Annotated in this window: 45 protein-coding genes and 2 tRNA genes (2 of these 47 cut by a window edge); 31 read left to right on the top strand and 16 right to left on the bottom strand. The window is 45.8% G+C overall.

Going from position 1 to position 57,671, the window contains the following annotated elements; all coding sequences use genetic code 11:
* Nucleotides 1–329, bottom strand: the beginning of a protein-coding gene (locus JNN12_14065) for a DUF4292 domain-containing protein (protein MBL7979460.1). It extends 601 nt beyond the left edge of the window; the window shows 329 of its 930 coding nt (coding positions 1–329); its start codon is at nt 327–329; the stop codon falls past the left edge of the window.
* A gap of 10 nt (nt 330–339) precedes the next feature.
* Nucleotides 340–1,725, bottom strand: coding sequence for a tetratricopeptide repeat protein (locus JNN12_14060; GenBank protein ID MBL7979459.1), 1,386 nt, complete (start codon nt 1,723–1,725; stop codon nt 340–342).
* A 184-nt stretch (nt 1,726–1,909) separates the two neighbouring features.
* Between JNN12_14060 and JNN12_14055 the strand changes: the two genes are divergently transcribed.
* Nucleotides 1,910–3,853, top strand: a complete 1,944-nt coding sequence (locus tag JNN12_14055) for a CBS domain-containing protein (GenBank protein ID MBL7979458.1) — start codon at nt 1,910–1,912, stop codon at nt 3,851–3,853.
* Here JNN12_14055 and JNN12_14050 read toward each other — a convergent pair.
* Entirely contained in the window at nt 3,839–6,490 is a 2,652-nt protein-coding gene (locus JNN12_14050) for a T9SS type A sorting domain-containing protein (GenBank protein MBL7979457.1), read from the bottom strand. The genes JNN12_14055 and JNN12_14050 overlap by 15 nt on opposite strands.
* Nucleotides 6,491–6,650: 160 nt before the next feature.
* Here JNN12_14050 and JNN12_14045 point away from each other — a divergent pair, with 160 nt between their 5' ends.
* From JNN12_14045 to JNN12_14035, 3 genes are read left to right on the top strand one after another with little or no spacing between them, the layout of a single operon-like run.
* Nucleotides 6,651–7,124, top strand: a complete 474-nt coding sequence (locus JNN12_14045; protein ID MBL7979456.1) for a redoxin domain-containing protein — start codon at nt 6,651–6,653, stop codon at nt 7,122–7,124.
* Between the two features lie 11 nt (nt 7,125–7,135).
* On the top strand, nt 7,136–7,381 hold the full coding sequence (locus tag JNN12_14040) for a MoaD/ThiS family protein (protein MBL7979455.1): 246 nt from the start codon (nt 7,136–7,138) through the stop codon (nt 7,379–7,381).
* Nucleotides 7,382–7,825 (top strand): molybdenum cofactor biosynthesis protein MoaE, encoded by a 444-nt coding sequence (locus JNN12_14035; protein MBL7979454.1) that lies wholly within the window; start codon nt 7,382–7,384, stop codon nt 7,823–7,825.
* A gap of 242 nt (nt 7,826–8,067) precedes the next feature.
* Here JNN12_14035 and JNN12_14030 read toward each other — a convergent pair whose 3' ends face one another.
* A complete protein-coding gene (locus JNN12_14030) occupies nt 8,068–9,984 on the bottom strand; it encodes a M1 family metallopeptidase (GenBank protein ID MBL7979453.1) in 1,917 nt (638 codons plus the stop codon).
* A 180-nt stretch (nt 9,985–10,164) separates the two neighbouring features.
* On the opposite strand from JNN12_14030, the gene JNN12_14025 reads away from it, so the two are divergent.
* Nucleotides 10,165–10,248: transfer RNA gene (locus JNN12_14025), tRNA-Leu, on the top strand.
* A 68-nt stretch (nt 10,249–10,316) separates the two neighbouring features.
* Here the strand turns inward: JNN12_14025 and JNN12_14020 are convergent.
* Nucleotides 10,317–12,644: a TonB-dependent receptor gene (locus JNN12_14020; protein MBL7979452.1), complete on the bottom strand. Its 2,328-nt coding sequence runs from the start codon at nt 12,642–12,644 to the stop codon at nt 10,317–10,319.
* 227 nt (nt 12,645–12,871) lie between these two features.
* On the opposite strand from JNN12_14020, the gene JNN12_14015 reads away from it, so the two are divergent.
* The 3 genes from JNN12_14015 to JNN12_14005 all read left to right on the top strand — a co-directional run bounded on the left by JNN12_14015 (nt 12,872) and on the right by JNN12_14005 (nt 18,736).
* Complete coding sequence (locus tag JNN12_14015; protein MBL7979451.1) at nt 12,872–13,459, top strand: hypothetical protein; 588 nt, start codon at nt 12,872–12,874, stop codon at nt 13,457–13,459.
* A 575-nt stretch (nt 13,460–14,034) separates the two neighbouring features.
* Nucleotides 14,035–17,163, top strand: coding sequence for a SusC/RagA family TonB-linked outer membrane protein (locus JNN12_14010; protein ID MBL7979450.1), 3,129 nt, complete (start codon nt 14,035–14,037; stop codon nt 17,161–17,163).
* A gap of 73 nt (nt 17,164–17,236) precedes the next feature.
* The gene (locus tag JNN12_14005) at nt 17,237–18,736 is read left to right on the top strand and encodes a SusD/RagB family nutrient-binding outer membrane lipoprotein (protein ID MBL7979449.1); all 1,500 of its coding nucleotides are present in this window, start codon (nt 17,237–17,239) and stop codon (nt 18,734–18,736) included.
* Between the two features lie 244 nt (nt 18,737–18,980).
* Here JNN12_14005 and JNN12_14000 read toward each other — a convergent pair whose 3' ends face one another.
* Complete coding sequence (locus JNN12_14000) at nt 18,981–19,592, bottom strand: PH domain-containing protein (GenBank protein ID MBL7979448.1); 612 nt, start codon at nt 19,590–19,592, stop codon at nt 18,981–18,983.
* 251 nt (nt 19,593–19,843) lie between these two features.
* On the opposite strand from JNN12_14000, the gene JNN12_13995 reads away from it, so the two are divergent.
* Nucleotides 19,844–20,737, top strand: coding sequence for a tetratricopeptide repeat protein (locus JNN12_13995; GenBank protein ID MBL7979447.1), 894 nt, complete (start codon nt 19,844–19,846; stop codon nt 20,735–20,737).
* Nucleotides 20,738–21,043: 306 nt separating this feature from the next.
* On the opposite strand, the gene JNN12_13990 is transcribed toward JNN12_13995, so the two are convergent.
* Nucleotides 21,044–22,531 carry an aldehyde dehydrogenase family protein gene (locus tag JNN12_13990; GenBank protein MBL7979446.1) on the bottom strand — a complete coding sequence of 496 codons (1,488 nt, stop codon included), beginning with the start codon at nt 22,529–22,531 and terminating at the stop codon, nt 21,044–21,046.
* Nucleotides 22,532–22,601: 70 nt separating this feature from the next.
* On the opposite strand from JNN12_13990, the gene JNN12_13985 reads away from it, so the two are divergent.
* The 5 genes from JNN12_13985 to JNN12_13965 all read left to right on the top strand — a co-directional run bounded on the left by JNN12_13985 (nt 22,602) and on the right by JNN12_13965 (nt 27,491).
* Nucleotides 22,602–23,273: a DUF4412 domain-containing protein gene (locus JNN12_13985; protein ID MBL7979445.1), complete on the top strand. Its 672-nt coding sequence runs from the start codon at nt 22,602–22,604 to the stop codon at nt 23,271–23,273.
* 175 nt (nt 23,274–23,448) lie between these two features.
* A complete protein-coding gene (locus JNN12_13980; protein MBL7979444.1) occupies nt 23,449–25,980 on the top strand; it encodes a heavy metal translocating P-type ATPase in 2,532 nt (843 codons plus the stop codon).
* Nucleotides 25,977–26,144 (top strand): cbb3-type cytochrome oxidase assembly protein CcoS, encoded by a 168-nt coding sequence (ccoS, locus tag JNN12_13975; GenBank protein MBL7979443.1) that lies wholly within the window; start codon nt 25,977–25,979, stop codon nt 26,142–26,144. The genes JNN12_13980 and ccoS overlap by 4 nt, the downstream gene beginning before the upstream one ends.
* Nucleotides 26,141–26,890: a sulfite exporter TauE/SafE family protein gene (locus JNN12_13970; GenBank protein MBL7979442.1), complete on the top strand. Its 750-nt coding sequence runs from the start codon at nt 26,141–26,143 to the stop codon at nt 26,888–26,890. Before ccoS ends, JNN12_13970 begins: the two co-directional genes overlap by 4 nt.
* Before the next feature lie 94 nt (nt 26,891–26,984).
* A complete protein-coding gene (locus JNN12_13965; GenBank protein MBL7979441.1) occupies nt 26,985–27,491 on the top strand; it encodes a hypothetical protein in 507 nt (168 codons plus the stop codon).
* A gap of 32 nt (nt 27,492–27,523) precedes the next feature.
* Here the strand turns inward: JNN12_13965 and msrA are convergent, their stop codons facing one another.
* A complete protein-coding gene (gene msrA / locus JNN12_13960; GenBank protein MBL7979440.1) occupies nt 27,524–28,078 on the bottom strand; it encodes a peptide-methionine (S)-S-oxide reductase MsrA in 555 nt (184 codons plus the stop codon).
* Nucleotides 28,079–28,273: 195 nt separating this feature from the next.
* Here msrA and JNN12_13955 point away from each other — a divergent pair, with 195 nt between their 5' ends.
* A complete protein-coding gene (locus JNN12_13955) occupies nt 28,274–29,221 on the top strand; it encodes a methionyl-tRNA formyltransferase (GenBank protein ID MBL7979439.1) in 948 nt (315 codons plus the stop codon).
* Nucleotides 29,222–29,367: 146 nt separating this feature from the next.
* On the opposite strand, the gene purU is transcribed toward JNN12_13955, so the two are convergent.
* Nucleotides 29,368–30,231, bottom strand: coding sequence for a formyltetrahydrofolate deformylase (purU, locus tag JNN12_13950; GenBank protein MBL7979438.1), 864 nt, complete (start codon nt 30,229–30,231; stop codon nt 29,368–29,370).
* A 124-nt stretch (nt 30,232–30,355) separates the two neighbouring features.
* Nucleotides 30,356–30,472 carry a hypothetical protein gene (locus JNN12_13945; GenBank protein ID MBL7979437.1) on the bottom strand — a complete coding sequence of 39 codons (117 nt, stop codon included), beginning with the start codon at nt 30,470–30,472 and terminating at the stop codon, nt 30,356–30,358.
* Nucleotides 30,473–31,062: 590 nt separating this feature from the next.
* Here JNN12_13945 and JNN12_13940 point away from each other — a divergent pair.
* The 8 genes from JNN12_13940 (at nt 31,063) to topA (ending at nt 40,611) form a co-directional block, all read left to right on the top strand.
* The gene (locus JNN12_13940) at nt 31,063–31,971 is read left to right on the top strand and encodes a T9SS type A sorting domain-containing protein (protein ID MBL7979436.1); all 909 of its coding nucleotides are present in this window, start codon (nt 31,063–31,065) and stop codon (nt 31,969–31,971) included.
* A 132-nt stretch (nt 31,972–32,103) separates the two neighbouring features.
* Nucleotides 32,104–34,377, top strand: a complete 2,274-nt coding sequence (locus JNN12_13935; protein MBL7979435.1) for a copper-translocating P-type ATPase — start codon at nt 32,104–32,106, stop codon at nt 34,375–34,377.
* Nucleotides 34,355–34,570, top strand: coding sequence for a heavy-metal-associated domain-containing protein (locus JNN12_13930; GenBank protein MBL7979434.1), 216 nt, complete (start codon nt 34,355–34,357; stop codon nt 34,568–34,570). Before JNN12_13935 ends, JNN12_13930 begins: the two co-directional genes overlap by 23 nt.
* Nucleotides 34,571–34,636: 66 nt before the next feature.
* Nucleotides 34,637–35,434 carry an MOSC domain-containing protein gene (locus JNN12_13925; protein MBL7979433.1) on the top strand — a complete coding sequence of 266 codons (798 nt, stop codon included), beginning with the start codon at nt 34,637–34,639 and terminating at the stop codon, nt 35,432–35,434.
* Between the two features lie 74 nt (nt 35,435–35,508).
* Nucleotides 35,509–35,796, top strand: a complete 288-nt coding sequence (locus JNN12_13920; protein ID MBL7979432.1) for a winged helix-turn-helix transcriptional regulator — start codon at nt 35,509–35,511, stop codon at nt 35,794–35,796.
* 7 nt (nt 35,797–35,803) lie between these two features.
* The gene (locus JNN12_13915) at nt 35,804–37,015 is read left to right on the top strand and encodes a molybdopterin molybdotransferase MoeA (protein ID MBL7979431.1); all 1,212 of its coding nucleotides are present in this window, start codon (nt 35,804–35,806) and stop codon (nt 37,013–37,015) included.
* Between the two features lie 14 nt (nt 37,016–37,029).
* A complete protein-coding gene (locus JNN12_13910; GenBank protein MBL7979430.1) occupies nt 37,030–37,941 on the top strand; it encodes a rhomboid family intramembrane serine protease in 912 nt (303 codons plus the stop codon).
* Nucleotides 37,942–38,052: 111 nt separating this feature from the next.
* Nucleotides 38,053–40,611 (top strand): type I DNA topoisomerase, encoded by a 2,559-nt coding sequence (gene topA / locus JNN12_13905; GenBank protein ID MBL7979429.1) that lies wholly within the window; start codon nt 38,053–38,055, stop codon nt 40,609–40,611.
* A gap of 209 nt (nt 40,612–40,820) precedes the next feature.
* Here topA and JNN12_13900 read toward each other — a convergent pair whose 3' ends face one another.
* Nucleotides 40,821–41,696 carry a polysaccharide deacetylase family protein gene (locus tag JNN12_13900; GenBank protein ID MBL7979428.1) on the bottom strand — a complete coding sequence of 292 codons (876 nt, stop codon included), beginning with the start codon at nt 41,694–41,696 and terminating at the stop codon, nt 40,821–40,823.
* Nucleotides 41,697–42,454: 758 nt separating this feature from the next.
* Between JNN12_13900 and JNN12_13895 the strand changes: the two genes are divergently transcribed.
* From JNN12_13895 to JNN12_13880, 4 genes are all read left to right on the top strand, one after another.
* Nucleotides 42,455–43,033 carry a phage tail protein gene (locus JNN12_13895; GenBank protein MBL7979427.1) on the top strand — a complete coding sequence of 193 codons (579 nt, stop codon included), beginning with the start codon at nt 42,455–42,457 and terminating at the stop codon, nt 43,031–43,033.
* A 38-nt stretch (nt 43,034–43,071) separates the two neighbouring features.
* Entirely contained in the window at nt 43,072–43,605 is a 534-nt protein-coding gene (locus tag JNN12_13890) for a tail fiber protein (protein MBL7979426.1), read from the top strand.
* A gap of 42 nt (nt 43,606–43,647) precedes the next feature.
* Complete coding sequence (locus JNN12_13885) at nt 43,648–44,178, top strand: phage tail protein (GenBank protein MBL7979425.1); 531 nt, start codon at nt 43,648–43,650, stop codon at nt 44,176–44,178.
* Nucleotides 44,179–44,286: 108 nt separating this feature from the next.
* Nucleotides 44,287–45,252 carry a T9SS type A sorting domain-containing protein gene (locus JNN12_13880; GenBank protein ID MBL7979424.1) on the top strand — a complete coding sequence of 322 codons (966 nt, stop codon included), beginning with the start codon at nt 44,287–44,289 and terminating at the stop codon, nt 45,250–45,252.
* Nucleotides 45,253–45,924: 672 nt separating this feature from the next.
* Here the strand turns inward: JNN12_13880 and JNN12_13875 are convergent.
* Together JNN12_13875 and JNN12_13870 are read right to left on the bottom strand one after the other, a co-directional pair.
* Nucleotides 45,925–48,999 (bottom strand): T9SS type A sorting domain-containing protein, encoded by a 3,075-nt coding sequence (locus JNN12_13875; protein ID MBL7979423.1) that lies wholly within the window; start codon nt 48,997–48,999, stop codon nt 45,925–45,927.
* Between the two features lie 58 nt (nt 49,000–49,057).
* Nucleotides 49,058–49,139: transfer RNA gene (locus tag JNN12_13870), tRNA-Leu, on the bottom strand.
* A gap of 219 nt (nt 49,140–49,358) precedes the next feature.
* On the opposite strand from JNN12_13870, the gene JNN12_13865 reads away from it, so the two are divergent.
* Nucleotides 49,359–51,515: a S46 family peptidase gene (locus JNN12_13865; GenBank protein ID MBL7979422.1), complete on the top strand. Its 2,157-nt coding sequence runs from the start codon at nt 49,359–49,361 to the stop codon at nt 51,513–51,515.
* 64 nt (nt 51,516–51,579) lie between these two features.
* Here JNN12_13865 and JNN12_13860 read toward each other — a convergent pair whose 3' ends face one another.
* A complete protein-coding gene (locus JNN12_13860; GenBank protein MBL7979421.1) occupies nt 51,580–52,476 on the bottom strand; it encodes a DNA-processing protein DprA in 897 nt (298 codons plus the stop codon).
* Between the two features lie 52 nt (nt 52,477–52,528).
* Between JNN12_13860 and JNN12_13855 the strand changes: the two genes are divergently transcribed.
* The 3 genes from JNN12_13855 to JNN12_13845 are packed head-to-tail and all read left to right on the top strand — an operon-like array spanning nt 52,529 to nt 55,443.
* Entirely contained in the window at nt 52,529–54,085 is a 1,557-nt protein-coding gene (locus tag JNN12_13855; protein ID MBL7979420.1) for a PAS domain-containing protein, read from the top strand.
* A gap of 4 nt (nt 54,086–54,089) precedes the next feature.
* On the top strand, nt 54,090–54,458 hold the full coding sequence (locus JNN12_13850; GenBank protein MBL7979419.1) for a YraN family protein: 369 nt from the start codon (nt 54,090–54,092) through the stop codon (nt 54,456–54,458).
* Between the two features lie 7 nt (nt 54,459–54,465).
* Nucleotides 54,466–55,443, top strand: coding sequence for an isoaspartyl peptidase/L-asparaginase (locus JNN12_13845; protein ID MBL7979418.1), 978 nt, complete (start codon nt 54,466–54,468; stop codon nt 55,441–55,443).
* 64 nt (nt 55,444–55,507) lie between these two features.
* Here the strand turns inward: JNN12_13845 and JNN12_13840 are convergent, their stop codons facing one another.
* Complete coding sequence (locus JNN12_13840) at nt 55,508–56,686, bottom strand: ATP-grasp domain-containing protein (protein MBL7979417.1); 1,179 nt, start codon at nt 56,684–56,686, stop codon at nt 55,508–55,510.
* Between the two features lie 76 nt (nt 56,687–56,762).
* Nucleotides 56,763–57,671: the 3' portion of a hypothetical protein gene (locus JNN12_13835; GenBank protein ID MBL7979416.1), read on the bottom strand. The gene runs 51 nt beyond the window's last position; the window shows 909 of its 960 coding nt (coding positions 52–960); its start codon lies off the right edge, out of view — the gene reads right to left on this strand; its stop codon occupies nt 56,763–56,765.

Raw genomic sequence — 57,671 nt, 5'->3', positions numbered from 1 at the left:
GACGTGGCCGTAAGTCGGTTTAGTTTGGGGCGTGCCATTTCCATTCGGGCAATGGTTTCCTCTGCCAATTGTGCCTCGGCTGATTTTTGTGGCGGCGGGGTAGCAGGTCCAACGGGTAGGGGCGGGGTGACGGGAGGATCTACAATGGCTACGTTTTCAATAGGAGGCTTGGGTTCCGAAGGTTTCACCCATGTACTTTGTGTTCCTGCGCCATAAACAGGCTCTATACAAGGTTTTGCGCTTTTGCATCCGGTGAGTAGGATAAAAGCCAGAAAGGGGGTCCAACGAAACGGGCCAAAGGAGGATGAAAAAAATGTATAGGTGTTCATGGGAATATCCTTATTGATTTTGAAATTCCAGTTTGGCACGGATGGTGGCTTGATTAGGATCTAAGATCAAGGCTGCTTGCCATCGCTTACGCGCTTCGAGGAGGTTGCCTTGTTTTTTAAGGAGTTCTCCTTCTTTATCCAACTGGGCGATCTGAAGGGAGACGGCATCCCCAAAATCAGATTTGATGATGGCAGCTGCTTCGGTTAAAATGTTTTGTGCTTCACGGAATTTTGCAGAGGCGATATATGCTTCTGCTTGTGAATGGAGCAAACGAGGCTGTCCAGGGAATAAAAACCCCGCTTCTTGTGCCAATCTAAGGGCCTTATTGGTATCCCCCGCCAAGGTGGATGATTGTATGGCAAGGGCCCATCCCTCTAAATCTCTTGGGTATTTACTCAGCCACATTCCCAATATCTGGGCTGCTTCTTCATATCGGGCTTGTTGAAAACGAACTTTCCCAAGCAAAATCCATGCTTCAGCAAGATTGGGTTGTTCGCTGGTAACCCCTTTAAGGGCTTGTTCCGCCTGAGAAAGGGCTGTAGGATCGGTGTGGATCTGTGCAAAAAATGCTTTTGCATGTTCCAACGTCCAAGCATTGCCTAAAGGAGCGACCTGGACCTCGGCTGAAGCCCGGTTGTCTGTGCCCGAAGTCCCGACCAATTCCTTTAATTTTAACCTTGAAGCCACATCATAGGGGTCTTGTGCAACCACGTCTTGAAGAACCGAGACCATGTCCGATTTACGCTGAAGCCGCTCATATGCGGTAATTAATTTCCGTAAGGAACTTTTATCATAAGGGTCCATAAAGACGACTGGTTGTAAAAGCTCTGATACATCTTGAAAGTTACTTGTTCGTTCATAAAGATCAGCCAGAGTCAGTGTGTATAATAGATTGTCTGGCCGCAATGCTTTTAATCGTTTAAACGTTTCGATGGCGCCTCTGGTATTGCCAGATTTGAGCTGAAACGAAGAAAGCAAAAGCAGGCTTTGGAGATCGGTGGGGTGGTCATTGGCAAATTGTTGCCAAAGTTGTGTTGCACGTGCCGTATCCCCTTGGCGATCGGTAATCTGGGCCAGAAATCCTAAATATTCACGGTTTTCCGGTTTGTTTTGGACGGCCTGTTGTGCAAAGAATAAGGCACTTTGAGGATTGCCATTTTCATAATGTGCTTCGGCCAATGCAAATAATATGGCGGCTTGTGCAGGTGCAGCAACCAATGCCTTCTCGTATGCGGCAATGGCTTCCACATAATCCCGCTGAAAAGCCCGTGTCATCCCCTCGATCATCCACAAGGTGGCTTGATTGGAGGGTTGTTCTGGCTGGGCGGTCTTGGGTTCTTGCGCCCACAATGGAAAAGCGAAGGTGAGCCATAGAATAAAAAATGTGGCACGCATAGCATTGGGTTTTATGACGCGATCATGATGAATGAGGACAGCCTTTCGGCTTCAAAAGATACGATAAAGGATTAACTTCTGTATTAAACGCACGAACGTACAATTTTCTTGCCTTTAAGGTTTGCACTCTTCAAGATAATTCAAGATATTAAACACCTAACCCCCAATCAAAACAATTCAAACAATGGGCGACCACAATATCAATCGTTACTTAGATGAAGAACAACTTAGGCGTTTTACAGCAGCTATTTTACGGGATGTCCGTGCTTTGGAGTACATGCTGGAAAACAACCTTATAGAGACAGGCAAACGCAGAATAGGCGCAGAGCAGGAAATGTTTCTGATTGACGAACATTGGCATCCGGCCATGATTGGGGTGGAAGCACTGGAGAAAATTCAAGACGATCATTACACCAGCGAACTGACGAAATTTAATCTGGAGTTTAATTGCGATCCGCTGCCGTTCGAGGGCAAATCTTTGAGCCAAATGGAAGACCAAATACAAAGGCTCTTGACGTTGGGGAGGAATACTCTTAAACCCTTTCATGCGCATCCGCTGCTCATTGGTATTCTTCCGACGATAACACTCGCAGATCTTTCCTTAGACAATCTGACCCCTAATCCTCGGTATTATGCCTTAAATGAGAGCATTAATCGGTTGCGTGGCGGAGAATTGTTTGAATTTCAGATACGAGGGGAAGATGAACTTCTACTGAAACACGACTCGGTCATGCTCGAAGGTTGCAATACCAGCTTCCAATGCCATTTTCAGGTTGGGCCAGAAGAGTTTGCCAAGATGTATAATATCTCGCAGGCCGTCACAGCGCCCGTAATGGCGGTCTCCTGCTTTTCGCCGATTCTCTTTGGGAAAAGACTTTGGCGCGAAACCCGTATTGCTTTGTTTCAGCAATCTATTGATACGCGAAGTAGCCACCAATATTTGAGGGAAATGAGTCCAAGGGTTCATTTTGGAAATGCTTGGGTAAATGAGTCGGTGTTGGAAATTTATAAGGAAGACATTGCACGCTTTCGCGTCATTATGGCTGATGACAATATTCCGGATCCGTGGGAAGCGATTGAAAAAGGGGAGGTTCCCAAACTACGTGCGCTACAATTACATTATGGAACGGTTTATCGTTGGAACCGGGCTTGTTATGGTGTTGGTGGCGGTAAAGCCCACCTGCGGATCGAAAACCGTGTTATCCCTTCTGGTCCAACACCCGTGGACGAGATGGCCAATGCCGCTTTCTGGTTTGGTCTCATTAATGGCATGGCAGACGCTTATCCAGATGTCCGAAAGGTGATGCGCTTCGACGATGCACGGGGGAATTTTATGAATGCCGCCCGGTATGGTTTAGGGTGCGAATTAATCTGGCTTAATGGAAAACGATTACCAGCGGCAGAGTTGATTTCGAATGAATTGATTCCTCTTGCCACCCAAGGCTTGAAATCGGCCAATATTGTTTCGGAAGACATTGACCGATACATGGGCATTTTATCTGAAAGGGTGGCGTCAAAACAAACCGGGGCCCAATGGTTGGTTTCGTCCTTTAATCACATGGAAAAAGCCACCCGGGCCGAGAAAATGAATGCTTTGGTGGCCTCAACTCTCGAAAACCAAAAAGACAATCAACCTGTGCATACGTGGCCCCTTGCAAATCCAGATTCTGTGCGCAAATCCAAAGCCAATTTCGCCCGTGTGGAACAATACATGACCACAGACCTGATTACGGTGAATGAGGAGGAACTGATTGATTTGGTGGCCTCGCTGATGGTCTGGCGAAAGATCCGCTATATTCTTGTTGAAGACAATGAGCATAAATTGGTGGGAATGGTTTCGCAACGTTCACTGCTGAAATACGTGGTGGGGAATCCTGATCGGGATATATATGCCCCCATACCTGTCAAGCAGGTCATGACACCCAATCCCGTTTACATTTCTCCAGAAACGTCAACCGTAGAGGCCATTTCGATCATGCAGCAAAGAGGCTTTTCGGCATTACCTGTTGTCCGTGATGAAATGCTGGTGGGGATCGTTACAGAAAACGACTTTATGAAAATAGCTTCTGGTTTGATGGAACAAATTTTTGCTGAGAGTGGCAAAAAGCGAAAATCAGCGAAGGAGTAGCATTGGACGACGCACCATCTGGGTTGCTGTTTCCAAACGTAGAAAATAATAGCCACTGGCGAGGTCTCTGGCCTTCAATGTAAACCGTTGGAGGCCTTTTTCAAAGATACCCTCTGCCAAGATGCGGCGTTCTCGCCCCAAAACATCAAAAACGGCTAATCGAATATGCTGAGACGTAGGCAATTCAAGTTCAATTTGTGCAGATTCATTGAATGGATTTGGGAAATGGTGCATTTTAATTGGGCGCTCAGGTGTTTCATCTCGGTCAATGGGGGTTGCTGGAATCGGAATATTCTGCTCATCACTTCTAAAGACCAAAAAAATCTGAGAAAAATCAAAGTCTTTCTGAATAGTACCGGAGCATCTCAGCGAAACTTGCGTGTCAGGATCGCTTTGACAAGGAAAATCTCGTTGCGAAGACCACATCGAAACCAAGCCAAGGCGTTTTTTTATGGCGAAATCTCGTAACGTTTCTGCATGAGCCGTTGTAAATACTTCTCGTACAACATCATTGATGCCCAGCATAGGGGTAACGCCAAGTAAATGCCATAGTTGTTGATCGGAAAGAGGCTTTTCTACATCATTAAAAATGGATTTTAACTGTAAAAATGTACTATCCAACGCCTGGATGGCATAATCCCCCAACTTATCGGGGTCGGGAGCAGCCTCTATTCCGTAATTCATGGTCATTAGGTTGATCCCGGTCAAACGAACACCAGCATCCACGAATGATTTTACGACCGAAAATCCTGCTTCGGTAAGCCCCGAAGGCAGAACGGGTAAGGTGAGCCACAATTTAAGCAAGGGCCTTTTGTCCTGTAATTGTTGTGTGGCTTGTATGCGTTTTTCAATGGAAGTCCTATCGTTGACCCACTTTCCTTCTATGTCAAAATCAAGCTCATTGGTTTCATATGCCGTAAGTATTTCATCCAAGACCCGAAAAAGGGATGCAGCGTCGGGGCACGTAGCTTCGATAGGTGTACCATTTGCGCCTCCAAGGGATAAGGCTGCATGACCGCCATTCTTTCGAAAGGTGCTTAACATTTCTTTTAAATGTACAGGGCCATCTCCCCGTTCTTGTTGGGCTAAAGTGGTACTATAAGAAGTGTAACCGCCCCATTTGGGCATACAGGGTACTCCTGTTTGGTCGTTTACGATAAATCCCATAACGTATCTCCGGACGTTTATTGTGGGAAGTAACGCATTAAAATCGGGTAGCGGCCATAAAGAGGCATCTGTAAAAGGGGCAAATCTTCCTAAGTTTGAGTCTGAGATCTCGAACCTGATGGGGATTGGCGTGGAGGGCGTGCTTGGATAAAGGGCGGGGGTTTGGGGGAACGAAAAAGTTTGAAAAGTGAATGGAGGGTAAATAATAGGCTCTATCTTAACTTCGTATTGACCGGGGCGAAGGTTTTCCCAACGAATGGGGCCATTGGACAAGGAATCCGAGTATATATGGAGGCCATTGGATAATTGAATTGCGCTCCGTTTACGCTTTGGGAGACCAGCAACATCTAACAATAAGGTGGAAGGATTTTCCGGGATAAAGGGGATTAATTCATACGTCAAAAAAACTTCCTGCACTTTTTGGAATATAGGTTTAACTGTTTTTTCTGGATGCGTTAAGCGGGCAATCTGATGGTTGTATCCAGGGTCGGTACTGGAGAAATGATACACGGAATCTGCCAATAGCTCTGTAATTTCTATCATGTTATCCCAAGGAAGAACGTTCTCCCAAAAGAATCCGTTTTTCTGCAAATGAATCACGGGCGGTGGAAGTTGGGGTAGTGGAGGCGGAGGAGTTCTGAAAATTACCTTCGCCCAACGGATGAGCGCTCCCCAAGCCACATTAACAGTGGAGTCAAGGTGTGTTTCCGTAAATTCAAGGTCAAATGGTGGTATTGCTGGAAGCTTAAAGACGCCGGGCTTTTGGATGGTTTCGTTGGATATTTGAAAAACCCCCAATGGTAATGGTTCAATGACGTGGAGGGAATCCCATTTTACCTCGAACCTGAATTCCAGATCAGGGCCTGATAACCGAATATAAGTCGGGGTAGTGGAGACTATCGGATCCGGAATAGGAGGTGTTTTGATTTTTAAGAGGGCCTTTCCGGAAGTCCATATGACAGAGGGCGTTATTAGACGTATACTTTGCCATATGTTAGAGGACGATTCGGTGGTGTCGGTCTTGACCACAATATAGATTTTTTTACCCGGCTCCAAGTGTTCGCCATGTAGTGGGGCGTCTAAAAAATGGAGGGATAAGTGATGCAAAAAACGTTTGGTACTATCTGGATGATCGGTTTGATGGCTTTGCAATACAATATATCCCGGTGTAACCGTTTCAAATTTGCTGGAATCAACCCATGTAGGTTTTTGGGTTCGGAAACGTATCTCCCCGTTTTTTAAAGAAACAGATTGGGTACTTTTGTTCTGGATAAAAAGAGTGATTAAGTCAAAGGGGGCATCAGAAGCCCGTTTTCGGAATAGGGAAACCCGGAATACGCTGGATGAATCGGTGAAGACAGACGTAGAATCGGTTGATGGGGCGTTGAATGTCTTTGCCCAAAGCAGGTTTGCATACGAAACCCCTTGAGTGTGTGTTACCAACAAGACTAATATGGCAAAACGTAGCATAATCTATAATGCCTTGGTTGTGGCAAGTACGGTCATCGTTTGTTGAAAAACAAGAATAAACCGATTTGGCTGAATCTTGGCGTTTCTTTAAAGAGCAAATGGAACCTGAAGGGTTTAAAGGGCTATACTATTTCTTTTTACCACATTAACCATGCCAATTATGATAGCTACAGGACAAAAAGCCCCTGAAATTTCGCTTTTCTCTAATGAGAAAAAAGAAGTTCGCATAGCGGATTTTCAGGGTAAAAAGCATGTACTGCTCCTTTTTTTTCCACAGGCTTTTACCGGAGTCTGCACCAACGAACTGAATTTGGTGAACAACGAGTTAGAAGAATATGATGAGAAAGACGTTCAGGTTATTGGGATTTCAACAGATTCTCCGTTTACGCTCGCCGAATATGCCAAAGTGAATGCACTAAAATTCCCTCTACTTAGTGATCATGATGCCGTTATTGGTGATGCCTTTGGGATTAAATATCCGACAGGAGGTTTTGCACTCGGGATGAGCCGGGTGTCCAAACGTTCCGCTTTTATTTTGGACAAAGAGGGAGTTGTTCAGTATGCCGAAGTCCTTGAAAATGCAGGGCATCTCCCTAATTTTGAAGCCATTAAGGCTTGTATAAATAGTCTCTAAATGCCATTTCAATGCAAATTCAGGTATTGTTTTTTAGTGTTCTAAAGGATCAGATTGGTCACAACCAGCTAAACATCATGTTGGCAGAAGGCGCATCTGGAGCTGATTTATTGGATATGCTGGAAACTGAATTTCCGCCAATTAGGTCATTTCGCCCATTTATTCGGCTTGGCGTCAACCAATCCTTTTGTTCAGAGGAAGAGATTTTAAAAGCTGGCGACCAAGTCGCCTTGATTACACCTGTTAGCGGAGGGTAAATGGACTTTGGAACCCCCTTTTCTGATACATGGATTGGACTTTCGGCATCAGCAATCCCAACCGAACGGGCGTTATCCTTTCTAATGCACCCAGATGCGGGGGGCACAACACTCTTCTTGGGTACAACCCGCAGAATGACTGAGGAACGAGAAACACAACACCTAACGTATGAAGCCTATTTGCCTATGGCACTTTCCGAGATAAATGGTTTGGCCACAGAAGCCAGAAAACAATGGCCGATTTTGCATATGGTCTTGCTTCACCGCATTGGGCTTGTCCCAATTTCCGAAATTAGCGTCCTGATTGGGGTCTCTACACCCCATCGGGACGCAGCCTTTTCGGCCAACCGCTGGTTGATTGACAACCTAAAAGCAAAGGTCCCCATTTGGAAGCAGGAAACGTATTCAGATGGATCCGTGGAATGGGTAAGGCCGAAAGGCTGATATTTAATACGAACCCACCATTTATTTTGAGGTCAATAACCAAACGGATTCCGTTTATTCGTTGAAGTGCCCCTGCCATTAAAGGTACAATACCATGCTGGATAGATGGATATAGGTGATGCAGATAGAATGAGCCGAAAATTTATCTCTTGAAAAACGGTGATCAAAATAAAATAAGGAAGTAAAACAGTGTAAACTTCCTTATTTCTGTAGATTTTTTATACTAAAGAAAAGTTTATTGGTTATTTTTTCTCCCAAATGTTGTTGGCACGGTTTATATCCATTGAAGTTTGTTGGGGATCAATTTCAACTTTTTGGACCACACCTTTGGCAACCTCCAACTTGGAAGTACGGCTTCCTTTAAGCCAATCCGTTACAGGGAGAGTCAGCGTTTCTTTTTGTCCATTTGCATACGTTACTTCTACCAGGGCCATCATGGGGAAATTGCCTTTGTCTTCAATAACAATGGTAGTTTTTTTACCTTTCGGGGTTACACTTTGCACCCCCTGGTCCACCGTCCAGGTCGTGAACCATCCTGAAGTCCAGAACCAATCCATATCTTTACCCAAGACATCTTCGAATGTATTAAAGAAGTCTTGGTCGTATGGATACTTAAAGGCCCATCTATTGGCATATTCCCGAAGTGCGCCAACAACCTTTTCGTGACCGACCACGCCTCCCAGTGCGCGCAGTAAGGTGGCAGGCTTATCGTATGCAGCAATTCCACGTGCTGGTGAGGTTATAGGGTAGTTATCGGTGTGGCGTCCGATTTCAATTTCATTTCCTGTTCCGGCAATTCGGAAGTAGCTGTTTACTTTGGGATCCCAAGCGTTTTCTTTTGGGAAAAATGCATTATAGCCATCATTTTCATTATAGGTCGTGATCCCTTCTTCGGCCCAACAGAAGGACTTTTCATCCACCCCTACAATCATCGGGAACCACATATGAGCAATTTCGTGATACGTGACCCCAAAAAGTGCTTGTGGGGTTCGTGAGCCACCAATATGCGTTAACATCGGAAACTCCATACCACCGCCAATAAAACCTTCGATGGTACTCATGTGGGGCCAGGGGTAGGGGATATACCGTTGGGAAAGATGCTCGATACTAAAGCGGGCATATTTTGCGGATTGCTTCCAGACCGTTTTTTCGGGACGATAAAACGCGTGGATCATCGAATAGTCTGTTTTGCCGTCCTTATTTAGGTCGCCCACCGCTGCTCTTGTGGCGTCCCAGATATATTTATCCGAAGTAGCCCAAGTAAAGTCTCGTACTTTTTCTGCTTTAAAGTGCCACGTCAATTTATCAGAAGCGGAGAGGGTTGCTTTGCCAGCATCACGCTCTTCTTTGGTGAGCACATGCACCACCGAGTCTTGACTTGCGGCTTCGCGTAACCGCGCCAATCGGTCGGCATCCAAAACTGCTGCTGGGTTTTGTAAAGCACCTGTTCCGGAAACCAAATAGCCTTTCGGCACGGTGATTTTTACATCATAGTTGCCAAAGTCATTGTAAAATTCGCCATTTCCGATGTATTGGTCACTGTCCCATCCACGCACATCATCATACACCGCCAATTGGGGGAACCAATACGCCACAATAAATACTTCTTTGTCGTGACCCATCCGAAAAGAACGTTCGGGTAACGTAAAAGACCATTTAATGTGTAAAGTAATGCTGTGCTTGGCCTTTAATGGTTGTGGTAGTGAAACCCGCATTTGGGTTCCGTTTACTTGTGGCGTAACCTTGACCCATTGTTCGGATTCACCAGGCTTGCTCGTCAATACGCTGGTCTCGGTGATATTCATGCCATCGGTGGCAAAAGGAATAGGACGATTTCGGAACGCGGTGGGTTTGTAGAGGTTCTGACGCAAATTTATCATCAGAAAATTAAGGTCGTTTGGACTGTTATTGAGGTATTGAATGGTGGCAGAACTGGTAATGAGTTTAGAAGCAGGGTCTAGTTCGGTCTCCATGGTGTAGTTTGCACTATTGGCCCAGTAATTCGGACCTGGCATACCCGTCTTGGTACGGGTTCCTTTTGTGATTGCCGCTTCAAATTGAGGGGAGGCGAATACGGGATATGGAATTGGCCTTGTAGGTTGCTGTGCCCACGCAATCATGGGGACAAGAAAGAGAAAAAAAATAGAGTTTTTACGCATGTCCTCTAGGGTTTAAAGGTAAAACAATGTCCTTATGGACGCCATGTTAAAAAGTAAAGTTACGAACCCAACTCATGAAGAAAAAGGAAAGCCGTAAATTATTATAGCCCCATCTTGCTTTCGTATTTGCAAATATCCTATCTTGCAGTTCGTTTTGAAAAGCGTGCCAGACAATAATTTGCCCAAATGGCGGAATTGGTAGACGCGCTACATTCAGGGTGTAGTGGGCGTATGCCCGTGGAGGTTCGAGTCCTCTTTTGGGCACGTTGATAAAACAAATAAAGCCGCATTTATCCAAAAAATGCGGCTTTTGCTATTAGTTAGTTATTGGGTCATTCATCCCCATTTACGTCGAACATATTCCGTTTTTCCTCTTTCTGGCGGAAACCAAAGTTGTATCGAATATTCAGCCCAATACGGCGGGTGTCGCCTGACCGGAATCCGCTTGCTTGGACTGTACCTTGACTAAGGTTGAAATGGTTCTTTTGGGTGTTGAGTATATCATTGATTCGGAGGGCCACATTTAGTTTGTCTTTCAAAAATTTACGGGTGATTCCTACGCTTAATGCCCCGAAGTTTTCCAATTCATAAAACTGTTGTTGACCGTTCACTTGCATAAAACCATTTAGGGTTAGGTTGGTATTTTTATCCACTTTGAACATGTGGAAGGTGAAAAAAGACCAAGACCCACGGTCGAATGTCAGTGGTTTGTTCTCATAAAGCCCATCGTAACGGTTTCGGCCATATTGCGTGCCGACCACAAAGAAATAGCGCCCGCCAGGTGGGATGGCGGCTGTAAGACGGAAATAATCTTCGGCACGTTTTCCTAGGTTATCGTAGGTCCGAACGGCTACACTGGGGTTCTTAGGATCTTGATACACCACATTTGTGAAAATGTCTTTGGTATCATTACGACCAATGGCAAAAATGGGCATGTCTCCTACACTGATATTCAGTTCGTAATTGGTTGTGAATTGAGGACGCAGGTTAGGATTTCCTACTTCGTAGGCATATTGGTCTAAATAGCGGGGGGATGGATTCAGAAAACCGTATCCGGGACGTGAAATGGAACGCCGGTAAATGGCAAAGCCTTTAAGCTCGAAGTTTGAAATAGAAACCAAGGTACGGCTCAGATAAGCGTATGGGAAAAGATCGGTACGGTTTACTTGGAAAGTCGTGTCATTGGGGATGGTTTGGTTTCCACGAATATCCGCATTTTCGAGCCGGAGGCCAGATTTGAGTACAAATGAACCAATGGTTTTAGAGGCTTGAAGGTATGCTGCATGGGTGTTTTCTGTGTAGGAAAACGAACGGGTGCGGAAGGCGTCTGGTGTTCTTGTTGCCCCTTGAATCCGAACGTAATCGGCTTCGTTTTGGATGTTTTGCCAGTTAGACTTGATACCAGCTTCTAAGGTTATTTTCTCCGGGAGTTTATATTTTAGGTCACTTTGGGCGGTGAATGCGAAGCGTTGATTTTCCGAAGCCCCTTCTCCACCAGTATTAAAGACCGTTGGTAATATAAAGGCATTATTATATACCTGTTCACCATTTGATTTTGCATAGGTTGCTTCAAATTCGGTGGTCCATTCGGAGCCTTCTTTGTCCAATTTGTACTTGGTGGAAACTTCTTGATTTACAGACCAACTGAGGCCATTGTTGTTGGTCAGGTTTTCTGATTGGGAGTAAGGGGTAGTGGAACTGGAACCTACGCGGCGGATGCTGTTTTGGTTGAGCACATCCGAAGTATTGCGGTTGGTACTAATACGGCTATCGAGATTGAGTTCCCAATTTTTCTTTGGTTCAAAGCCAAACCCGAAACGGGTGAAAATGTTTTGGTTCGGCGAGGTTGTTGTGGCAAACTGGCTCAAAAGCGAGTCTGCCGAGAACAGTCGCGAGGTTTCCACCTGGTCGAACCCAGTACGCCCTCCTAAACTAAGGCCAAAGTATGAGGTGCGTCCACCATCTTGATTGTTCAGGTTAATACCCAAGCGCCCATCAGCATGTCGTCCTTGGCTATATCCCGAATATAGACTTCCTGTTCTTCCAATTTTGAATCCACGCTTAAGTACAACGTTTACCAATCCACCACTGCTGCTGGCATCAAACTTGGCAGAAGGCGTACGTAGTATTTCGATCCGCTCGATGCTGTTTGGGGGAAGGTTTTTGAGTAGGACGGCGGTGTCTTCACGGCTCATTTTTTGTTCCCTGCCATTCAAATACACCGAGGCAGGCGTGGTACTATTTAGGTAGATGTTTCCGTCTTGGTCTATAAACAAGCCAGGTATTTTCTCCAAAACTTCCATCGCGTTTGAGCTGATATCGGCAACGGGGCTGGGATCCACCACACTCATATCGTCCACTTGGGTAATTAGGGGTTTTTTTGCTGTAACAATTACTTCGCCCAGCGAGGCCGTATCTTCTGTCAAAACAAAAATGCGTTCGATGTCCTCTTTCTTAAAACTGATTGACTCATCAATGGGTTTATATCCGATAAAAGTGGCTTGTAAGCGATAGGTGGCTGCAGGCTCTACTTTGATCCGAATGCTGCCTTCTTGGTTGGTTGTGCCAGTTTGTTGGGAAGAAGGTTTCTTTTCATTAATTAATCTGACACTCACCCCAATAATACCTATATTCTGTGTATCGGTAAATTTTAGGTTCACAAAAGATTGTGCTTTAGTCAGTAAAGGAGAAAAGATTAAGAAAAAAATGCCGTAAAACAGGCGTATCTTGTTTGGATGGTGCATGGAATATGGTTGATGAATTTTAGAGAATCAAGATGAAAACGCCCGAATTAGAGAAAGGTTACAACATTCGGTAAGAATGAACCAGCGGTTGCGTGCTTTGTTAAAACTTCTTGGTGTTCAATTTGTAAAAATGCTACTTCTTTATGATCGGCGAAATTATTGCTTCCGAGTCGAAGTCTTTTAAAGCACAAGTCGCTCTTGGATCCGACGTGCCTACATTTGGTGAATGGGTGTGTGTACAACACCCTGATGGGAGTACCACGGTTGGGATTGTGTTTTCGGTACAACGGGAAAGTGTTGAACCAGGGCGTCAGGTAGAAGCCTTAGGACGTACCAAAGAGGAATTGGAAAGGGAAATGCCTCATGTATTTGAGTTGATTCGGACAGTTTTTTCTTGTTTGGTGGTGGGTTATCAAACGAAAGAAGGGGTTTTTCGCCAAACCATTCCACCACACCCTCCGGAACTTCATGCGTTTGTGGACTTGGTTGAACAGACTTTGATAGAAACAATTCAGCCGCCCTATGATTTTTTTAGGCTGTTGACGGGAGGAACCGAAAGTGGTTTGCCTACCGATGATCTTTTTGTCACAATCTTGCAAAAACTGTCTTTAACAAAGATTTTGCAACGCCAACGGATCGAGGTATTGATAGAGGCAGGACGTACCATTAGCCGACTTTTGGGAGACGATCATGAACGGCTAAATGCTATTCTTCGCCGCATATCCCAATAAAGTAACACTGTTAATGCGGAAAAGCGCTTGCATAAGGGTTTCCAAATTGTTATTATTCGCCGTCTTTTACCCCTTAGCGACAAACCCAAGTTCCTCAACATGCGCTTTTTATCCTGTAATTTTCGTGCTTTCGATTCTGTTGGATCAATTTATGGCATACAGGATAACTATTTTTAGCTCACATAATTGGCTGTGTACCTTTGGGTGCACGGCTTTTTTGATGTTTTCAGAGGAGTATGAAAAGGATTTTGTTGAGGAAAGACCCCATAAAGCTTAATCCAAACCCATTTCATCAAAGTAGAATACCCTTAGGTATACTAAGCCTGAAGTCGGAAGCGCTTCTAATGGGTTAAAAAGTTGTTTATTGAATCAAATGAAACCACATAGGCTGTTTCGGCTTTTACGACTGCGGCAGTCTTCACTACTTTTCCTGCCACCCACAATCAATCCCAAAACTTATGGTATAAAGAAAATGTTGTGTGCCGAATCGGGGCTTCTCCTGTTGATTTCGGCTTCCGTCCAGAAATGATTTCTGAACATGCATTAAAACCCTTCCATTATTAACATTAAAAAATATGCTAAACCAAAACAACCAACACAGCACGATGGCTACGGGTACGGTATCCGTCGTTAAGCGCGTATTGGCTTTTGGATGCCTGCTCATGATGCTGGGTATTCAATGGTCATTCGCGCAGAGCTTTCAGGTACGCGGTAAGGTAACGGTGGCAGATGGCGCACCCCTGCCTGGCGCAACCATCCTTGAGGCCGGAAAACCGACCAATGGTGCACAAAGCGATATTGATGGGAACTATTCCGTCTCCCTTTCAAATCGTAATGCCTCAATAACGGTCTCTTTTGTGGGATATGTAGCCCAAACAATTGCCGTGAATGGGCGCAGCACGGTCAATGTCGTACTTCAAGAAGATACCTCATTGGGCAGTGAAGTGATTGTCACCGCGCTTGGTATCGAAAAACAACAAAAATCTGTTGGCTATTCGGTAACAGAAATTCGTGGTGAAGACCTTGTGGCTGTCCGTGAAAACAACATCGTAAATGCCCTTGCGGGGAAGGTGGCTGGTGTGAATGTATCCAAACCCGCTTCTGGTGTAAACGGCTCCAGCCGTATCATCATTCGTGGTAACAACACCTTTGGCAATAACCAACCTCTTTACGTGGTGGATGGTGTTCCGATTGATAACAGCAATCAAGGCCAAGCAGGTGAATGGGGTGGTCGTGATGGTGGAGACGGTGTTTCCAGTTTAAACCCAGATGATATTGAAACCTTCACGATCCTAAAGTCCGATGCGGCCACAGCACTTTATGGCTCTCGTGCGTTGAACGGGGTTGTTCTTGTTACAACAAAAAAAGGGGTTAAACGGAATGGAATTGGGGTTGAATTTAACACTAACCTCACCACCGAGTCTATCGCTGTTTTGTCTGACTGGCAATACGAATATGGACAAGGAAAACTCGGAACCAAACCCACAACGGTTCCAGATGCATTGGCCACAGGCTTATTATCTTGGGGCGCCAAATTGGATGGTTCCAGTGTGATTCAGTTTGATGGCGTCAGCCGTCCATATTCTGCCGTAAAGGATAATATGCAGCAGTTTTACCAACCAGGTTTAACGGCCAACAATACCATTGCATTTTCTGGCGGGACCGACAAGTCCACTTTCCGTTTCTCTGCCACGAACCTGAATGCAAGAGGAATTATGGTGAATGATGATTTGAATCGGACGAGTTTTAACTTGCGTGGTTCAACCCAGTTGGGTAGCCGTCTGGAAGTGGATGCAAAAGTGAACTATGTGACAGAGGGCACCAACAACCGCTCTAATCAGTCCGACTCTCCGGGGAATGCAAATGCCAGTATTTATCGTCTTCCAACCAACGTTTCAATTTCTTCTTTTAACCCAAGAGGAGAGGTGGAAGGCAATCCATTGGCCGAGCAAGAATTTAATGATAACCCATTTGTGACGAATCCGTATTGGGCGGTTTATCACTACAAAAACTCGGATGCCCGCGAACGGGTTATTGGGTATGTGTCTGCAACCTACAAATTGACGGATTGGCTGACGCTGCTGGGTCGGACGGGGCAAGACTGGTACAATCTCCGAGTCACCTCGTTGGAACCACAAGGAACCGCTTTCAAAAAACAAGGCGGCATGAGCGAAAGCAGCCAAAACGTTAAAGAACGGAACAGTGATTTCTTGCTTTCTGCCAAAAAAGACTTGCAAGGTATTTCAGTTTCTGCGTATGCAGGGGGCAATCAATTGGATCGTACCTATGAAGGCTTGTTCACGGGTGGTGACACTTTTAACATCCCCGGCTTGGTTTCTATTAACAACCTGAAAAACCAAAACCGGAGCATTGGTTATAACCGCAAAAAAGTGAATTCCTTGTATGGTGGATTGGATTTGGGTTTCAAAAACTATCTCTTCCTCAGCCTTACGGGCCGCAACGATTGGTTCTCTACGCTTACCTCGGCAACCTCGCAAGAAAATTCGCAATTTTACCCATCCGTAAGTTTGAGTTGGGTGGTATCGGATATGACGAAACTACCGGAAGCGGTTAACTTCTTGAAGGTTCGTGGATCTTGGGCACAAACCGGTAGCGACAGCCAAATTGCACCTTATGCACTTGGGTTGTCCTATGGACTCGTTGGCCAAGGACACAATGGCTTCCCACTCGGCGCCCTCAACAATGGGGCGGTTCCACCTGCAGGCTTAAAACCCACATTGGGTACTGGAATGGAACTTGGTATAACCACCCGCATTTTGGATAATAAAGTGGGTCTGGACTTTACGTTCTATAACAAGAGTATCACGAATCAGATTCTTTCTGCGACCATTTCCGGAACGACAGGCTTTGGGTCTCGCGTGATTAACTCTGGCGAGATTACCAACAAAGGGTTAGAGGCGTTACTTTCCGTAACCCCAGTCAATAATGGTAAATTGCGTTGGGATTTGGATGTCAACTTTGCCAAGAACAACAACGAAGTAGTTTCCTTACAAGGGGAACAAAAAACGCTCTTCTTAGGCCAAAGCCGTACCCTGAATGCATTTACGTATGCTGAAGTTGGACAACCTATGGGCGTCATTAAAGGGTATAAGTTTGTGCGTAATGCCGATGGTAGCATCCAGCATGGGGCCGACGGCTTCCCTGTTCGCGAATCGGCTTTGAGCGTTTTGGGTAATCCAAATCCAGACTGGACTTCGGGCATTAACAATACCCTTATGTTTGGCAACATAACCCTCAATGCTCTTATTGACATCAGCATGGGCGGCGAAATGTACTCGGCAACCAATGCGTATGCGTATTATTTTGGGCTGCACAAAGACACACTCGAAGGCCGTGATCAAGGCAATAACTTCAAAGCACCAGGTTCGAATGTGGCCATGAATGCCCAAACGTATTACCAAAAGTTCTACAACAACTACACCGAGCAATTTGTATATGACGCCAGTTATGTAAAATTGCGGTCGTTCTCTTTGGGCTACCGGATTCCGGCTTCTATGCTTTCCAAAACCCCGATTCGTGGCGCGGAAGTACAATTGGTGGGCCGTAACCTACTCTTGCTCTACTCCAACGTTCCGAACATTGACCCAGAATCCAGCTATTCTGTTGGTGGTAGTTATGGTCTCGAAATGTATGGTGTACCGCAAACCCGCTCGCTCGGCTTTAACGTAAACCTGCGTTTCTAAGCCCTGAAACAAGGTTTCGGGCAACCCTTGTCCGTCACCCATTTTTTCATTCAGCTTATACCTTTTTGACCATATGAAAACATTCCTCAAAATTAAACAGGTTGTGATGCTGATGTTCTTGGCAGTCGTTTTGTCTTCGTGCGACGACGGCTTTGTGGACGTCAACACAGACCCTAACGCCGCCAACAGCATTGATCCGGCGTTTCAATTTACCTACCTTCAATTGCTCACGGCTGGTGATGAGTACACGCATATCCGTGCCAACATGATTTATACCGAAACCTTTATTCAACGCATGGCTGTGTTGAGTTTCGGTGCGCACGGGGATAAGTACACCCTCAACGATGACTATTCGGGGTCGCTTTTTAACCGGAGCTACAGCGAATTGGCACGGAATATGTCTGATTTGCTGAACACCACGTCTCAAGATGCCAGTTTATCCAACTTCAACAACATGATGCGGATCTGGCGCGTATTTACGTATCAGCGCGTTACCGATACTTACGGAATGATTCCCTATAGCGAAGCCGGTCAGGGGGTTTTGAAAGGGATTTATAATCCCAAATTCGATGCGCAGCAAGATATCTATAACAGCATGATCGCTGATCTGGGCGATGCCGCTTCTAAATTGGATGCTGGCAAGAAAACCCCAGGCGCGGCCGATATTGTGTATGGTGGTGATGTGGCAAAGTGGAAAAAATTTGCCTATTCCTTAATGCTTCGCATGGGGATGCGCTTAACCAAAGTGGATCCTACAAAAGCCGAAGCAACGGTGAAAGCTGCGATTGCAGGTGGAGTATTTACCTCAAATGCCGATATGCCGTTTGTCTTACATACAGATGGTCCCAGTGGGATAAACAACAATGGGGTAGCACATGCACTGGATATTTATCATAGCGATGCACGGATTTCCAAAACGTTCATTGATCTGATGAAGAGCCGTAACGATCCGCGGATGGTCATCTATTTCCAAAATCCAGACGGCTCTGCTGACGTCAGCAAAATGACCGGGATTACACCCGGTACAGATCCGGGTGCATTACCTTCTAATTGGAAAGATGTGTTTGCAATGGCAAATGCCAAGTTGAAAGCAAAGAGTAATAAACAACCGTTGATGACCGCAGCGGAAGTGAATCTACTCCTTGCAGAAGCGGTGCAGCGCGGTTGGGCAACTGGGTCTGCTGCTGATTATTACAATGCTGGGGTAAAAGCTTCTATGCAAATGTGGTCTATGGTGAATAGCGGATTAGGCTCCGTTTCGGATGCAGATGTAACGGCATATCTGGCACAGGCGTCGGTAAAATACGATGCTGCCAAAGCTACAGAACTGATTGCTACCCAGCAGTATATTGCGACGTATCTGAACGGCTACGAGGGTTTTGCGAACTGGCGTAGAACGGGCTTCCCAGCTCTGACCGCTAACAATGCAGTTGGGAACCTGACGGGTGGAACCATTCCGCGCCGTTTGATGTATCCTGCTGGTGAAGCGGCCTCTAATCCATCGGGCTATAATGCAGCAATCGCTGCACAAGGTGCAAATGAGTTCAAAACCCGTGTTTGGTGGGATAAATAAGTCCTTTTCCTGACCTAAAACGGTTTATTGAATGGGGGAGCGATCATCGTCGCTTCCCCATTTTTACATTTTCTATATGTAAAGGAAAAATAAAAAAAAGGGCAAGTCTTTAAACATGCCCGAATTTTTTATGCCAGCCCCAAAAGTTTCCTACTTGTGGGGGTGATTTGCATACTTTACACTTCTAAAAGCAGCTTTCCCTATGATTTTTGTTAGATGATTTTCGTGACATGAGATAGGGCTATTAGTTCTTAATAAACATCTCAAAGACGTTGGAAAAATCTTTGACATTATAGGTTTTATGTGCCTGACGGAGCCAATCGAATGCATATTGATTAATGGCTTTGAACTCGGCCTCAATACTGTTCGGTGCGGTTGCACGGCCTACAGCACTTGTCGCATGGTTTAGGCTCGATTGGGCATATGTCAGCATAACATTGTTTTCCTTTTGTATCGTTCCGATCCGCACAAGGGTCTTATAAAGGTCTTTTACTTCCTCTAGATGCTTTTTGTGAACATCAATGGAGTAATGTTTATCGCCCATGCTGAACTTGATTTCTACGTCCATATCAATGGTTCCTGCCGTTTCCATAGACACATGATGAATTTGATGGTGAGCATATTCTTTGCGATAAAGATCACGCTTTTTGCTAACCGCTGAAGCGCCATCTACATGGATAAATGCGGTATTGGTAAAACAATATTCGTCCGTTTTAGACTTGATTAAGAAGAAAATGCGTTCTCCTTCTTCGTGCATCACATAGTCGTCGGAGTCCACTTTGTTGAAATCTGCCGGAGAAATGACCGAGCCTATATCGCTCAGTCCTAATGCGTCTGCTGCTAATTTTCCAAACATGCTTTTGATAGATTTGGTGAAAAGGATAGTGTGTAAAACCTGTATGTTCAAGCCTTCGATTTGTTCCACTTTTTGTTGCATTGGGATTGATATTTTACAAGATCGGTGATTAGATGAAAATGTGGCACTCTTATTGGGTCTGTTCACCTGTCAATTCAAACCATTCACCCGAAAGCTGTTTTGAATTGGCGAAGCGTTGGGATATTTTCTTTTGTCCGCCCATCCTTTAATCAAAATCCATGTACTTCAAAATGAATCACGTTGCTCTTCTGTACTTGGTGTTTGCCATGTGTTTTGCTCCAATACTACACGCCCAAACAAACACGCCCAATGCAAACCAACTTTTTCAGGCCCAGAAATGGGCAGAAGCCGCTGAGGCGTATCGAGGACTAAGCCAAGAAAAGCCAGAAAACTTTCTGAATTGGTACCGGCTGGGGTATGCGCAACAAATGCTCCAGCAGTTCCCAGAGGCAATAAGGGCATATGAAAAAGGATTATCGCTCAATGCCAATGCCCCGTTATTAAAATTTCAGTTGTCACGGATTTATGCAGCATTGTCTGACCAAACAAAGGCACTTAATTACTTAGAAGCGGCCATTTCTGCTGGATTTTCGCAGGCTGAAAACATTGAGCAGGCGCCAGAATTTGTAGCCATGAAACAGAATCAAGTATTTCAAAACTTGGTACGCTCCGCAAAGAAGCAGCAAACGCCCTGCATGTATCAGCCGGAATACCGAAAATTTGACTTTTGGGTGGGGAAGTGGGACGTAAAAATAAGTGGTCAATTGGTGGGTAAAAATACGATTGAAATTATCTCGAATGGTTGCGCGCTTTTAGAAAACTGGACAGCAACGAGCGGTGGCGCTGGGAAAAGCATCAACTTTTATGACCCCGTGCTTTCAAAATGGAAGCAAACATGGGTTGGAGGGCAAGGCGGGCCAATGGAATTTGTAGAAGTCCGTTCAGATGAGAATGCCATGATTTTCGAGGCAAATATCACAAATCCAACAGACAAAAAAACGAAAATTACGCGTCTCTCCTTTACCAAAGAAGTGAATGGCGATGTGCGTCAACATTTTGAAGACTCGTTTGACGGGGGCAAAACGTGGCAAAGTACGTTTAATGCACTCTACGTTCGGGTATAATCAGCTTGTAGAAAGGATCGGGCTTCCGATCCTTCTTGATCTTGCGCCTGATGAGGGTATGGGACGCACATAGGCCAGATGATTTTCGGCTGAAAGTAACCGAAGGGTATTTGCCCTCGCATTTAGGTTGTTTGAGGTTCTTAATTTACTTCCCACGTTGTACATTAGGGCATACAACAGACCATCAATATGTACATTCAAACGGCTAGGGACACCCAAACTCACATCAGGGTAATATAAACAATGACTTGTTCCCTTCGGGGCTACATAAGTGCATATTGAGGCAACTACTTTTTGCAATCAACTTTACATCCGGATGTAAGGTAACAGGCCATGTAAGCCTCCTTCACGGCCATAACCAGACTCCTTGTAACCTCCAAACGGGCTTGCCGGATCGAAGTGATTATAAGTGTTTCCCCAAACGATTCCAGTGCGGAGCGCGCCAGCCAATTTAAATAACTTACTGCCCTTGTCGCTCCATATCCCTCCTGCAAGGCCATAGGGAGAATTATTTGCTTTTTCAATGGCTTCCGCTGGTGTTCGGAAGGTAATGACCGACAAAACAGGCCCAAAGATTTCTTCTTGTGCTATGCGGTGACTTTGGGCAACTTCTGTAAAAATGGAAGGCTTGTAGAAAAAGCCTTTGGAAGGTAATTCACAGGGTGCGGCCCATAGCTGTGCGCCTTCTTCAATGCCGGACGCAACCAATTCCTTGATTTTGGCCAGTTGCGGTTGTGAATTGATCGCCCCAACGTCGGTGTTTTTGTCTAAAGGATCTCCCAGCCGTAAAGAAGCAATCCGGATTTTGAGTTTTTGGATCACTTCTTCCGCAATACTCTCCTGAACCAATAGTCTGGATCCTGCACAGCAAACATGTCCTTGATTAAAATAGATGCCCTGAATAATGCCGTCCACGGCTTGGTCTATAGGAGCATCTTCGAAAATCATGTTGGCCCCTTTTCCACCTAATTCAAGAGTCAAGCGTTTGTGGGTTCCTGCAACACTTTTCTGAATCAGCTTCCCCACATCCGTAGAGCCAGTAAAAGCAACTTTGTCTATGCCTGGATGCCGAACCAATGCCGCCCCTGTTTTTCCTGCGCCAAAGACCATATTGACCACACCCGGTGGTAGATCTGCTTCTTGAATCACCTCTGCAAGAAGGGCAGCGGTCAGAGGTGTGGTTTCTGCGGGTTTTAGCACCACTGTATTACCTGTCGCGAGTGCGGGGGCAAGTTTCCATGCTGCCATGAGCAAAGGGAAATTCCAAGGAATAATTTGCCCTGCAACGCCCAGTGGTTGAGGTTTTACACCGGGAAAGGCATAATCCAGTTTATCCGCCCATCCAGCATAATATAAAAAGTGTGCAGCGGATAGAGGAATATCCACATCCCGGGTCTCCTTAATTGGTTTCCCATTGTCCATCGTTTCGAGCACAGCAAATTCACGTGCTCGCTCTTGTATCGCCCTCCCAATCTTATAAAGATACTTTGCACGTTCGATGCTAGGCATGGGTTTCCAGTATCGCTCATAAGCATTGCGGGCCGCATCAACTGCTTTGGAAACGGTGCTTTCGTCGGCTTCAGGGAAATGAGACAATATTTCTTCGGTTGCCGGATTGATGGTGGGGAAATACCCTATCCCATCTTCCCAGTTTCCGTTGATAAAATGGCCGTACTGTGGCTTGATTTTTGTGACTACAGTAGATTCAGGTGCAGGTGCATAGCGCCAGAAGTCACCAAATAGGAGTTCACTAATAGCCGATTTTTCGGCAAGGGCAACGTTTCCGTTTTTCATAACATCAAAAAATTGGGTTAGACCTGAATGTACTTCAAGCAACCCCTCTTTTCCAAAAAATGCTATGGCCATGAATATTACGACAGCTCAAAAATACCATAAAATGCTAAAATCCTTGAGGTTAGTTTTTGCTATATCCATTATTGTTTTACCAATAAAGGTGAAAGCCCAGTTTTTTGAAGGCGTTATTACCTACCATGTCCAGTACCAGAGCCGAATTCCGGGTATGAGTGACCAACTGCTGACAAAAATGATGGGAAGCGTTCAGACCTTCCACATCAAAGCAAACCGATATCTTACCCTCATGAATGGGGAAATGATGGTCATGCAACTATATGAACCGAAGGAAAATAAACTGTACTTCCAAACAACTGAATCCGATACACTCCTTTGGATGGATGGCGCCAAAAATGGAAGCCCAATATTGAAAACCGAACGAGATAAAAATGGCGGAAAAATTTTGGGCTATGATTGCGAAAAAATAATTTTTTCTACCAAAACTGGGAAGGAAACCTATTGGTTTGCATCTGCCCTTAAAGCCGACGTAGTGGGTATGTCGCGACACGCCTATAATAATTTGGCTGCATTTCTGAAGGAAAGCGGCGCCTTGCCGCTCAAGATGATCGTCGAACAAGCAGATTTGGTACTAACCATGGAAGCGAAGGCCGTTCAAATGCAAAAATTGGGAGACACTTTTTTTGACCTACCCCCAAAAATAGTGGCAATTCCGGCGCCTTTTTAGCCATAATGGAAGTTTGAGAGATCATTTCGGCGCTAAAAATTGTATTTCTTGTCAGTAAAATCCCTACATGTATTGTAGGGTGATTCTTTACGGGTTTCGTCAATTCTGGATCGCATCTTTAAGGTGGAATAAATGCCGATATTTCCACCTTTAAAAATCCCTATACCCCGCGTTCATGTCTCTTCTTGATGAAATGCCATTGGATCGAACGTCCGTTTCGGCTCAGACGGCCTGCGATCATTGTGGCCAACCTGTAGGGAATTATCCCATTTTTTCAGAAACGGCCGTTTTTTGTTGTGCTGGTTGCGAAATCGTTTATGATGCCCTACATGTTTCTGGTTTGGAAGCCACTTACTACAAGCTTCGGGAGGCAGAAGGCGTAAATGATAAGCCCATTGTTGCAATTTCGGAGAAAGAACTCGATCTAATTGGCTTAGACTCTTCACAATATGTGGAAAAACATACCATCTTACGGCCAGATGGCAACCGAGAAGCCTTGTTGTTTTTGGAGGGCTTACATTGTACGGCTTGTGTTTGGCTGATTGAGCAAATGCCAAAATTATTGGCTGGCGTTCAGGAAGCGCGTGTAGATTATGTTCGCAACCAATTAAGGCTTGTTTGGGACAATCAACGGGTTCAGTTGTCGCAAGTGGCCAAGTGGTTGGCTCCTTTTGGGTACAAACTCCAACCTGCCCGCCAGTCTAATCTAAAAGAACGTTCTCAAGACGAACAAAGGTTGCTGATCCGTCTTGGCATTGCTTGGGCTTTGGCGGGTAATGTGATGCTTCTGGCGCTTGCCTTTTATTCTGGCTTAGACATGAGCAACCAAACCGAACTAACGATTGCAGGCCGGTGGATGAGTTTGGTACTGGCCACGTTGTCTCTGGGTATTGGGGGCATTGTGTTTTTCCAGAAAGCCTTGCAATCGTTACGGATGGCATGGAAAATCCGGTCGCTTAATCGGTTACATATGGATGTTCCGATCTCTTTTGGAATTCTGATTGGTTATTTTTATAGCTTTTGGGCCACCATAACCCATAAAGGCGATGTTTGGTTTGATTCCATTACCGTTCTTACTGCAGCCTTGCTGACCGCACGCTGGTTGCACCTTAAGAGCACCCGCCTGGCCATGGACGCGAGCGATCAGTTGCTTACGTTGGTCCCCACAATGGCCCGAAAAATCTCCGGTAAGTGGAATGGCGACATGAACCAACCTTTTGAATTGGTGTCTTCGGAATTGCTGAATCCGGGAGAAGTGGTTGTGGTGTATGCCGGAGAAGTGTTTCCGGTGGATGGTATTCTTGCAGCAGGTGAAACCAAGGTCAATAATTCGGTTATCACTGGTGAAAGTGTGCCCGTTTCGTGTGCTGTTGGAGATCGGGTGCAAGCGGGTGCAACCAATATGACGGGTGTGGTACACGTTGCCGTTCAGGCCGCCGGAGATCAGACACGAATTGGAAAATTGGTGGCTTGGGTACGGGAAGGCGCGGAAAAGCCTGCCGAAGCCGTCCTGTGGGTGGACCGTTTTGGGGGCTGGTTTGTGCTAATTGTGTTGATTCTGGCGGTTCTTACGGGTATTCTTTGGTGGGATACTGGTTCTGAACAGGCAATGTCGCATGTGGTAGCACTTTTGGTAGTGACATGTCCGTGCGCGTTGGGCATGGCAACACCGCTTGCCCTCGCCATTGGGTCTGGAAGGGCGGCAAGGGCGGGCATTTACCTAAAGCAAACGTCTGTTTTTGACACATTAAATGTAGCAGACACTATTGTTTTGGATAAGACAGGCACGCTTACGGCGGGCCGGATGAAATTGATTGACTGGAAAGGGGATTTGAAGGCCATGCAACAGGCGGCTGTTCTGGAATCGCAAAGCATTCACCCCATTGCACAGGCGTTTTTAGGAGCGTTTCCAGAAACCGAAGCCCTTAAACGACAACTTCGTCATACTATAAAAGGCATTGAAACACATGCTTTTGGTATCAAAGGGGAAATAGAACAAAGCCATGTAATGATCGGAAGGCCAGATTGGGTGCTACAAGATGTCGTACATGCCGATCCATTGCTCCTTGAAATACTGGAGAACTATGCCCATACAGGGGATACGCCACTGGCAGTCGCGTGCGATCATCGGTTAGTCGCTGTTGCACGAGTAGGAGATGAAGTGCGCAAAGAAGCCTTCGAGATGATTCAGCATTGGCATCAACAGCAAAAAGAGGTCTATATTTTGTCTGGCGATCATCCAGAGGTGGTGGCACAGTTAGGAAGAACCTTAATTATTTCCGAAGACCATTTGTTGGGCCATCAAACACCGGAAATGAAGCAACTGTTTGTAGAAAACCTAAAAGCATTGGGACGCAAAGTGTTAATGCTTGGAGATGGCGTGAATGACGCAGCAGCACTTCGAGCGGCAGATGTTGGCATTGCGGTGCAAGGCAGTAGTACGGCCAGTATGGTATCGGCGGATGTCTTTGTAACCTCTGCTGGTCTAGCGCCAATACAGAACATGCTTACTTCTTCCCGAAAAGTGACCTATGTAGTGAAACGAAACCTCGCTTTTTCTCTTTTATACAATCTTATCATGGCAATGGCTGCCATTGTGGGATGGGTTAATCCGCTTGTTGCTGCGGTAGCAATGCCCTTAAGTTCATTGGTAGTTATCGGCTCTTCTATTTTGCAACAGACATTTGTCAAAAATTCAAATTTATGAATATTTTAATGGTCATGGTTCCCATTGCTATTATGCTGGCAGCAGGGGCTGTATATGCCTTTACGTGGGCCATTAGGTCAGGGCAATATGAAGACACCGAAACCCCGGCCATTCGAATGCTGTGGGACGACGAAGACACGAACATTAAAAATAAGAAGTCATGAATGAACTCTGGCTCGTTTTTTTAACCGGACTTATGGGAAGCGCACATTGTGTAGGCATGTGTGGAGGGTTTGTGCTGATGATTCAGGCGCCAAACAATACCGCTAATCACATGATTCGGCAGACTGCATATTTCATTGGCAAAACGTTCACTTATATGATGTTTGGTTTTGTGGTGGGTATGCTGGGTATGGCCGTTACAATGAACATCTCTGGCTTGCAGGATTGGATCAGTATAGGCGCTGGCCTATTTATGATTATCGCGGGTCTTGGTATTTTTGGTGTGGTAAAAAGTGTAGAAGGGATAGGTGGATTAAACAAAACCAGTTTTTACAAAGATGCCTTCCGCAAGTTTGTCCAACAAAAATCGGTGATTGGGGCGTATGGCCTGGGGTTGCTGAATGGATTATTACCTTGCGGCTTGTTATACGGCGTTCTGGCACAAGCAGCTGCTACCGGAAAGCCTGTACAGGCTTCAATCATGATGTTTGTCTTTGGCATTGCCACTGTCCCTGCTTTGTGGTTACTGGGCATGTTTGGCCACTTACTCACCCCTGCATGGAAGCGCCGTATGAACCTATTTGCTGGGGTACTGATTATTTTGATGGGTGTGATGAGCATCATGCGTGGGACTGAAAGAGGCCGGGAATTGCTTTCTTTTATGCATGGAGGCCACAATCATGGCCAGATGGAAGGCATGGATCATTCAAAGCATCAGATGCCCGGCATGAATCACCCTAAACACTAAAATAGTCCCCAAAAGATTGGGTTCTTTATTGGTAAATTGGGTTGGAATTGTTGTATTTTGGCAAGTGATGTTCATCTTTGACCCCCTATTCGCCATGACAAATAAACCCAAAATCGTTCTGAGGCAAGTGGTAGATTGGAATGCCACCTTTTGGTCGGGCCTTGTGGCTGGTGTCTTTTTTTATTGCCTAAATTTATTATTGACCCCATTGCTTATCGGGGCAAATGAATGGGCAATGGTTCGCCTATTAGCGTCTCCATTTCTTGGAGAACAAATTTTGGCGCCACCTGCCACGCTGGATTGGGGTGCCTTGTCGGTATCTGTTATTGGTACCTTATCATTGTCTTTGCTCTTTACATCCCTCATTTCACTCACAGTCCACAAGGGTGGTTTATTGTTGGGAATACTCTTGGGAATGGTACTTGGGCTTGCCTTGTATGCAATTAATTTTTACACCCTTACATACTTTTTTCCTTGGTTTTTTGCAATGCGTAGCGGTGTAATGGTATTTGTACACATGGTATTTGGCGCGGTTGCTGGTGGCCTTTATGAGGCATTGGAAGTGGAGACTTTTGAAGAAATACAGGAACAGATAGCCTGATTTAAGTCCTGAAAATGAACTCCGGGTATAGATTACTCGGAGTTTTTCAGTTTGTCTAAAAACCGTTTGCGTAACTTTTCTAACTTAGGAGCTATAACAAAGCTGCAATAGGGTTGTGCCGCATTTAGGTCGTAATAGTCCTGATGATAAGGTTCCGCTTCGTAAAATACGGTTGCAGGCTGTATTTTGGTGACAATAGGGCTATTATATACCTGATCATTGGTCAACTGTTGGATAAATAATCGAGCACTTTCCGCTTGTGATTCGTCGTGGTGAAAAATCACGGACCGGTATTGTGTACCCACGTCGTTTCCCTGACGGTTCAAGGTGGTAGGATCGTGGGTATAAAAAAAGATTGCAAGCAAGTCGTTATAGTCAATCAGTGTGGGGTCGAATGTAAACTGAATGGCCTCTGCATGACCTGTTAGGCCAGAACAGATTTCGCGATAGGTTGGATGCTTGATTTTTCCACCCGTATATCCACTTTTGATATTGGATACCCCTTGGACCCGTTTAAAAATCGCCTCTGTACACCAAAAACAGCCAGATCCAAAGGTGGCGATGGTGGAAGTTGTGGTTGTGGCCATACAAAATATTTAGATTTGTTAAGGTGCTCGGAATAAAATGTAAAAGTCATGTATCGTGCAAAACGGTCAGATTACCTCTTTGTTTCCACGCAGGTGCATTTTATCAAAACGTAGCGTTTAATGCTGGATTAATGTTCATTTGTGCCACTGTTAGGCAAATATTAATTTCCTTAAATAAATAAAAAGGTTGTAATGATGAATATAGTTTTTATGGGTACGCCGGACTTTGCGGTTCCTTCTCTATATGCCCTCATTGCTGCGGGTTTCAAACCATCGGTGGTGGTTACCCGTCCAGATTTGCCACGAGGGCGTGGCCAAAAGGTGGAGATTACGCCTGTTAAAGCGGTAGCGCAGGCATATCATATTCCGGTATTGCAACCAGAATCAGTAAAAGATCCTGCCTTTATATCAACCCTTTCCAAAATGGAAATTGATATTATGGTGGTGGTGGCTTATCGGATATTGCCAGAGTCCGTGTATGGTCTTGCCCAAAAAGGTGCATTTAATCTGCATGGATCTTTGCTGCCTGCTTTTCGTGGGGCAGCTCCCATACATCGGGCAGTGATGGCGGGCGTAGAAGAAACGGGAGTTACTACTTTTTTTCTAAGAAAAGAAGTGGATACTGGCGATGTAATTTTGCGTGCCTCAACTCCCATTGGCGCAAATGAAACCACGGGCGATGTATATGAAAGACTCATGCACTTGGGCGCAGATTTGGTGGTGCAAACGGTGCGTATGATCGAACAGGGCGGGATCCCTACATCAAAGCAAGATGAGAAGTTAGCTTCTCCGGCTCCTAAAATCTTTCCCCACGATTGTTACGTAGATTGGACTAAACCAGCACAGGTTGTGCATAATTTTATTCGCGGACTCTCTCCTTTTCCAGGGGCCAGAACCCTATTAGACGGGAAATTACTCAAAATGTACCGATCGGAAGTGGTTGGAGATGATCTTTCTTCACAGACACCCGGCACCATACTTGCCCATGCTGGTAGGTTATTGGTGGCTTGCGGAACGGGAAAGGTTTCGCTAACCGAGGTCCAGTTGGAAGGCCGAAAACGGTTACCCGCCTCTGCCTTTTTAGCAGGCAATGCGGATTTGATTGGGTCATGCTTGGGTACTAACCCCAAAAAAGGGTCATAGCAAAAGTTTTTTGGTTTATTACACCGAAGAATAATGGTATTTTAGTTGATTTGTGAGATTAAAAAATCAACTAAAAAAATAAAATGTTATTCTTTTTTAATTAATGTAGGTGCTTTAAATAAATAGGACTTAAAGTGGTTGGAGGCTTAAAATACCACTGTTTTGTTTTGATAAACCAATACGCGATCTTCGATATGGGCTTGTACGGCACGCGCCAATACCCTCCGTTCGATGTCGCGCCCAATGCGCACCAAATCCGCAACGTCTTCTCTGTGCGAGACCCGTTGGACGTCTTGGTCTATGATGGGGCCCTCGTCTAGGTCTGACGTCACATAGTGCGCAGTTGCACCAATTAATTTTACTCCCCGATCATAAGCCCGTTGATAAGGATTGGCACCTATAAAAGCGGGTAAAAATGAATGGTGTATGTTAATAATTTTATTAGGATATTGGCAGGTGAATTCTGAGGATAAAATTTGCATATACCGGGCCAGAACCACCAAGTCTGCTTGTACATCTTTTAATAGTTCCAATATTTTGACTTCTTGTTCGGGTTTTGTTTCTTTTGTTACAGGCATATAATGATATGGAATACCAAACTGTTCGGCTACTTTCGCCATGTCCGGGTGGTTAGAAACCACGATGGGGATTTCGACAGAAAGTTCCTTACGTTGCCATCGCCACAGCAATTCCATGAAGCAATGGTCATATTTGGATACCAATAAGGCCATCTTTTTCGGTTGATCAGCGTATGATATTTGCCATTTCATCTGGAAAGGGTCACCCACAACGCGTGCAAAAGCTTTCTCAAATTGTGCTCGGCTGATGTCTAAGCCATCCAAATAAAAAACCATGCGCATAAAAAAAGTCCCGCCTGTTGGGTCGGTGCTATGCTGGTCTGCATCCAAAATATTGGCACCATGACTATACATAAATTGGGAAACAGCAGCAACAATGCCAGATCGGTCTGGGCAGGAAATCAATAAACGTGCGGTATTGGCGTCTTGCATCTACACATCAAAGGGTTCAGTGTTAAAAGCAACCTTGTGGGTACAAGGCTTTGGAGGGAGCAAAAATAAAGCGGCGACCTCATAAATCGAGCATCACCGCTTTATTTTCGAAAGTCATTAACGTTTAGCGCTTTACAATCATCTTTATAGTTAGTTTTGGGTCGTTTTTCAATTCAACCACTACCAAATAGACACCGTTCGGAAGTTTATGTCCCTGTTCATCTGTTCCATCCCAAGTGATTTTGGCAGAGGAAACGACACCCCTTCGCTAAGTTTCAACGTTTTTATTGCTCGGCCAAGGAGGTCATATACCATAATGTTCACATCTTGGGCGGGTATAGGGGTGGAAAAGTTAAGTTCAATGGTGGCTGATTCTTACATGGGATTATGTATATCATTGCTGTTCGAAGTTGAATTATTTGTAATTGGAATGGATTTAAAATATGATTTATCATCTATAAATCCGGTTGTTTGTAGGTTAAATGTTGTATTACCAGTGTATTGCCCAGCCTGTAGGAATGTGTCTGAAGTGGACTTTACGGCATAACGACCATATGCGAAGCCATCAGGGAGCGTAAGAACATATTCGGAATTAAAAATCTGAAGTTTACTTAGGTCAAGGACCATATCGGTTAGGGTTTCATAAGAATTTCCGATTGAAATCAACAGGCGATAATCACCACCTGTCATGCGGGATAAATTACTGTATAGGTATTTGCTATTAGATTGATATATTCCGTTGCTTAACAAAATGTGCAAGGACGGTTGAACATGGTCTTTGGGCGATGTAGTTTAGGCTATAGGCACAACCAAAACCCAACCGAGGAAGCCATGAAAAAAATCCTATTTTTCGCACTCTTTGCACCGATACATGTCCTTTTTGCACAAAACCCACCGGATATTATTCAGAGCTATGGTGGCCCGGCAGCAGCGTTTGCTTGGCCTATCCCCTTTTCCCATATTCCACAAACTTTTACCAAACACGCCGTCCGGTTTAGTGCTCCTATTTGGGCAGGGATGAACAGCCGTATGGCTTCGATTGATCTGCGGGTCTGGGGGACCACCAAAAGCCAGGATGGATACAATGACTCCTTGGTTGTTCGGTTTTTGTCCGCCACGCCAGATGGTACGCCCGATGAAACCAAGGCTTTCCAAAAGCCACTTAAGGTCGTACTTAGTAGCCTGAAGCGGGGGGAGTACAATACATTGGGATTGGCTACTAAAAACCTTATTTTGAAGCCAAATACTCATATTTGGGTGAGTTTTGAACTGGAAGCAGTTGGTAAAAAAGACACTCTTGTCATGGTCTCGGATAATGCCGAGATTCCTGCCTTGGGACGGTCTGCAGCTTATATTCAGGGCTTGGGCTGGCAAATGATGCGAGAAACCCAATTTAACAATGAGTATATTTTTCAAGTTGCTGTAAAGTGGAGTGCTACCTCGGTTGTTGATCGCGAAAAAGAGGAAATACCCGTAGCAACAACGCCGGTTGTGGAGGTTTATCCGAATCCATTTGAGGCAAATCCGACTCTACGCTTCCATCATTTAGGTTCTGGTTTCGTAAACCTTGCCGTATTTGATCTTATGGGTAAGAAAATTCTTGATGAAATGCTACCGACTCATAATGGAGAATACCAGCTGACATTACCAAACGAACTTGCGGCGGGTCTTTATTTACTCCGAATTCAGCACAGAGAAGAGGTACTTGTGAAGCGGTTAGTACGGGCTGGGAAAAAATAACCTGACGGTGTTTAATCGTTTTGACAAAGCAGGTAAGGTGTTTTTGTAAATTTGTGCATGATCGTTGAAGAACGATTTTGGAAAGGAACCAGAAGGGCGCTATACCGTTTGTTTAAACAAAACCCATCTATTATGTCGGAAACGGTTGTTAGTCCCCCTTTTGTTGAGATCACCCTTCCTGTTGAAGGGATGACTTGCGCCTCTTGTGTTGCCCGAATAGAACGAAATCTGGGAAAACAAAAAGGTGTCTTGGAAACCAGGGTGAACCTTGCAACCGCCGAGGCAAGTGTTCGTTTTGATCCGCGTTTTATTGTACGGGATCAGATGATTCAAACCATTGAAAAAACGGGGTTTGTTGTACCAGATACCCAAATGAGCCCGCCTCCTATTAGCGCCTTTTTTGAAGATGAAACAGGCGATTATCGGCCACGCTTTTGGTTCGCTTTTGTTTTTACATTACCTGTTTTTATTATTTCGATGGCTCATGGAGCCTTGGATTTTTTGAACGTAAATGTGTTTTTGCTGGTGATGACCACGCCTGTGGTTTTTTGGAGTGGATGGCCTTTTTTTCGAGGAGCCTGGCGTGTAGGGCGTCATGGTGGGTCGGATATGAATACCCTTGTGGCGGTTGGGGTGAGTGCAGCCTATTTTTTCAGTGTATATTCGATGTTGCAGCCAATGGCACTTCATGGGGTGGGTAATCATCATACGCAAGTGTATTTTGAAGCGGCAGCGGTCATCATTACCCTATTGCTTTTGGGGCGCTGGATGGAAGCAAAGGGAAAGCGGAAAACCGGAGATGCAATCCGTGGCTTGATGGATTTAGCGCCGCCTGTTTCTCTTGTTTTGAAGCGGGAGGGAGTGGTTGAAGTACCTGCAAACCAACTTCAGGCGGGGGATGTGGTGCTGCTTAAGCCTGGTAGCCGTATTCCCGCCGATGGTATGGTGGTGGAAGGGGAGGCTGTAGTGGATGAAAGCAGTTTAACCGGGGAACCGATCCCCGTAGATAAATCCATCGGACAAACCTTACGTGCTGGAACCATGCTTTCAAACGGGGCGCTGAAGATGGTGGCAACACAAGTAGGGGAGATGACCACTTTGCAACAAATCATCCGGCTTACCCGTGAAGCACAAGGCAGAAAAGCGCCCATACAACGCCTCGCAGACCGAATTGCAGCATTCTTTGTGCCTGCTGTGATGTTAATTGCCGCTGTCACTTTTGTGATATGGTATCTCATTGGGCCTGAACCTTCTCTTAATACCGCCCTTTTAGTTGCCATTTCTGTTTTGATTATTTCGTGTCCCTGTGCTTTGGGTTTGGCAACCCCGACTGCTGTGATGGCCGGAACCGGTTGGGCTGCCAAAAATGGCATTTTGTTTAGAGGAGGAGACGTTTTGGAAAAACTTCATGAAGCCAAGACATTGGTTATAGACAAAACCGGAACCCTGACGCTGGGAAAGCCTACCGTGACCTCGGTAATCGCATCTGAAAAATTTTCCATTGAACGGGTCTTATCACTCTTGGCAAGTGCAGAACAGTTATCCGAGCACCCACTCGCAAAAGCAATACAAACAACTGCCGAGAAACGTGGGCTGGCTTTAACATTGCCTACTGCCTTCACAAACGAAGCAGGTGGAGGGATAGAAGCTACTGTAAATGGAGAACGCATCACAGCTGGTCGTGCAGACTGGCTAAAAGCAAAAGGGATCACTTTTCCATCAACCCTTCCTCATACTCCGTTGGCGCAAAGCCGAATAGATGTGGCCATTAATGGGGTTTGGGCTGGCGTAGTATTGCTGAACGATCCAATAAGGCCAGAATCCCCACATGTGATCCAAAAACTAAAAGAGGCGGGAGTTCATGTGGTGGTGGCCAGTGGAGATGCGCCCGAAGTGGTGGCAGAAGTGGCCCGAAAGCTAAACGTGGAGACCTTTTATGGGGCTACTTCGCCAATAGACAAAGCACGCATTGTTTCGGAGTGGCAGCAAAAAACGGGTGTTGTGGCCATGATTGGAGATGGCATCAATGATGCACCTGCACTTGCAACAGCCGATGTTGGGATTGTCGTTCAGTCTGGAACTGACGTGGCTATAGAGGCGGCAGGGGTTACCCTTCTCAACCCCGATTTACACACGCTCGTTACGGCCTTTACCATTTCCGTAGAAACCATGAAGGTGATTCGACAAAATCTTTTTTTCGCCTTTGTGTATAATATGATCGGAATTCCATTAGCGGCTGGCGTATTTTACCCAATCTTTGGCCTCTTGCTCAATCCCATGATTGGCTCAGCGGCAATGGCACTTTCGAGTGTCTCTGTATTGAGTAATAGCCTACGATTGGCCAAGTTGAAAAAGCAAACCATCACCACAAACCATAGCATACATGAAATTGCAAATCGAAATTAGCGGCATGGGATGTAACCACTGTGTTGCAGCCGTACAGGAAGCCATTCAAACCCAAAAAGACTTTGTTATTCAGTCGGTTACGATTGGGAGCGCGGTCGTTTCTTTCGAGAAATCAGAGGCGTCAAAGGAGGCCCTTTATGAAGCAATTGAAGACGCGGGATACGAAGTGAAGCACGTTGAAAGCGTATCTTAACGGCATTTATCGGTATTTATCTAAACCGCATTAAACGGTAAAGCCCTTCTTAGACTCAATATTCCAATGAAGTTATCTGGCATCCATGTCTATCCAGTAAAATCATTTGCTGGTTTTTCTCAAACGGAGGCGTTTGTAACACGGCGCGGGCTGTTAATGGACCGTCAATGGATGTTGGTGGATGAAGATGGGGATTTTTTGTCTCAGCGGGAATGCCCTGAAATGGCCTTGGTCAAAACCTCGGTTGTTGACAAACAACTTCACCTTACTTTTGACGTAGAAACCTACTCCATTCCACTTTCGCCCGCTCCCGACCAAGAACGACTTTGGGTGACTGTTTGGGGGGACGAAGTGGAAGCCCAATTGGTGAACGAAGGGGCTGATAATTGGCTTTCGGATATTTTAGGGACGAATTGCCGCTTGGTGTATATGCCGGAAGTGTCTCGACGATTGGTAGATCGTCAGTATGCCAACAGTAAAGATGACCTCGTGCGTTTTTCAGATGGGTTTCCCGTATTACTGACAAACGAATCTTCTTTAGAATGGTTAAACGGCCATTTACTGCAACCTGTAACCATGAACCGTTTCCGTCCAAATTTGGTGGTTTCTGGCTTTGAACCATTTGAAGAGGATCGGTGGAAGGAGGTAAGAATCGGAGAAGTCACATTTGCAGTTGTGAAACCTTGTGCCCGGTGTAGCATCACCACCATTGAGCCTACTACGGCCAAACGTGGAAAGGAACCCTTGAAAACGTTGGCACAATTCCGTACGTTTGATGGGAAAGTTCTCTTCGGGCAAAACTTGATCCCGCTTCATGAAGGCACCCTCCGCCTTGATAGCACCGTAAATGTGTGTTACAAATAAGTAGCCTTTTTCATTTGTAAGAGGGAAGTTTTTATTCCCTTCGTTCTGAGCACCAATATATTTAACATTTTTACATGAGCGCGCCTATTCAAAACATAGATGCTGAATTGTTGGCCCATTATTGTAAAGCAATGGGGCATCCGGTTCGGATCCAAATCATCAATATTCTAAAAGATAGTGAACAATGTGATTGTGGGGATATCGTAGATCAACTCCCGCTGGCACAATCCACTGTCAGCCAACACTTAAAGGTCTTGAAAGATGCAGGTCTTATTCGCGGCAATGTGGTCGGAACCCGAACCCTTTATTCGCTGAATCCCAAAGGATTGACCCATTTTAAAAAGATAGTGGATCATTTCTGACTAAACGATGCGTAAACCAATTTCTTTCTTGAATGCCCGCCAGTTGGTATTAGAAAATACTGATCGGTTGCCGGAAGAAATTGTTTCGCTTCCGGAAAGTTTTGACCGGAGGTTGGCCCAAGTAATTACTACCTCCGAAGATCTTCCACGGTTTAATAATAGCGGGGTAGATGGCTATGCAATCCGATTAGTAGGATTGTCAGAGGGAGCCGTCTTGAAAGTCGCAGGCGTTATCCGTGCGGGAGCGCCTTGGTTGGAAGCATGGCCACAAAACACCTGCCTGCGTATTCTAACGGGTGCGCCCGTGCCCGACGAAGCAGAGGCGATTGTGATGCAAGAATGGACGAACTTGGTTGGAGAGGAACAAGTGTGTATCAACCGATTGCCGATGAAAAACGAACACATCCGATGGCGCGGAAGCGATACCAAAGCAGGTAGTATTATTGCAACTGTGGGGACCCGTATTTCGCCAGCACTTTTGGGAACCCTTGCTTCTATGGGGAAAACCGAAGTCGTCGTGTCCGAAAAACCCAATATTGCCCTTTTAACCACGGGAGACGAAGTTTTGGATGTGGGTGTGCCATTAACACCGGGAAAGGTCTGGAATACGAGCCGATACCTGTTGCAAGGTGAAGTGAAAGAAGCAGGTGGTAGGGTCGTATGGATTGGGCATGCGCGGGATGATGAAGCCGAGACACGGACAAAGATTGCGGAGGCGTTAGAACAAGCACACCTCTTGCTTGTTTGTGGTGGGGTTTCGGTTGGGTCTTATGATTTGGTGACCGTTGCTTTGACATCTTTGGGTTGGAAGCCAATTGTACAAGGAGTAAAGCAGCGGCCTGGCAAACCGTTCACTTTTGGCCGATTAGGCAACAAAGGCATTTTTGGTTTGCCTGGCAATCCTGTTTCGACGGCTGTATGCTTTGACCAATACGTACGTCCGGCGATTAATGCCATGCAGGGACAAGCCGAAAGTTGGCGACAGACCGAACCTGCAGAATTGATGACCGACATCAAAAAGGTGAAGGGCTTGCACCACTTTGTCCGGGCAACGCTGCACAAAGATTCGTCTGGGCGAGAATTTGTCGCACCTACAGGTGCGCAAGGGTCCCATATTTTTTCTTCTATGCGTGATGCCGAATGCCTGATTCATTTACCGGAGGGAGTAGATGAAGTCTTGGCAGGAACCATCGTGATGGTGGAACGGTTGACGACCTGAAGCCATTTGTTGTTATGCCAGAAACTGCGTTATCCGATATCGCCCCCTTTTTATTTGAAAGAACGCCGGATTTGTCTAACCTGCGTCAGTTGGAATTGGTCTTACAGGCGAAAAGAATTCCGTATAGAATCACTTCCGATGAAGAAGGGATACACGTGTGGATTCCACTGGTCTGGGTCGAAACGGCAAAAGAGGAACTTAAAGGTTTTTTGGAAGAAAAAAGTATTGTGATTCCAGAACCCCCTGAACTGGGCGAGCATCAAGGAGTGCAACCGCTTTGGGCGGTGATGGTGGTGTTGATAGGAATCCATGTGCTGGTACATTTGCCAATAGGCACGTTTTTTATGCGCCTAGGGGCAGCCAAGAATGGAGAAATCCTTACAGGTGCATGGTGGCAGACCATCACAGCCCTGACCCTTCATGCCGACGCGCAACATCTGTTTGGGAACTTGCTTTTTGGCGGCGTGATGCTGTATTGGCTGACACGTATGGTGGGGAATGGGATGGGGATTTTTATGGTCGTTCTTTCGGGCGCGATTGGTAATGGCATCAATGCCTTGGTACAACCGCTGGGGCATACCAGTTTGGGCGCCTCTACGGGGGTCTTTGGTGCGCTTGGCGTCTTGATGGGCTTGCGAATGCAGGTACACAACGAAAATCGTATGCGCGGCTTAGGAATCCCGCTTCTGATCGGAATGGTCATGTTGGGTCTTTTTGGGGCTGGGCCGGATCCCCGAACCGATGTTGGAGCACATCTTTTTGGATTTTTGACAGGAATGCCCGTAGGATTTATTTGGTGGACACTGTGGCAAAAAAGCAGCCACACAATCTGGAGAAAAAACGCTTTTTGGGGCTTTTTTGCGTTTTCTCTGGTTCTTTTTTGTTGGACGTGGGCGTGGTTTTTTATGGTTAATGCGTACCCGTAGCGACCATAATCCCTGCATTTTTACAGATATTTGGTTCAGATGATTGACGGAAGATGATTATTAACCTACTTTCAGATGCTTATTTGATACTCCACGATAAATCCTTGCATAATGAAGCGACTCGTATTAGTTGAATCGCCCACAAAAGCCAAAACCATCCGTAAGTTTCTGCCTAAAGAATATCAGGTAGAAGCTTGTATGGGCCATATCCGCGATTTGCCCGGTTCCGCATCCGAAATTCCGGCAAAGTATAAAGGGGAAAAATGGGCCCGGCTTGGGGTGAATGTTGAGAAAAATTTTGAACCGCTGTATGTGGTCTCGTCTGATAAAAAGAAAATTGTGGCCGAAATAAAGGAGGCCCTAAAATCAGCTGATGAACTCTATATCGCAACGGACGAAGACCGCGAGGGCGAGTCCATCGGGTGGCATTTGCTCGAAGTCTTAAAGCCAAAAGTACCGATTAAGCGCATGGTCTTCCACGAGATCACGAAAGAAGCCATCATGGAAGCCCTCCGGAAGACCCGGCAGGTGGACGCCCATCTGGTAAATGCACAAGAAACCAGACGGGTATTGGATCGGTTAGTAGGCTATACAGTTTCTCCATTGTTGTGGCGGAAGGTCATTCCCAAACTCTCCGCAGGACGGGTACAGAGTGTTGCGGTTCGGCTTTTGGTCTTGCGCGAGCGGGAGCGAATGTTGTTTGTTGTAGCTTCTTACTGGGATCTTCGGGCGCAATTGGTGCAATCTGATAAACAGTTCGAGGCTACCATGACCCATCTAAATGGCCGACGTCTGGCCACCGGAAAAGATTTTGACGACCATACCGGAATGTTGAAACACGGAAGTGATGCCTTGTTGTTGACAGAAGCGGAGGCTCGGGCTTTGGCCGATCATCTATCCGGCGGAAGTTGGAAGGTCGTGCAAGTGGAGGAGCGCCTTTCGGAACGTAAGCCGTATGCCCCATTTATCACTTCCACACTTCAGCAAGAAGCAAACCGTAAACTTCGGCTGCCCGCCCGCCAAACGATGCGGTTAGCGCAAAGTTTGTATGAACGTGGTTTGATTACCTATATGCGGACAGATTCCACCAATCTCTCTAATGAAGCCATCGAAGCTGCACGAAACACGGTTTTAGGTCGGTACGGTACAGAGTATCTTAGCCCTGTACCCAGACAATTTGCCTCGAAATCCAAAAACGCCCAAGAAGCCCACGAAGCCATTCGACCTGCGGGGACAGCCATGCAAACCGCGAAAGAGTTGGCTTTAACGGGCGATGAGGCGGCATTATATGACCTGATCTGGAAACGGACAGTGGCTTCTCAGATGGCAGACGCTAAACTGAAATTTACAACTGCGACCATTGAGGCGGGGCATACAGAAGTTGCGACTTTCCGGGCATCGGGGCGCACGGTGGTATTTCCAGGTTTCTTTCGTGCGTATGTAGAAGGTTCTGATGACCCGGATGCAGCCTTGGATGATAAAGATCAACCCTTGCCAAATCTGAAAAAGGGGGATCAGCCTAACTGCCGAAAGGTGGAAGCAATCGGACATGAAACCAAACCTCCCGCACGCTATACCGAAGCTTCTTTGGTGCAGACCTTGGAATCGGAAGGTATTGGGCGGCCCAGTACCTATGCCTCCATTATGGACACAATTGTGGAGCGGGGCTATGTACGCCGTCAAGCCAATCAGTTGATACCCACTTTCACGGCTTTTGCCACTACACAATTGCTGGAAGAAAATTTTGCCCATATGGTAGATGTACGGTTTACTGCGGAAATGGAACAGGTCTTGGACGATATTTCCGAAGGTTCTAAGAAGGCATTACCATACTTAGAAAGCCTCTACAATGGCACTGAAGGATTGGAGCAAAAAGTGGAACGGGGCTTAGATCAAATTGATGCGCGGGCAGTTTCCACCATTCGGTTTCATAAATGGGAGCCTTATTGTGTGCGTGTCGGTAAATTTGGGGCCTATTTAGAATTAGAAGAAGCGGGTGAGCGCATCACTGCACCCATTCCGGATGAAGTAGCCCCCGCCGATTTATCAAAAGAGGATTTTGCTTCATTTATCAACAAGAAGCAAATGGGGAATGAAGTTTTGGGCATTCACCCGGAACTAGACCAACCCATTTTTGTCAAAAAAGGCCCCTATGGAGAATATGTGCAATTAGGCGAAGATGAAGGAAAACCCAAACGGGTTTCGTTGCCCAAAGGGGTAACAATGGAACAAGTGACTGTGGAGATGGCCTTGGAATTATTGCGTTTACCTCGTACTATTGGCAGCCATCCAGACACCGGAAAACCAATTGTAGCCAATGTAGGCCGCTTTGGGCCGTATGTGCAACATGAGAAGACGTTTGCCTCGCTGCCAAAAACAGATGATGTCCTTACGATCGGACTGGAGCGGGCATTAGCCTTGATCGCTGCAAAAGAAGGCAAAAAAGCCCCTATTCGTGTCTTAGGGGTACATCCCCAGTCTAAAGAACCCATTGAGGTGTGGGAAGGGCGGTATGGGCCTTATGTCAGTCACCAGAAAACCAATGTGACATTGCCGAAAGACCTTGCACCGGACGCCGTTACATTCGAGGAGGCAATGCAATTGCTTATAGCAAAAGAAACCGAAGGGCCTGCAAAAAAAAACGTGCGAAGAACCACTCGGAAAAAATAGCTTCTAAACAAAAGCGTCATCACACAAATATGGCGCTTTTTTTAGGTGGAAATTTTTTGCTATCGCCGCCGCATCAAAGTGTGATGATAAAAGTCCTCATTTCTGACATCAAAAAGCATCATAAAAATAAAAATTTTGGTTCAAAAGAGTTGTTTGTAATAACATCATAGCCATTTAATGAATCGGTTATGAGCGAAATACGTTAAAGATTAACGTTTTAAGGCATGTTCTTTATGAAGCCTTGTTTGCTTTAAGTGTTCTAGGTATGAAACGCCATTTTCAGTAGCCCATAGGTCTTCTTGTCCATAAACGGGATCACGATAGGCTTCGTCCAACGAGATAAACCCATACCCTTTTCGTTGTAGCGCATCAATGATTTGTCCTAAGTAGTCCCTATTAATTCGGTTGGCGTGCAACATCATGACATGTTTAATAGAACGACCCTCTAATGCGGTTCCTACAGAATCCCAATAGGCTACTGTTTTATAGATATGGCGCAGATAGGCTTGCCCCACTTCGTACCGCGAAGCCCAATCTTGCTTTAGTTCAAATGTCATATATTCTTCGTTAAAGGTCCAATCATCTGTGCCAATGGTTACATGGGCATTGAGTAAACCAGCATCGCGCACGGCTCGATTGCTTTCGTGTTCGCGCGCTAATGTTTCGCCTTCTTGTAGAAAGGGATAACGGAAATACCGAATTCGCTGCTTAAAAGCAAACGAGATTGGGTCCAAGATTTTATTTGTTTTTTGAATTTCCTGCAACCACTCTGCTCCAGAAAATCCATTAAAAGACCGATGATTGTAGGTGTGGTTTCCCAGTTCAGCCCCTGACGCAGCCCATTTGTAGAGCATAGAAGCCATAGAGGGTACTTCCGCCTCTCGTCCAATAACAAATAAAGTAATGGGGATATGCCGCGTTTGGACGGCATCAATAAGTTTGGTGACTGTATCCCATCTTAATTGATCATCCGGATATGAATAAAAATGGGTCAATGGTCCATCATCTATCGTTAAAGCAATGTATTTATTAGGTTTTGGGAATGGTTCAGGTTGGGGGGCTTTGCAACCCAAAAATTTCCCCATACAAATAATCATTAGAAAACGGAAACTGTGCTTTCGTAGAATTGAAAAGATAGACTGACCTTCTGCCGACTTACAAAACATGTTAATTTTGTTGTGTGTGGTGATGGTGATACAAGCGGTAAAAGCGTACAGCAATAAGCGTAAGCTACAAAAAAATAATACAAGGTGGACGTTTTTAGCATAGCATCAGAGTAAAATATTTCTTCTTACCCTTCAGGTTATTCTTTTGAAGTTGCATGAGAGGACACCTGGGCCAATACGAAAGCTAAGTGTTTGCTAGGGGCTCTTTTTTGTCTCGTCATAACGGTAGATACATGATGAGTGCGCCTAATAACCACAACTGCGTTCTGCAGCCACAACTCTACCATGTGACAACAGCCCAGCCTTGACTTGCTAAATTAAACTTTTTGACCCTTTTTGAGGTTTTGTGGACTTTTGGACAAGTAAAAATGGACTTTTGGGCAAGTCACGTGGCAAGGGTTTGGTTATCTTGCACACAACCTACGAGTTTAATGTGTCTTTATATACGGCTTCAACCTATCGCTTTTGTTGCAGACGGAAGCACCTATAAACTCATCATAATAGTCTAAAATTTCTTTTTTTTTATCCAACTTTCTGGTCGGATATACGCTTATTATTATTTTAGTTTAGGTGAGTTTAGATATATTTTTGTGTAAAAAACCTCACTGCTATATAAATCCTTCACGCTACATGCAATTAAGTGTGTAGATTTTCAACCTTCCCAAACAGTTTTATTTATGGAACCATATTTAGGCGAAGTACGCATTTTTGCGGGCAATTTTGCACCACGTGGTTGGGCAATTTGCGATGGCAGCTTACTTCCTATCAGACAAAATCAGGCATTGTTTAGCCTTTTAGGCCCTGTGTATGGAGGGGATGGTAGCACCACGTTTGCTTTACCTGACTTTCGGAGCCGCGTTCCCATGCATGTAGGCAGTAATTACGCCTTGGGGAAACGCATGGGCAATGCAAAACTCGATTTACAAGCAACCCACCTCCCCGCCCATACCCACAACATTCAAAACACGGGCGGCTTAGGGGCAGCACCAACGGCAAGTTTAGGGGTCAAATGCCGAGAAGCTTCAGGGGGTACACAAACCCAAGAACCCGCTAACAACTATCCTGCTAACTCGTCTGTATCCAAAGATGATAATGGCTATCAGGCAACAAGAGGGGAGAATGACTATTTGGGCGCGCAGGCGGTAACCGTTAACGTAGGCACAACGGGTACACCCAATGCTGTCAATAATATGATGCCTTACCTTGGGCTTAAGTTTATCATTGCCATCCAAGGGATTTATCCCCCTCGTCCATAAGCCTTGTTTTATCAACCTTTTAGCTAATCATAACTACTATGGAACAATTAATTGGCGAGATTCGCATGTTTACAGGCACTTATGAGCCTTCTGGATGGTGCTGGTGCGATGGGCGTAGCATGACCATCGCAGACAATCAAGTTCTTTATGCCGTTATTGGAACAACTTATGGAGGAGATGGGGTCAGAACCTTCAATTTACCCAATCTCAATGGGCGTACCCCGCTTGGCACAGACGCTAACATCCCAATTGGGGCAACAGGCGGTGCGAATCAGGTAACGTTGAATGCCAGTAATATGCCCCCCCATACCCATGCAGGCAGTGGTAAAGTAAAAGTGAGCGGCGAAACCGCAACGCTTTCAAATCCTAAGGATGCGTATTGGGCTGCAACACCGGGAGACTCGGAGTATGCCCCTTCCCCTGCGGCAGGTATAACCTTAGCCAAGCCTGCAATCGCAGCACAGCTTACCAGCACAGGGACTGCAACCCCTACGTCGGTGGATATTCGTCAACCTTTTCTCACAGTTGGGTATATCATTGCTGTGGAAGGATATTTTCCGACCCAAGACTAATTAAAATTGGCTTTACTATACCTTTTTAAAAAAGTTAAAACTATGATAGAGCAGATAATTGGCGAAATCCGTTTGTTTTGCGGTAATTACGCCCCCGAAGATTGGGCATTTTGCAATGGCCAACTTCTACAAGTTGCACAATATGGCGCCCTCTTTTCGATTATCGGAACGGCTTATGGGGGCGATGGGCGAACCACTTTTGCCCTTCCAGACTTCCGAGGGCGTATTCCAGTAGGGGTTACAGAACCAAGTAAACGTGGGCAAAAAGGAGGTAGCGAAACGGCAAGCCTCCGTGCAGAACACCTCCCTGCACACACCCATAGCTTAGAAGTATTGCTGAATGTGAGTAATGCAACGGGAACCCTAACAACGCCTGTTGGAAATTATCCTGCTAAAACAGGATCTTTCGACAAAGAGTACAATACGGCTTCTGATACTTCAATGAAGGCGGATATGGTGGAACTTACCCTGAAACCTACAGGACAAGGTGCGCCTTTTAACCTAATGCAACCTGCCCAAGTGGTCAACTTCATTATTGCTTTAGAAGGCAACTATCCTCAAAGATGGGATTAACACAATGATACAATGCCACCTGTTTTGATCCTTATTTCAAAACAAGTGGCATTGTAAACTCATACAAATTACCCTTTATTCATTTAATCATTTATTTTCCCAATACCTATGAAAAAACGGTTTCTATACGCCACTTTTATTTTAGGCATTTTGGGTCTTGCTTCGGCATTACCCTTGCAAGCGCAAAGTATTTCACTACATGATGGCGGCAGCGGATGCTTTCCGGGCGTTCAAACCTTAAGCTTTGGCTCAAGCGACGGTGGCTCCCCTGCCCGTAATATTTACACCGGAAACGTATCTATTCCCGGTTCTTCTCCTGATCCATATGCTGCACGGGTTATCTTTGAGGCGGGATCATGGAAAGTTCAGGTATTCGATGGTGGATGGAATACGATTGCCTCGAGTGCCATTACATCATCTCCCAACCCACCTAATTTGACCTATGGCGCATGGGCGGATGTGGGGGATTGTGAGCCGCTTAGCCAGTTTGATGGTACTGGTACCCAAACCAGTTTGCCTGTCTCGCTCGTATCGGCAACAGCAATTGTTGAGGCCCAATCCGCCACACTTCAGTGGACGACCGTGCAAGAAATCAACAACGATCGTTTTGTGATTGAGCAACAAACAGTACAAGGCTGGAAGCCTGTTGGTGAACTTAAGGGGCAAGGGAGCGCCATTGGACAAAATAATTATGTGTTTACGGTGTCAAATTTGCCTTATGGACAACACGTGTTCCGCATTGCCCAATACGACCGCAATGGAAGTGTAAGTCATAGCCGTCCGATTTCGGTATATGTGGAATTAACCAAAGCGTTTGCACTTTCGGAAGCCTATCCGAATCCGTTTAATCCCCAAACGAATTTTACGCTTGCGGTTGCGCAAACCCAGATGGTACAGATTCGCCTGTTCGACTTACAGGGGCGTGAAGTGGCTATCCTTCATAACGGGTCCTTAGCTGGGCAAACCACACACACGTTTTCCTTCAACGGGCACAGCCTAGCTTCTGGCAAGTATTTCGCACGGGTGCAAGGCGAGCATTTCATCGCCCATAAACAGCTGGTGCTGATGAAGTAAATTTCTCCAATCATAAAGAGAACGAAGGCAAGTTTCTTAAAAAGAGAACTTGCCTTTTTTGTTTTAAGCCCTTTTTGGTGTGTAAGTGTTTTTATTCGTCCCACGCAATGAGGGTTTAGTCCCAAATATGTTTCATTTTTTGTTCTAAGTTTTTATTAATGTAAACCTTGATCAAAAAACCCTTATTTAATCAAGCTAATATAGTCAATACTGCCTCATTTAGTCTTAAACCAAAATGTGTGTGGCTTTCATAATGTATAGGCAAATCGCATGGAAGTGTTCATGTCTATCAATAATGAAATATAATCATTTTTCCTTATACAAACAGATGATCTTGAGACAGATACATGGGAAAATGGAATGTATTAATTGTATATGGTTTGTGATAACGGTGATAGCTGCTTTTACCCTTTTGAAAAGACAATAAATAACCATACCGTTCTGATTTAATCACAATAAAAGAAAATCGTAAAAAAGATAAACGCATTGTTCGGTTTTACAATGCGTTTATTTGTGACTAAAATACGTGGGTAAATAGCGACAGATATGACAGGCCTATTAAAAAAATATGTACAAGAGGTTGCTTTCTTTCTGCATCCATTTAGGCAATCTAACAGGCCATGTGGAAGGAAGTCCTGAAATAAAAGGTTTTCTACCTTCCATAAGTGGCCGCTATTTGGTCAGAACAATGCTTCTGGTTTGAGAGATACCCTCCATGCTCAGGCGGACAAAGTACACACCGCTCGAAAGATCCGAAGCATCCAATCTGGCTTGGTATCGTCCGGCTGTTTGAAAACCTTTCGAAAGGGTACGTACTATCCGGCCCGTAACATCATAAACCGACAGCGTGACTTCACCAGCTTTTTGGAGGCTATAAGCAATGGTAGTCGTTGGATTAAATGGATTAGGATAGTTGGGCTCCAAGAAAAAGGCCGTAGGAAGCGATGTCTCATTCCCTTGATGGGTTGGCGTAGCAAGAATAAACTCCACCCATTCGGATGCATCTACGTTTCCGTCACCATTTCCTGCAGGTGCTTGAGCAGAAAGCGTCCCTGCATTGGCAGTTCCAAATTTTGTAACTGCCAGATAAATCTTCGAAGGGATACTACCAAGCTCTGACGCAATGTCTATGCTGCCTTCCAAAATGGTCCCTGATGATTGTTTTAGTGAAGCCCCAGTCTTGGTGTTCCCTGCACCATCAAACCAGCCTGCCCAATTATTGTCTTGCTCGTTTGCCAAAAAACGTGACCAAGTAGCCACTTGACCGCTTTTACCCCAAGGGCTTGCCTTCATAGCACCGGGGCTATCTGCAACAAAAATAAACACATCTCCACCCGCTGTTGCGGCCTTTGTGGATGCCACATACAGGGTCGCGCCATTCCAATGTGCGTGTAGATCTAAGCCGCCGTTCGAGGCAATTTGCGTCGCTACGGCGTCTTTTGTTCCGTCCATGGTATAAGTAACCATTGGGGGAGGTGTACCGCTATTTCCGGAAATCGTGATCGTGAAGTCCTGGCCACCATTGTTGTTCCACGTATTGTCATTGTAATTAAGAACAAACGCCAAACGCTCCACCACTTGAGCCGAATTATTAAATGGCCCGATAGTTAGGGTAAGCTTCTTCTCGGCATCTGGGCCAATAAAGGGTGTTTGTACCGCTGGTCCTGTGCCACCAAAGAGCAACGATGCTGTAGGTTGATAGGCGCTATGGGGTGTTTGCCACGTAGAACCGACGGGGTTTACCCCCCAGTGCAATTTTGCTCCTTGGGTGGCATTGGTAACCGTAATGGTGATTACATCGTCTTTGGTAGGGTTTTGCGGCGACCAAGAGACAGAGCTACTCCCCGTATCACCACCGCCAGAACTTGCTCCGATCCATACATGCTGGATATCGGTTTTCTTGACAAAGCCTTTGGTATCGGTGGCTTCTACATAATAATCAATCAAAACATCGGTAAGACCTGTAATGGTTGCACTATACCGACTCGCACGTAAGGTAGGCAAGGGATTGGTCTGGGCATTAGGCATACTCACAACACCCATATCCAATATCTGCCATTCGTTCACCTCTGCACCTCCGGCATAGGTTTCATTATGTTTGCTGGCAAGGCTGTTTGTTCCATCTTTGTCAGTTCGATAATATAATTTTACCGACGAAATGCCGCTCATGTCATAAGCAAACGTCCAGATTTCGGGATTACTGGCTTGGGTCTTTTCCCATTCTCTACCGCCCGGATTGTAGGCTTCTCGCTGAGGAATCCAGACTGTAGGTGGGGTAGCATCTGTTCCGCTTTTTGCGACGGGGTCTGCAAGTTGAATGGCCAAGTTCGTTCCACGAGTAGGAGCCGAGTCCCAGATTTCGGTTCCATCCCAATACCAATAATCAGATGCTTGAGCGGTCATCATATGCCGCCAAGCTTCATTCAGATTGGGGTGGTTGTTATTAACCTGCTGGGCGGTTTCGAGTACGTTTTTGGCTGCTGTGATAACAGCCCATGAATTCCGGTCGTGGCTATACCCCGTGCCGTCCCAATCGGCATTCCACTTTTTAAACTCCGGATCACCATTATCGGCACCACTCCAACTTCCATCTTCCACATGGATCACGTCGGTAGGACTTGGGGGGAATTGCTCTAAATAATCCTGAATAGTTGTGCATTGAAAGCGTCCCGGATTGGCCTTGGCCCAGTCCACAAATGATTGGAAATTACCACCATAATATCCTTCCGATCCGCCCCCATAGTTATCGCCATCATGGTGCAAAACCACCAAGATGGGGTGGTTTGGGTCGGTATTATAGGGGGCCAACTGGCTCATCACAAGGTCATAGTTCAATGCACCAAACCCACCACGACCATCTTCGTTACCCAAATAACGGCTGGTTGGCACCACAATGAGCCGTGTACTCTGGCCGGTTGCCGGGTTGACATACTCGGCGAAATGTGGGCGATGCCCCCAAGCCGCAGAAATTTTGGTGGGAGCCCAAAGGCCATTCAATTGGGCCCAGTCTCCTGGATCGGCATTTACTTGGTCGGCTTTATTCACTTCGTATAGGTTCCCATTTTTCGTCCAAGGGTAACCTATAGCTGCACGGTCAAAGTGCACATTATCCACCAATGCCCATTGAATGCCCTCGTCCACCAATGCAGGAATCATGCGCTTTGAGAAGGCATTCTCCGGTGGGAAAATCCCTTTAGAATAAGTGCCACCAAAGGCAGAGACAGAGATGTTTTTGTGTAATTGTATTTGACGCCGGATATCTTCATATTCGATTAGACCCATAAGGGGGTGATAATATCCAAAGCCAATCATATCTAATCGTGAGTTACCTCTTGCGGTCTTGAGTTGAACCCCATCTCGGTATGGTGTTTTCCAATTCGCAAAATTACCATTTCCTGCGGCCTCCAGTCCGTTTAAATTCTCTATGAGCGAACCCGAAAAACTGACTGAAGCGCCGCAATTTGCCAGCCCGGCATCTGCGGCCTTCTGTATGGCATTTTTTGGCCACCAAGTATAAGGTCCTGTCCGCTGATTATGGATATCTTCTACACGGTAGCTGTATCTGTTCGCCGCGTCTGTCTGTCTCACGGTTTCTCCCGGCCAATAAATCGGCTGGTGCATATGCCATAAGAAGGCAATATAAATGGGTGGGTTTGAAGTTGTTTGAACGGCTTCCTCTGGACTGTTTTGGCCCCATAGGAAGTAGGGCGACAGCATAAATAGAAGCAGGGACGATAATCTATACATATGAAAGCGCTTACATTTTGTTTGAAAAAAGAAGGGGAATTTCACCCCTGATTTTTTGTGCGGGTAGAGGGACTCGAACCCCCACGGGTCTCCCCACCAGATCCTAAGTCTGGCGCGTATACCAATTCCGCCATACCCGCTACTCTCATAAACAATATAGGAACACAAGGCGTTTTTTTCCAAATGATCATTGGCGCAAAAGATGGTTTTCAGCATTTCTAAACAGTATGGAGTTTTGTCGGAACAGAAACGGATTGCCTCCTTCGTCGTTGCATATACAATTCGCTTAAAACCTAAAAGCGCTTTCTGTTTGTTGTCTTACCTTTGGTAAACCGTTTCTTTAACCAATCAAAACGTATATGGAAACCAATGTAAAAAAGTTCTTCATCGTTCTTGTGGCCCTACTTGGCTTTACGGGAATACTACAAGCCCAAAGTCCATATGCCGATAGCAACAAGGCAGGCATGTTGGATGGTGGAAAAATGTGGACTTTCGATAACCCGCCACTTACTTATTTTCGGGATACCTATGGATTTAATCCCGACGCCGCTTGGTTCGAAAAGGCAAGGCTTGGGGCGCTACGTTTCGCTACTTATTGTTCCGCTTCGTTTGTTTCGCCTAATGGCCTCGTAATGACCAATCATCACTGCGCCCGCGAGAGCCTCGTTAAGGTTAGTGGGGGGTCTGGTATGGTTGAAAAAGGATTTGTAGCAAAAATGGGTAAAGAAGAGGTGAAAGTGCCTGACCTGTTTGTTGAACAACTAATTGAAATTAAGGACGTTACCGACCGAGTTAATGCTGCCGGTTCTAGTGCAGCCAATGACGCCGCCCGAGATCAGGCAAAATCACAAGCAGCCTTGCAATTGGAAAAAGACCTTAGCGCAAGTGCGGGAGAAGGGCGTCGTGTTCAGGTAATTCGTATGTATAGTGGTGCAAAATACACCGCTTATACATTTCAAAAATATGATGATATTCGTCTGGTGATGGCGCCAGAATTGGACATCGCTTATTTTGGAGGAGATGCTGATAACTTCACGTTCCCACGGTTCAACTTAGACATGGCCTTTTTCCGGGCCTATGGAAAAGATGGTAAGCCTTTAGCAACACCCAATCATTTCCCCTTCTCGAAAAATGGGACCAAAGCCGGAGACGCGGTCTTTACGCTGGGTAATCCGGGAACCACGAATCGCTTACAAACGGTTTCCATCTTAGAATACCGCCGCGATATTGCCATGCCTGCGCAAGTAGGTCTCTTCAAAGACGGTCTAGCCGTATTGAAAAAATATTGGGATCCAAATGACGAAGAAAAAATGGACGAATATTTTGGATACTCTAACAGTTGGAAAGCCCTTAATGGTCGCCTCGCTGGTATGCGGGATCCGGTACTTTTAGACCGTAAGCGGGATGCGGAAGCCCAGATGCTAGCAGCCATTAACAATTCGGAGGCACTAAAGGCCAAGTACGGGTCTCTTATCTCTGATATTGCGGCCATTCAGCAGCAAAAGCGCGAACAAGGTCCGTACATTGCGGGATTATATGGGGTCGCAAACGGCTTCCCCTTTGAATCTAATCTGATGAAACGGGCGTTCTTAGGCACTACGTACAAGACCACGAACAATGCACAGCTTAAAGCAGCGTTGGATGGCTTGAAAGATGAAAACCCTAAAATGGAAGAAGAATTGCTGACCATCCGGTTTGCAATGATGGAAAAATGGCTTGGCCGAGATCATGCACTGGTGAAAGTTGCTGGGATGACTACGGGGGTTTCTCCTGCCGAGGCTGCTCGTAAGATGCTGGCCGCTTCTAAATTGGCCACAAGCTCCGGATTTGCTGAAGAAATGGGTGGAGACTGGGCAAAAAGCAGCGACCCTGCTGTGGTTTTGGGACGAGCACTTGGCGAAGCATTTATAGCCTTCACAGGTAAATTAGGCCCACTCAATGCACGTGAACGTGAGCTACTTGGCCAACTTGCAAACGCCAAATTTGGCATTTACGGCACTGCAATCCCACCAGATGCAACGTTCTCGCTGCGAATTTCCGACGGTGTGGTATCGAGTTATGAATACAATGGAACCACAGCAGCGCCTTATACCACCTTTTACGGATTAATGGACCGCTACCATAGTATGGATGGCAAAGGCGAATGGAAACTTCCGGCAAGGTGGCAAAAACTTCCTGCCGACCTAGATTTGGCTACACCATTTAACTTCGTTTCTACGAACGACATCATTGGTGGGAACTCTGGTTCCCCGTTGGTCAATACAAACCTAGAAGTGGTGGGCTTGGCTTTTGACAGCAACATAGAAGGTCTTCCCGGTGAGTTTATCTATGTGAATACCTCCAATAGGACGGTATCAGTGGACTCTCGCGCCATGGTTGAGTCTTTAGATAAGATATTTGATTTAGATCGGATTGCACAGGAACTTCGTACCGGAAAATATTTCGATACCGAAGCCGCTGCCGATGCTTCTATGCGTGTAGGGGTAAAACAAACACAAAAAGATAAAAAGAAATAAACGACTATACAGGCTTCATAGCCTCTTGGTTGAAGTTAAGGCGGGTGTTATGCTTACATCCGCCTTATATTTTTAAGGCTGCTTTGATCCATGGAAAATCATCTACCGAAGCAAGGGGGTGTACTCCTTGAATCTGTTGTTGCATGATGCCAAATACTGGTTTCTTTAGCTGTACGGCCAATTCTAGTGCATGGTATTCTGGTGTATGTGCTTCTGGTTGGGTGAACAAACAAACGTTTGCAGTGGCAGCAACCAGTTTGGCGCGTTCAAATTCGTCGTGTTCATAAGGGCCATGTTGCATGGGGAACGAAGAAACCATCAGGCCACCTTGCCGAACCGATGCCATCGCTTGCGACCGTATGTTGTTGTTGACACGTGATAGGCCGCTACTCGCCCACATAACCGATGGATGCCCAGAAGTTGAGCAAATTTTATGTACTACAGTGTCAAAACCCGTCTGTAGGCCAGCCATAAGGACCAGATTTTCTTGAAGCAAAAAGCGAACAACATCTTGTGCCAGCTCAAAATGATGTGATTCAAGATTGGGGCGGCCAAAAAGGCCAATGAGGGGCTGATTTAGCAAAGCCACATTACCATATCCATACAAAATATTAGGTTTAGGGCTGCCTTCAAGCATTTCAAGTCTTACTGGCCAAGTGGGTGTATCCCAAGAAAATAGCTCCACCTGCATGTTAAAAAGCCGAGAAACACGATCATAAGCCGCCGCAAGTTCAGGCTCAAAAAAGGCACGATCTTTAAGTTTGCGTATCAGGTTTTCTCGATTGGCAACGCCTTTTAATCGGATATATGCTTGTTCGTATGGCATGTTTAAAAGTGCCGAATACGAAGGAAAAGCCTTCACTACTTTTCGGGCGCTTATCCGACCAATGCCCTCCAAGCCTTCTAACGATAATATCCACGAAAGCCGATTCTTTTTATCTTCAAGACTTGATTCGTTCATTGTATATTCATATTTTAGTAAACATCTTGATTATAAACCTCACCCGATCCCATTGAAAACGATCCTATTATTCGATCAACTTGAGGGCAACTACCTGTTCCTTAAAGATTTGGTGTCTTCGTCTGACGCTGAAGAAATCAAACTTGACTGGACTTCTTCTTTTCGTGAAGCCTTGAATGCACTGGAACAAGGCTTATATGACCTCTACCTGCTCAGCTATGAAAGTGGAGGGTTGCAACTGCTTCATGCTGCACGTAAAGATAAAGAAAGAATTCCCGCTTTGCTAATCCAACGCTATAACGACGAAAGGATGGTACAGCGGGTTCATGACTTAGGGGCACTTGGGTGTTTGTCTATGGATGGCATTAGGTTACAACCGCTCCGCTCTTTGCTCCACACTAGTTTGCGTCAGGCAGATGCCATTAGGGCGGTGTCGGAAGGAGACGAACGGCTACGTCTTGCCCTGAAAGCGGCCAGAATGGTGGCTTGGGATTGGGATGTACCAAAAGATGAGTTACGCTATTCGTCCGAACCATCCATGGTCACTGGACGTATCTCTTATGGATTAAGGCATAAATTTATAACGTTTCTCTCTTATGTCCACGAAGAAGATCGTGAAGCCGTAAACCAATCTATCCAAAATATACTGGTTTGGGGTTCGGACTATGATTTTGAATACCGCATTCGGGCATCGGATGGTAAAGTGCGGTGGGTACGTTCTGTTGCTAAGGTTTTCAGAAGTGCGGAAGGCGATCCGTTGCGCATGACTGGAATTGTGATGGATGTGACCGAGAAGAGGGAAGCGGCAAATCAGATTTTGCGCATGAATGAACTTCTCGAAGCCCGTGTACAATCACGTACTGCTGAATTAGAAGCTTCGAATAAAGAATTAGAAGCATTTGCCTACTCTGTTTCACACGATTTAAGGGTGCCACTTCAGGCAATTTATGGGTTTCTTGAGATTTTGATGCAAGGGCGGGCTAATGAAGAAAAACAGCAGGAATATCTGCAAAAAGTAAAACGGAATGCGGAACGTATGAATGCCTTGATTGATGACTTGCTGGCTCTTTCACGGGTTACGCGCACTAAATTGGAGCAAGATTGGATTGATCTATCCGAGATGGTGAAAAGTATTCATCGGGATATTCAATTTTCTGCCAAAGGTCGCTGGGTTCACTTAGATGTTCAAGAATCCATCGGGGGTAGATGCGACGCCAGTATGATCAAAATCGCTTTGGAGAATCTAATAGGCAATGCGTGGAAATATACTGGCAAGACCTTGGATCCATTCATCATTTTTGGGACCTTTCATATAGAAGATAAAATGGTCTATTTTGTGAAAGACAATGGAGATGGCTTTGATCGGCGTGCTGCCGACAAATTGTTTCAACCTTTTCAACGTTTCCATACCGAAAGGCAGTTTACCGGCACGGGCGTGGGGTTGGCCACCGTTGAGCGGGTTATTACCCGTCATGGCGGGGAAATTGATTCGTTTTCGGAACCGGGAAAAGGTGCGAGTTTCTTTTTTACGCTTCACGAAGCCCTTCCGGACCGCTCCAAAATAAAGGGTGCGTTGGATAAAATATCTCCTGTCATTGAATTGGCTTAGTAGTATGGGAAATAAACAAACGGGTGACCAGGGCGAGGAAGTTGCCGAAGCGTTCCTTCATAAAAAAGGATTCCAGATTCTCCACCGGAATTATCGCGTGGGACATTTAGAACTGGATTTGGTTTGCCGCTCTCCAGATGCCCTTTTTTTGGTCTTTGTGGAAGTTAAGACCCGTAGAACGGTTCAGTTTGGCCATCCTGCCGAGGCCATTGGATCCGTGAAACGGGATCGTTTGATTCGGGCTGCTGAATTATATCTGCACCTCCATCGTTTGGAAGAGACGAGATGTCGCTTCGACGTTGTTTCCATTGTCATGCAGAAAGGGCAAGCGGTTCAAATTGAGCACTATGAAGATGCCTTTTGGGCAAATTAAACCCCGTATGTATCAACAACTTTCCATTCCCTTTGGCGTCGTTAAGGCCAACGAAATGAATGTACCCATGATTTTGGTGCATGGAGGCGCTTGGGATATTCCTTTCGGTGAGACGAGGATGCACGAAGAAGGCATGAGGATGGCTTTGGATCGTGGTAGAAGACTGTTATTGCAAAACAAAAAATGTACATCGGTTGTTCGGGAAGTCATAACCTTGCTGGAACGACACCCAGCCTTCGATGCTGGCATTGGGGCTGTGTTTAATAGAGATGGAGAAGTGGAATTAGATGCTGGGATTATGTGTGGCGAAACAGCTGCATACGGAGCCGTAGCTGGTGTCAAAACCATACAACATCCTATCCAAGTGGCCTTTCGACTGATGGAAGAGGGGCGGGGACAAAATCGGTTTTTGGTTGCGGAAGGCGCAGAACGTTTCGCAGCCGCCAATGGTTTTCATCCGGTTAAGCCAGATTATTTTCACACAGTCCGCGAGCAGAGAAGATATGAACAACTGCTCCTCGATACCAGTTTTCATACCAGTACTGCTTTTTCGGGAAATGCAATGCCTCGTGGAACAGTAGGATGTGTGGTTCGTGATGCATTTGGCAACTTGGCAGCTGGTACTTCTACGGGAGGAGCGCCGTTCACCCTTGCTGGTCGGGTAGGCGATTCTCCTATCCCAGGAGCAGGCTTTTTTGCTGACGAACTGGTGGCGTGTAGTGCTACAGGTTGGGGAGAAGGTATTTTGGGGGTACAGCTAAGTAGTCGGATAGCTTTTCAGGTTTCCGCCCAACAACCTCTTGCCGAAGCCGCAGTACAAGCATTACGACACCTCTTCCAAAAACATCAGAAGGGGCAAAAGATTGAGGCAACTGCTGGCATCATTATATTGGATCGCTACGGAAACGGTGCATGGGCCTATTCAACCCCACGAATGGCAAGAGGAGGTTGGCAGAAGCAAGGAGCCATTTGGACCGCTATTTGAGCCGCTTCTCACAAAAAAAGGCCGGATTTTGTGTGTTCCAGCCTCTCCGAAATGCAATATCATTTTAGGCACAAAAGTCGTCTCGGAACCGCTCAGAAAATCCGTTTAATAGGGATTTGACCCGCTCTAAATCCGTTGCACGGACAATTAAACCAGCATGATAACGGTTGTCATGCATCCGCCAGACGATTTCGGGGTCGGTATAAGCACTATAATCCGGATGTTCTACTTTAGATAGGGTAATCAGGATACCGCCGTATTCTTTTCTGATTTTTGGAAGCTGATATTGCTCATCCTCGTGCAAACATTCCAACTTCCCCCATTCTTCCCATAGATTAATCCCCGCAGAAGCTTCGATCATATCGGCAATGTGTGCACCACCGACACGGGCAGCGGTTTCTAAAAAATAAAATTCGCCATCTGCATGTGCTCTGATAAACTCGGTATGGGCAACGCCATTTTTAAGCCCCATTGTTTTCTGAATGGTCTTGTTGTATTCGCGCAGGGTCTTGTCCACCTCACTTTTGTATAAGACATTATGACTACAGAAAACCCCACCGCCTTGTGTTACGGCCAAAGGTGGGTTCTCGTATTGGTGTACCAATTGAAAAATGGCTTTACCGTTTACAAAAATAGAATCCACATGGAAAATGTCTCCCGGAATAAATTGCTCAATCAGAAAGTTCGATTGTTCATCGCCAAGGCTGTGGATAACGGCCCATAATTCCTCGGTGGTATAAACCTTTTTAATTCCCATAGAACCCGCTTCCGAACGAGGTTTCACAACCCACGGACCTGGAACACGGCTTGCAAAATCGGTCACGGTTTGATAATGTAGGGCATGGATGAACGGTGGAACCAAAATATGGTGGGCTTGTGCCCGTTCGCGCATGGCCAACTTGTCGCGAAAGAAGCGGGTTTGGGTTGTGCCCAATCCTGGAATACGAAGGTGCTCCCGGAGTTCAGCCGCTTTCTCGACATCTAAATCATCGAGCGGAACAATTTTGTCTAACTTCTCTCTTCTGGCTAAATGACTGACGCCTTTAATCACATCCGGCATGTGCCATTTATGATTGTCGTCTGCGATATAAAAAACATCGTCAATAGATGCCCAGGGCCAGGGTTCGTTTTTGATAGAGAGTGAGGTCAGCAACAAGACGCGCCAGCCCTGCGCTTTTGCTGCTTGAATAAAGCGTGCGCCCTTAAAATAACTGGCCACACAAAGAATGGTTTTTTGGTGCATGAAGGTGCGTGTTGGGTATGATAAATAAAAAGGATAGGGTTGTTTTAAGCAAAAATTGGGGTCAAAAAAACAATATTTAAGGGGTCGCCGGATCTGTTTTCTGAAAAACGGATTTTAAAAAACGCATGACAAACAAGTTGTTCCAATACCAATTATGCTCTGCGGCGGGATCAAAGGGAACGGATTTCCAGCCGACCGGGATGTTTTTGTCTTGGAGCATTTGTAAAAAATACTCACATCGTTCGCGGTTCCCGCGCATCCCATCAAAGGGGGTACTGGCTACCCAGAAGGTGATTTTGCGTAATTTTTCGAGTTTTTCCCCATTAGACTCCAAAATAAGATCGGTAGGATTCCATTGATGCATCAGTTTTGCATCTCTTGGGGAACCCAATGCGGCATCAAATAGGCGTGCAGACCGCCAAACGCCGTCTTCCGGCTCAGGGTATCGTGGGTCGTTTTGATCCGGCCACATCATCGTACCGTCGTATATCCCGACATGGTGGAAAAAAGTGGGCACACGTGCCGCAATCATGCTCACCGTATAACCGCCCAGTGAAAACCCAGCACCAAGGCGAAGCCCTTTTTTGCTCAAAGGCCATCGGGTTTCCACATAGGGAAACAATTCCTGCGTCATATACTCCCAGAATTTCCCAGTTCCCAGCCCTTTTAATCCTCGTTCCCATTTCCCTGCCATATCAATTCCCAAAGAAGGGACATGATTGTTATTGCTATTGAGGCCTGGTAGAATGGCAATGACAGGCGGAAGGATACCCGCTACAATCAACTGATCCAACAGCTCAATGGTAGTAACCATTTTACGCGAGCCGTCTTCCGACATGTTTACATATTCACGTTCATGGCCCCTAAATAAATACAGCAACGAGGTCTCCTGAGGGTACATCGGATGGCCGTAATAGGGCGGCTCATAAACATAAAAATTTTTATACACCCGCAGCGCATTGGATTTTAGCCGGATGGTTTTTAG

The sequence above is a fragment of the Bacteroidetes Order II. bacterium genome, from assembly GCA_016788705.1.
GTDB lineage: Bacteria > Bacteroidota > Rhodothermia > Rhodothermales > UBA2364 > UBA2364.
Note: the sequence above shows the minus strand (reverse complement) of the source record. Positions and strands in the feature narration are given on the sequence as shown.

Excerpts from the sequence above, each read along its gene's own strand:
- JNN12_13920 (MBL7979432.1), top strand. The coding sequence starts at position 35,509 with ATGAGCGCGCCTATTCAAAACATAGATGCTGAATTGTTGGCCCATTAT.
- msrA (MBL7979440.1), bottom strand. The coding sequence starts at position 28,078 with ATGGCCACAACCACAACTTCCACCATCGCCACCTTTGGATCTGGCTGT.
- JNN12_13940 (MBL7979436.1), top strand. The coding sequence starts at position 31,063 with ATGAAAAAAATCCTATTTTTCGCACTCTTTGCACCGATACATGTCCTT.
- JNN12_13965 (MBL7979441.1), top strand. The coding sequence starts at position 26,985 with ATGACAAATAAACCCAAAATCGTTCTGAGGCAAGTGGTAGATTGGAAT.
- JNN12_13845 (MBL7979418.1), top strand. The coding sequence starts at position 54,466 with ATGTATCAACAACTTTCCATTCCCTTTGGCGTCGTTAAGGCCAACGAA.
- JNN12_13875 (MBL7979423.1), bottom strand. The coding sequence starts at position 48,999 with ATGTATAGATTATCGTCCCTGCTTCTATTTATGCTGTCGCCCTACTTC.
- JNN12_14055 (MBL7979458.1), top strand. The coding sequence starts at position 1,910 with ATGGGCGACCACAATATCAATCGTTACTTAGATGAAGAACAACTTAGG.
- JNN12_14030 (MBL7979453.1), bottom strand. The coding sequence starts at position 9,984 with ATGCGTAAAAACTCTATTTTTTTTCTCTTTCTTGTCCCCATGATTGCG.
- JNN12_13935 (MBL7979435.1), top strand. The coding sequence starts at position 32,104 with ATGTCGGAAACGGTTGTTAGTCCCCCTTTTGTTGAGATCACCCTTCCT.
- JNN12_14015 (MBL7979451.1), top strand. The coding sequence starts at position 12,872 with ATGATCGGCGAAATTATTGCTTCCGAGTCGAAGTCTTTTAAAGCACAA.
- topA (MBL7979429.1), top strand. The coding sequence starts at position 38,053 with ATGAAGCGACTCGTATTAGTTGAATCGCCCACAAAAGCCAAAACCATC.
- JNN12_13850 (MBL7979419.1), top strand. The coding sequence starts at position 54,090 with ATGGGAAATAAACAAACGGGTGACCAGGGCGAGGAAGTTGCCGAAGCG.
- JNN12_13860 (MBL7979421.1), bottom strand. The coding sequence starts at position 52,476 with ATGAACGAATCAAGTCTTGAAGATAAAAAGAATCGGCTTTCGTGGATA.
- JNN12_14045 (MBL7979456.1), top strand. The coding sequence starts at position 6,651 with ATGATAGCTACAGGACAAAAAGCCCCTGAAATTTCGCTTTTCTCTAAT.
- JNN12_13955 (MBL7979439.1), top strand. The coding sequence starts at position 28,274 with ATGAATATAGTTTTTATGGGTACGCCGGACTTTGCGGTTCCTTCTCTA.
- JNN12_14005 (MBL7979449.1), top strand. The coding sequence starts at position 17,237 with ATGAAAACATTCCTCAAAATTAAACAGGTTGTGATGCTGATGTTCTTG.
- JNN12_13925 (MBL7979433.1), top strand. The coding sequence starts at position 34,637 with ATGAAGTTATCTGGCATCCATGTCTATCCAGTAAAATCATTTGCTGGT.
- JNN12_13880 (MBL7979424.1), top strand. The coding sequence starts at position 44,287 with ATGAAAAAACGGTTTCTATACGCCACTTTTATTTTAGGCATTTTGGGT.
- JNN12_13910 (MBL7979430.1), top strand. The coding sequence starts at position 37,030 with ATGCCAGAAACTGCGTTATCCGATATCGCCCCCTTTTTATTTGAAAGA.
- JNN12_13995 (MBL7979447.1), top strand. The coding sequence starts at position 19,844 with ATGAATCACGTTGCTCTTCTGTACTTGGTGTTTGCCATGTGTTTTGCT.
- JNN12_13980 (MBL7979444.1), top strand. The coding sequence starts at position 23,449 with ATGTCTCTTCTTGATGAAATGCCATTGGATCGAACGTCCGTTTCGGCT.
- JNN12_14060 (MBL7979459.1), bottom strand. The coding sequence starts at position 1,725 with ATGCGTGCCACATTTTTTATTCTATGGCTCACCTTCGCTTTTCCATTG.
- JNN12_13895 (MBL7979427.1), top strand. The coding sequence starts at position 42,455 with ATGGAACCATATTTAGGCGAAGTACGCATTTTTGCGGGCAATTTTGCA.
- JNN12_13890 (MBL7979426.1), top strand. The coding sequence starts at position 43,072 with ATGGAACAATTAATTGGCGAGATTCGCATGTTTACAGGCACTTATGAG.
- JNN12_14000 (MBL7979448.1), bottom strand. The coding sequence starts at position 19,592 with ATGTTTGGAAAATTAGCAGCAGACGCATTAGGACTGAGCGATATAGGC.
- purU (MBL7979438.1), bottom strand. The coding sequence starts at position 30,231 with ATGCAAGACGCCAATACCGCACGTTTATTGATTTCCTGCCCAGACCGA.
- JNN12_13915 (MBL7979431.1), top strand. The coding sequence starts at position 35,804 with ATGCGTAAACCAATTTCTTTCTTGAATGCCCGCCAGTTGGTATTAGAA.
- JNN12_13985 (MBL7979445.1), top strand. The coding sequence starts at position 22,602 with ATGAATATTACGACAGCTCAAAAATACCATAAAATGCTAAAATCCTTG.
- JNN12_13865 (MBL7979422.1), top strand. The coding sequence starts at position 49,359 with ATGGAAACCAATGTAAAAAAGTTCTTCATCGTTCTTGTGGCCCTACTT.
- JNN12_13930 (MBL7979434.1), top strand. The coding sequence starts at position 34,355 with ATGAAATTGCAAATCGAAATTAGCGGCATGGGATGTAACCACTGTGTT.
- JNN12_14040 (MBL7979455.1), top strand. The coding sequence starts at position 7,136 with ATGCAAATTCAGGTATTGTTTTTTAGTGTTCTAAAGGATCAGATTGGT.
- JNN12_14010 (MBL7979450.1), top strand. The coding sequence starts at position 14,035 with ATGCTAAACCAAAACAACCAACACAGCACGATGGCTACGGGTACGGTA.
- JNN12_13990 (MBL7979446.1), bottom strand. The coding sequence starts at position 22,531 with ATGAAAAACGGAAACGTTGCCCTTGCCGAAAAATCGGCTATTAGTGAA.
- ccoS (MBL7979443.1), top strand. The coding sequence starts at position 25,977 with ATGAATATTTTAATGGTCATGGTTCCCATTGCTATTATGCTGGCAGCA.
- JNN12_13840 (MBL7979417.1), bottom strand. The coding sequence starts at position 56,686 with ATGCACCAAAAAACCATTCTTTGTGTGGCCAGTTATTTTAAGGGCGCA.
- JNN12_13970 (MBL7979442.1), top strand. The coding sequence starts at position 26,141 with ATGAATGAACTCTGGCTCGTTTTTTTAACCGGACTTATGGGAAGCGCA.
- JNN12_14035 (MBL7979454.1), top strand. The coding sequence starts at position 7,382 with ATGGACTTTGGAACCCCCTTTTCTGATACATGGATTGGACTTTCGGCA.
- JNN12_13900 (MBL7979428.1), bottom strand. The coding sequence starts at position 41,696 with ATGGGGAAATTTTTGGGTTGCAAAGCCCCCCAACCTGAACCATTCCCA.
- JNN12_13885 (MBL7979425.1), top strand. The coding sequence starts at position 43,648 with ATGATAGAGCAGATAATTGGCGAAATCCGTTTGTTTTGCGGTAATTAC.
- JNN12_14050 (MBL7979457.1), bottom strand. The coding sequence starts at position 6,490 with ATGCTACGTTTTGCCATATTAGTCTTGTTGGTAACACACACTCAAGGG.